Origin of the sequence: Corynebacterium pilbarense (assembly GCF_026930265.1) — a bacterium.
Classification (GTDB): Bacteria; Actinomycetota; Actinomycetes; order Mycobacteriales; family Mycobacteriaceae; genus Corynebacterium; species Corynebacterium pilbarense.
In genome coordinates this window covers 1-55,762 of the sequence record NZ_JANRML010000014.1, presented here as the reverse complement: position 1 = coordinate 55,762, position 55,762 = coordinate 1, and the positions used below count along the sequence as shown (strand labels likewise).

Genomic DNA, 55,762 nt, shown 5'->3' with positions numbered 1-55,762 from the left:
CCGGCTGGCCTGTGGCGTGCGCAAGCACGGCAACCGTGGTGGTGAGCTGCGCGCGCATCCCTGGCCAGCTGGTCGGGACAGCACGCATAACCTGCTCCGCGAACCGTAGGCCCGCCTGCGGGTCATCGAGCAGCGCCGCGAGCAGCGCGTCTCGCAAGCGCGGCGTGGTGAAGCATTTCAGCGCCGATCGAACAGCGCGCGTGCTCGGCTGGGTTATTCCTGCCGCCGCCTGCTCGTATTCACGCTGCAGCACGTCGGAGAACATGGGCGGGATATACGCCAGCGCGTCTTCGATGATGTCGGCGTGCTCGGCAGCGTCGATGCCGTGATCGGTGCTGTTCAGGCGTGCCTCGATGTCGTCTTTGCTCGGCTCCGGCAGCTCGCCGGTGTGCTCTAGCATCTGCCGCAGCGCCGCCGATGCGGCGACCTCGCCGACAACGCCGTGGCGCGGCTCGTCGATGAGCGGATGCTGGTACACAGACCACCACGCAGCCCCGGTGACGATCTCGGGCACTTGCACCACCCCGAGCAGCGGCGGTAGGTGCACTGCCCCACTAGTGAGATACGTGGCCGTCTCGTCAAAGACCGGCTGCGCAATGTCATCGCTGATCATGTACGCGATAACAGCGTCGAGTTCGAGGTGGTGGACCCACGCTGCGAACCGCTCGCGACTCTCGGTGAGCTTCTCCACGGCCTCGTCCAGATCGAACCGCGCGACCGGGCCGAGGCGGACGGTGTCGACGCCCTCGTCGTCGACGAAGAACGCGAGGATCAGCGAGTTGTTCGGGTAGAAGCCGAGGATGCCGGGGAGGTTCGCGAGGATCTCGCCGTGAGATGCAAGCGTGTGGGAATGAGTGGACATGGCAGTGCTCCTTTGCACGAATACGGGGTGAACGTGGTCAATCCCGTATTCAGTCCGGCTCTGCCGGTCGCAGGCGTATCCCCGCAGTGCAGTGCCTTTGTGCGCTCGGCGTCGCTAGCGCAGCCTGATGCTCGCTCGCTGGGTGCGAGCGCTAGCGACGCAGCATTGTTAGATCCCCGCGTCGCCGCTGGTTAAGCGTTACCTTTGGCGCGGTTGTGAGACTTGCACAGCAGTTCGCAGTTGCTTTCCTCGAACTGCCGACTCCCGTGGCGTTCCTTCGTTGCTGCCGTCCTAGCAATCACTAAGCAATGCACCGAAAACCTGCGCCGCGTCGTTGGAGCGTCGCAGTTCCGTTTGGTGCAGGATTTTGACCCTAGTGCACCAGCTAGTGCACCAAATGGCGATCCGATCACAAAATGAAGAAGGCCCCTACCAGCGTTTCCACTGGTAGGGGCCTTATCTTAGTAGCGGGGGCTGGATTCGAACCAACGACCTCTGGGTTATGAGCCCAGCGAGCTACCGAGCTGCTCCACCCCGCGTCGGGCGTTTATGTGATTATCGCCTGTCGCCGTAACCGGCAACGTGGAATTACTATACATACACCAACTAATAGCGCCAAACCTCCTGTTCAACGGTGGTTTGGCGCTATCGTTTTTGCTTTCAGGTGGCGCGCTGACGCGAGCCGTGCTTACCGGGCCTTACTGCGCCCGCTGGTACTCCTCCACCGCACGGTCCAGACGGTCGAGTGCGCGGCCGTACTCCTCGAAGGAGCCGTCGCGTGCGCTCTCCAGGTTGCGCAGGGCGTCGTTGATGTTGTTCATCGCCTCGTCCTTGTTCACCTGCGGAGCGTCGCTGTTCCCCTCCGGCTGGGCCTCGCCTTCCGGCTTCGCCTCCTGGTTCTCCCCTTCCGTCTTGGCGTCGCCGCCGGCATTCTCGTCCACAACGTCGATGTCCTGGGCAGCCTCCGAGTGGATGCCAACCTGGTCAAGCGCCTGGGAGATCGTCGGCGCGTAGCCCACCTGGCCGCGGTAGAACACCAGCACGCGCAAAAGCTTCGGGAAGGCGGATTCCTGGTCCTTGCGCTGCGAGTAGATCGGCTCGATGTAGAGGATCTCGCCGCCGCCCACCGGCAGGGTGAGCAGGTTGCCGTTCTTCAGGTCGTTGGTGCCCTCCCACAGCGTGCGGTCGCGGGCCACCTGGTCGGAAGACATCAGGGCGTCCTGCGCCTGCTTCGGGCCCTGGGTCTGCTTGTTCGTCGGCAGCACGCGCACGGTGATGTCGCCGTAGGTCTCCGGGTCGGAGGACACCGCCATGTGCGCGGACAGGAACTCGCGGTTCAGGCCGCGGAACGGGGTGATCAGCTGGAACGACGGCTTGTCCGTCTCCGGGTCCGCCGCCACCACGAAATACGGCGGCTGGTTCAGCTGGCCGCGGCCCTCAGGAGCGGTCGGGTCGTTCGGCACGGACCAGAAGGCGTCGTTGTTGAAGAACACGCCCGGGTCGTCCACGTGGTAGCGCGCCAACAGGTCGCGCTGCACCTTGAACAGATCCTCCGGGTAGCGCAGGTGCTCACGCAAAGAATCCGAGATGTCGGACGCCGGGCGCACCGTGTCCGGGAAGATGCCCTGCCATGCCTTGAGCACCGGGTCCGTTTCGTCGAAGGCGTAAAGCTCCACGGAGCCGTCGTAGGCGTCCACGGTGGCCTTGACGGAGTTGCGGATGTAGCCGACGTTGTCGGTGATCAAACGCTGGGTGGTGCCGTCCGGGTTCAGAGCGTCCTGGGTGGTGTCCTGCAGGGAGTTGCGCGTGGAGTACGGCATCTGGGACAGGGTGGTGTAGCCGTCCACGATCCACTTCACGCGGCCGTCCACCACGGCCGGGTAGGTCTTGGAGTCCGTGGTCAGCCACGGGGCGACCTTCTCCACGCGGGTGCGCGGGTCGCGGTCGTAGAGCACCTTCGAGTCACCGCCGACACGGTCGGACAGCAGGAAGTTCAGCTCCTGGTATTTCACCGTGTAGGCGAGGCGGTTGAAGATGTTGCCGATGTCCACGCCGCCCTTGCCGTCGTAGGTGTAGGTGGAGTTGTCCGTGTCGTACTCCACCGGGCCCTGGCCGGTCTCGCCCACAATGGCGTAGTCCAAGCCGTCCTCGGCAGAGGCGATCACCGGGCCGTAGTAGATGCGCGGCTCGTCGACCTTAATGCCCAACTCTTCCGCGTCCTCAGAGGCCTTTGCGGCGGCGTTGGACTGCAGGTCGGACACCGTGAAGATGGGCAGGCCGCCGCGGGTGGAGCCGGCGTCCTGCGCCGCCTCGTCCACAGTGTTGGCCTGCGCGGCCACAAAGCCGTTGCCGTGGGTGTACACCGTGTGGCGGTTAATCCAGTCGCGCTGGTTTTCACTCAGCGCGTTCGGGTTCATCTCACGGGCCGCAACCACGAAGTCGCGCAGCTCGCCGTCCACCTCGTAGCGGTCCATGGCCAGCTGATCCGGGAAGCCGTAGAAGTTACGCAGCTGCTGGTTCTGGGTAAACGTCGGAGAAATGATCTCCGGGTCCAAAAGGCGCAGGTTGGAAATCGTGGCCGCGTCGGAGGCGACATCGGAGTTAGAGGTGTCGCCGGCGCCCCAGTTGTCCAGGTAGGTCACGTTGTCGTCCGTAAGCCCGTACGCCTCACGGGTGGCCTCGATGTTGCGGCCGATGTACTCGTACTCCTTGGCCTGGCGGTTCGGCTTGACGGAGAACTGCTCCATCAGGGCCGGCCAGACGTTGCCGACCACCAGGGAGGACAGCAGCATGAGCACGGTGGCCATAACCGGGACGCGGAAGTCGCGGTAGACAATGGAGGCGAAGAACGCGGCCGCGACCACCACGGCGATGACGGTGAGGATGATCTTCGCCGGCAGCATCGCGTTGACGGCGGTGTAGGACGCACCGGTGAAGATGTCGTTTTCGCTGTAGAGCAGGTAGTAGCGCTCCAGCCAGTAGCTCACCGCCTTCAGCAGCATCCACAGGCCAGCAGTGACGGCAAGCTGGATGCGCGCGTTTTTGCTGATGTGCCCGGAGATGCCGGAGACTTTGTTGCCAATGCGGATGCCGCCCAGCAGGTAGTGGCCTACCGCTGCGACCAAAAACGCCACCAGAAGCAGCATGGAAAGCGTGTCCACCACCGCGGAAATGCCGGGCAGGGTAAACGCGTAGAAGCCCAAGTCCTTGCCAAACTGCGCATCGGTGGAGCCGAACTCGCCGCCGTTGAACCAGAGCATGAACACGCGCCACATGCGCTGGCCGGCCAGGCCGGACAGGATGGCCACGACAACCGGCACCCACACCAGCATGCCGCGAACGGACTGCTGCACCTGCTGGCGGTACTGCGCGGCCTGGTCGAACGGCGCGGCCTGCTCCTGGGTCCTGCCGCGCCACGCCAACCGGGCGGCAATCCAGGTGATCGCGCCGCCGAGCAGCGCAAAGATGATAAACAGCACCACGCGGACCAGGATCACGCGGTTAAACACGCCCCTAAAGTCCACCTCCCCGAACCACAGGAAGTCGGTGTACAGCCCGACTGCCATTGGCAGGAGGAAAAGAATGAGGCCCAAGACACCGATGGTGGTCATCAACCCCGTATTCGGTTTCTTGGCGCGTGGTTGTGGCCGATTGAGGCGGGTAGCCAAGCCTGCTCCTTAGGAATTAGTGTGTGCAACGCAGATAAGCTTCAAGCTTAAATAATCCAACGTCAAACTTGCCCGGAGGGTTCCCGTGCGCGAACAGCAAGCATTAAATAAGGCCATGATGGAGGCCGTCGAGTTCGTCCACGCGGAGGGGTGGGACGCTCCCCCGACACTGTTCGGCCTGGTGCCCACGCAGTTGCTTGTCGACGAGCTGGGCCACCTCGACGACTCTTCCCCGCTAACACTGGTGGTCCAAGACCTCCCAGAGCACATCCTGCCCGGCTCCGAGGAACTGGGCGAGTACGTCTCCCGCATCGCCTGGCCGCGCGAAGTCCAAGGCGTGATCCTGGCACAGGAGATCGTGTTCAAGGACGCCTCCGCTGGCGAGGACGCCGAGCCGCGCCCGGCACGCCTGTTCTCCGGCGTGCTGCGCGAAAAAGACATCGAACAGACGCTGCTTCAGCTGCGCCTGACCGATGAGGAGCTTGAGGAGCGCGGCGCGTTCGCCCAAGACGACATCGAGCTGCGCGGCGGGCCCGGCGTAGCCCCGGGTGTCGTGGCGGCGCTGCGCTACGGCCTCGAGCAGGACCCGGACGAGCTGGTTTAGTATGTCAGTTGTGTCTACTTCCCGCCCCTGGTCCCGCTCCGTCTCTCTCATCGCCGCCGCCACCGCCGCAGCGCTCACGCTAACGGCGTGCTCCAACGATTCCGACTCCGAGGATCCCGATACCCGCGCGCCGGAGATCACCTCCACGGAGACTCCGCCGAGCGAGCCGGAGCAGACCGGCCCCGAAACCGACACCGAGACCGACTCGGGCACCGAGACTGACACTGCGACGGTGACGTCGACGCGAAGCGAGACTGCTTCCAGCTCGCCCAAGTCGTCCACGACCGCCGCGTCCACGAAATCCTCGTCGAAGAAGACTGCTGCGGGCACGGCGGATGCGACGTCGACAAGCGGAAAGAAGCAGGAAACTGACTCGCTGGAGGAAGTGCGCGAGCGCTTTTCCACATTGGCCCCGGAAGAGTTCTTCGACCAGTTCGACGACTGCGCGGCGGGCGGTTTGAGCGGCTCTTTCGACTGCTCCGGCGAGGGCATCGGCCAGTTCCAATTCTTCGACTCCGACTCCAAGGCCGCCTCGACAACGCAGCTTCTCACCGAGCTGCGCTCCTCGCGCGTGGTAGAAGACAACGGCGACCGCGTGGTGGGCTGGTCCACGCTCGGCACCTCCGCGATCATCACCGTGGTGGACAACGAAGCCGGTCAGGTGATGCAGCAGCTGATCTCCACCGACCAGGAGGATCCGCGCCAGCGCATCTACGACCTGGGGTTGGCCAAGCAGTAACTACTCGCAGGCGGGCACATCGCGGCCTGCGGCGAAATCCTCCATCGCCTCAACGGCCTCGGCGAGGTTGTCCACCTTCGCCACCGTCATGTGCTCCGTTTCCACGCGTTTGACGGCGTCGCAGTTGCCGGCGGGCGCTAGGAAGAGCTCAGCGCCGTCGTCCTCTGCGGCACGGATCTTGTGGGTGATGCCGCCGATGGGGCCGACCTCGCCGTCCTCGTTGATCGTGCCGGTGCCCGCGACGAACTTGCCGCCGTTGAGCGCGCCCGGGGTGAGCTTGTCAATGACCGCGAGCGAGAACATCATGCCGGCGCTCGGCCCGCCGATGTCGTTGAGGTTGTAGTTCACGCTGATGCCGCCGGCCGGCTCGGAAGTCATGAGGATGCCCAGCATGGGCTGGCCCTTCTCGTGCGGGTTCTCCCCCAGCTCCACCGTCTCGGTGCGCTCGCTGCCGTCGCGCTCCACGGCGATTTCGATCGTCTCGCCGGGGGTCTTGGCGCGCACAGCATCCTGGACTTCCTGCGGCGTTTCCACCTTTTCGCCTGCGACGGCGGTGATCAGATCCTCCGGCTGCAGCACCCCCTCGGAGGCGCTGCCTTCCATCACGTCGTGCACCACCACCGTGGTGGGACGGTTTAAGTAGTGCATGGCCGCCACCGTCGCGGACGCCTCGGAGGCGACAAACGCCTGCTGGTTGACCTCGCGCACCTGGTCCTCGTCCAAATCCGGCGGCATGATCTGCTCCACCGGCACGATCGTGTCGTCCGTGGCAACCCAACGCCCCAGCGCCTGGCCGAGCGTCATGTTTGTGCGCACGGACACGGTGGTCATGTTCAGCTTACCGCCCGTGTCCAGCGTCTCTGCGCCCTCGATGTCCACGACCGGCTCGCCGCCGACCTCGCCGAGCGTGTCAAAGGTGGGCCCCGGTCCCTCCGCCGCGTACGGCACGGTCAGGCGGATGTCGGTGCCCGGGATGTGGTCCGCGGTCAGCGCACCTGCCAACAACACGACGGGAATGGACCCCCAGACCAGGGTCGACCACCGCCGGTTCCGTGCTTCTCGCGCTTTGGACATGGGCGCAGATTCTAGCGCAGGAGGCGCTGGACACTGTTGCTGGCTCTCAGCGAACCCATGAGCGTTGTGCCTGACTGTATTCTGGCTGGCATGACTAACGGATTCGGCTTTTCCTTTCCTAACGACTCGAACGATGACGGCGAAGGCGACGGCAACAATCGGGGCGGCGACGGAAACGGCCGCGGCGACGCGAACAACCCCTTTGCCGCATTCGGCTTCGGCGGAGGCCAGCCCGGCGGGGGCGGCTTAGGCGACGTGTTTAACCAGCTGGGCCAGATGCTCTCCGGCATGGGCTCGTCCATGAACGCCCAGGCGTCGGGCGACGCGGTGAACTTTGAACTCGCCGCGCGCATGGCGCGCCAGCGCATCGCCGGTGCAAGCCCGGTCTCCGAGGCGGACACCCGCGCGGCAGAGGAATCCCTGCGTTTAGTGGAGCTGTGGCTGGACGAGGCCACGGACCTGCCCGCAAGCGGCGCGAAGGCGCAGGCGTGGAACGCCGAGCAGTGGCTGAACCAGACCATGCCGATGTGGAAGCGACTGGTCAACCCCGTTGCGGAGCACATGAACCGCGCCCAGCTGGACTCCATGCCGGAGCAGGCCCGGGAGATGATGGGCCCGATGGCCGGGATGATGAACCAGATGAACTCCATGCAGTTCGGCATGAAGCTCGGCCACGCGCTGGGCGATCTGGCGCAGCAGGCGCTGACCGGCTCCGACTTCGGTCTGCCCGTCGCCCCCGCCGACACCGCCGCGATACTGCCGCGCAACGTCACCGAGATTTCCAAGGGACTGGACCTGGCGGGCCAGGAAGTGATGGTCTACATCGCCGCCCGCGAAGCCGCGCGCCAGCGCCTGTTCCGCCACGTGCCGTGGCTGGTGGAGCGCATCGTCTCCTCCGTGGAGGAGTACGCCGCAGGTCTTGAGATCGATACCTCCCACATCGAGGACATCGCCCGCAACCTCAATCTGGAAGGCGGCGACCCGCAGCAGATCCAGGAGGCGCTGCAGAACCTGCAGGGCGAGGACCTCTCCCCGCGCGTGGGCACCCGCAACGCCGGCGCCACCTCCCGCCTGGAAACGCTGATCGCCTTGGTGGAAGGTTGGGTCGACGTCGTGGTGGCCGAGGCTCTCGGCGAACGCATCCCGTCCACCCCGCAGCTGGCGGAGGCGTGGGCGCGCCGCCGCGCCACCGGCGGCTCCGCCGAGCAGGCCTTCGCCAACATCGTGGGCATCGAGCTGGGCGCGCCGCGCACCCGCGACGCCGCCGAGCTGTGGCGACGCATCGGCACCGCCGTGGGCACCGAGCGCCGCGACCAGGTGTGGAACCACCCGGACTTCCTGCCGTCCGCGGAGCACCTGGACAACCCGGCCGCGTTCATCGACACGCTGCTGGACGACGCGCCGGACACCGACTTCGACGACGAGTTTGCCAAGCTCGAGCAGGAGCTGCGCGACAACCCGGAGCTCAAGCGAGAAGACGGCGACGGCAAGGACGACGGCCGCGAGGACGGCACGGAACTTTAAGGGCGGTCCTCACCAAAGCGCTGGTAGGCCTCCAGGTAGCCGCGTGCGCGCTCCGCGTACGGCACCTTGTCCGCCCACTCGTAGAACTCTTTGCTGTGGTTCGGGATGAACGTGTGCGTCAGCTCGTGCACGATCACCGCGTCCAACACGTAATCCGGCACCTGCTTTAACCGGTCGCTGATCCGGATGTCACCGGTGGCAACCGTGCAGGAGCCCCACCTCGAGCGCTGGTTGGACACCCACCTGATCGAGCCGAGACGCGCCTGGCCGTCCAGGACGTGCTTATTCAGGGATTCGGCGCGCGTGCGCAAGGAGACGTCGTCACGCGGGCGCGCTTTTGTCTTGCGCTCGAGCTTGGCCAGCATCTCGGCCACCGCCTCGCGCTCTTGCGCGTCGGTGAAGTGCGCGGGGATGCGGATTTCCGCCACCCCTCCCACCAGCCGCGCCTGCACCGAGCGCGTCCTGCGCGCCGAGCGGATCACGCGGTACGGCGTCGAATTGTCCTGTGTTTGCCTGCCAGCCATGGCAATGCATTGTAGGATCCCGCATCGGGGGTGGATGCAGGGATGATCAACGACAACACGCGGGTGAAACTCGCCCACGGCGCGCACCCGTTTCTGCGCGCAGACAACGTCATGCAATTCGGCGCCGACGCCACACGCACGGGCCTGGTCACCACCGAGCACGCCAAGGACGTCGCGGCGCTGTTGGGCGTGCTCATGCGGCCGCGGCGACTGGGCTGGGTGGTGGAGCAAATTGCCTCGCTCATCGGCGCCGAGGCAGCCCGGAGCCTTACGGACGACTTGCTCAGCTACCGGGTGCTCGTACCGGCCACCAAGCCCGAGGTGCTGCTCGTCGGCCATGGACGGCTGGCGGCAGCGGTAACTGCCAGACTGCGCGAATGCGGGATAGATGTGCGCACGCAAGCGCGCAACGAGGCGTTGTCGAAGTTCCTCCTGCACAGCGAGAAGTGGGTGCCGGTGGCGGCGGTGAACACCACTGCCCAACTCGGCGAGCTCGCCGCGCTGACCCGGCAGCGCCAGGGCGCGGTGCTGCCAGTGACGCAGGTGGATGCGCGCGTGGTGATAGGCCCCGTGTGCGCCCGCCCTGGCCCGTGCCCGTTGTGCGTGCGCCTCTACCTTCTGGACCGGGACCCGAACTGGCCCGTGGTGGAGCAGCGCGCGCCGCTGAGCGTGCAGGGCGATCCCGTCCCAGCCGCGGCCGGCGCTGCTTTTGCCGCGGTGGCGCTGCGGCGTTTGGCGGGCGCGCCGGACCCGCCCGGGGTCTCCGCGCCGAAACCTGGTGCCGGGGTGCTCACGGTGGTCGACCCGTTCGCGCCGACACCTGTGTCCACTGCGACGCTGCCGCCCCACCCGGACTGCGCCATGTGCTTCTAAGCTTCGCGACGCCTCCGGGCACCCCCTTACCGGAACTGCCCCAGCACCTCGAGCACGCCGGCGCCGTAGTTGTCCACCTTCACCGGGCCCACGCCGGAGACGCCGAGCAGCTCGCGCTCGTCGGCGGGCATGGCCTCCGCGATGGACATCAGCGTCGCGTCGGTGAACACCACGAACGCCGGCTGGCCCGCTGCACGCGAGACGTCCAGGCGCCAGCGCTTCAGCGCGGCGTAGACGGCCTCGTCGAAGCTCGGCTCGCACTCCTCGTGGCGGCCCAGGGACTTCTCCGCGGGCGTGCCCAGCTGGTTGCCGCACACCCGGCAGCGCTTCGCGCGCTTGAGCCGCTGCGGGGATTGCTCCACCTCCAGCTCCGGCACCAGCCCGTCCAAGAAGCGCGAGCGAGTGCGGTTTTTGTGCCCGCCCTCCTGGCGCGCCAGCGACCACGACATGTGCAGGTGCTCGCGCGCGCGGGTCACGCCGACGTAGAACAGGCGGCGCTCCTCTTCGATCTGCTCGTCGCCCGCCTTGAGCGCGTGCGAGATCGGCAGCGTCTTTTCCACCAGCCCCACCAAGAACACCGCGTCCCACTCCAGGCCCTTCGCGGCGTGCAGGCTGGCCAGGGTCACCCCGTCCACCGCCGGGGGCTGCTTCGCCTCGGCGCGACGGCGCAGCGACCCCAGCACCTCCGCCATGGTGGAGGCCTCGCGGGTGCGCACGATCTCCTCGATCAGATCCACCAGCGCGCTCAAGGACTGCCAGCGCTCGCGTGCCTTCGCGCCCTCCGGTTCCTCCGGGGTCAGCCCCAGCGGGGCGAGCGCGGCACGCGCAATGCGCACCGGATCATCCGGCAGGTCCGTGCGCTTCGAGGCGCGCAAAAGCTGCGCGAACGCCTCCCGGATCTCCGAGCGCTGGAAAAAGCCCTCGCCGCCGCGGACCTGGTAGACAATCCCCTCTTCCGCAAGAGCGGCTTCAAACGCGGCGGACTGCGCGTTGATGCGGTACAAAATGGCGATCTCGCGGGCAGGGACGCCGTCGTTAAGCAGCTTGTGCACCTTCTGCGCCACCGCCCGCGCCTCCGCGGGCTCGTCGTCGTAGCCGTTGAACTGCGGCTCCGGGCCGTGGCCGCGCATGCCCTCAAGCTGCAGGCGGGTGCCGGCGATGCGGCCGGTGGCCTTGCCGATGACGGTGTTGGCCAGCTCCGTGATCTCCACGGTCGAGCGGTAGTCGCGCTGCAGCTTCACGACGGTCGCGTGCTCGTACGTGCGCGAAAAGTTCAAAAGGTAGTCCGGGGTCGCGCCAGTAAAGGAGTAGATGGTCTGGTTGGCGTCGCCGACCACCGTCAGGTCGTCGCGGGTGCCCAGCCAGGCCTCCAGCACCCGCTGCTGCAACGGGGTGACGTCCTGGTACTCGTCCACCACGAACGACTGGTACTGCGCGCGGAACTCCTCCGCCACCGCGGGCGCGTTCTCGAGCGCGCCGGCGACGTGGATGAGCAGGTCGTCGTAATCGATCAGCATGCCTTCGGGGCTGGTCTTCGCTTCCTCGTAGAAGCGGTAGACCTGGGCGACCTTCTGCGCGTCCGCCGGTGGCGTGCGCGGGGAATCGGCGATGCGCTGCACGTAGTCCTCCGGGCCGATGACCGAGGACTTCGCCCACTCGATCTCGCTGAGCAGGTCGCGCACCATTTCCTTGCCGGTGTCCAGGCCTGCGGCGCGGGTGGCGCGGGCGACAATGGGGAACTTGTTGTCCAGCACCCGCCACGGCAGATCGCCTGCGATCTGGGGCCAGAAGTACTGCAGCTGGCGCATCGCCGCGGAGTGGAACGTGCGCGCCTGCACCCCGCCGATGCCCATGGCGGTGAGGCGGTCGCGCATCTCGCCGGCGGCGCGTTTGGTAAACGTCACCGCCAGCACGCGGTTCGGTGCGATTTGGCCGCGGTCGATCAAGTTGGCGATGCGGTAGGTGATCGTGCGGGTTTTGCCCGTGCCCGCGCCGGCGAGGATGCACACCGGCCCGCGCGGCGCTTCCGCCGCCACACGCTGGTCTTCATCCAGCACGCTGAGGTCTATCGCCATGGGTGTGCTCCTTCCGGGGTGGGTGTGTGCGGTGTGTTCGGTGTGTCCGCCCAGTAGTCGATGAGTGCGCGGGCGATGGTGCCCTCCGCGGCGAGCGTGAGGGAATCCAGCTCGCCGCGGCTGGCCCACACAGTGCGGGTCAGCTCTCCGTCGGTGGGTGCTTGCGCATCGATATCCGCCGTGCGCGCCGCCATGCCGAGCATGAGCGCGCCGGAGAGCGGCCACGGCTGGGAGTGCACATAGCGCAAGTCGCTTACCCGGCGGCCGGTTTCCTCCCACACCTCGCGGGCAAACGCGGCCTCAAGCGTCTCGCCGACGTCCACGTAGCCCGCCACCAGGGTGAGGTAGCCGGGGCGGCGGGCGTTTTCCACCAGCAAGATCCGCTCACCCGCCGGGTCCTCCACTAAGCCGATCACGCACGGATCCAGCCGCGGGAAGATCGGCCGGCCGGTGGCGCCGCGCGCGACGATGCCGCCTTCGCCCCAGCGCACCTCGGAGCCGTCCGCCGGGTCGAAGCGGGTACGTTCGCGGGCGTTGACCAAACCGACGGCGCGGGCGGCCAGCGGGTGGCTGGCGTGGGTGCGCGCGTCCCCGGTCGCCCCGTGCGGCCCGGCAAGATCGGCCGCATCAACACCGTGCACCCGGGCCGCAGTGACCTCCCGTGTCACGTGCACGTGGGAGGAGGTTTCGGTGGTGGCCGGAGGTGCGTGAAAAAGCTTCGGCTCCCCGTCGTCGCCGAGCGGGAAGCGCCCGGCAGCATCGATGAGCAGGAACATCCAGCTAATCCCGGTTGGTAATTGCGCCGTTCATGCGCACGTACAGCAACCGGTCGCCCGGCTCGACCGTTTCCGCCTCGGGGGAATCGATACGGTAGAGCTCGCCGGATCGCACCACGCCCAGCACGATGTCCGCAAGGTGGCGGGGGTTCGCGCCGACCTCGTCGTCCGCGATCTGGCGCTCCGCCACGGCGAAGCCTTCGTCGGGGCTGAGCAGGTCCTCCATCATCTCCACCACCGGCGGGGTGACGGTTGCGATACCGAGCAGCCGACCCGCGGTTTCGGAGGAGACGATCACCGAATCCGCACCCGACTGCATGAGCAGGTGCTGGTTCTCGCTTTCGCGGACGCTGACCACGATCATCGCGCTCGGCGCCATCTCGCGCACCGATAGGGTGATCAGCACGGCCGTGTCATCCGACGACGGCGCGACAATGACAGACCTGGCGCGGCTGACCGCAGCCACGCGCAGCACGTCCGACTTGGTGCCGTTGCCGTGAACGGTGATCAACCCGCGCTTCTCCGCGACGGTGAGCGCGGCCGGATCCGGGTCGATGACCACGATCGACGACGGCGACGCACCGCCGGCGATCAGAGCGTCGATTGCGGAACGGCCCTTGGTGCCGTAGCCGATGACAATAGTGTGGTTACGCACGCTATTCCTCCACTGTTGGATCTGGAGCGTCTTGCGGGAATCCTCCGTGAGCACCGACAAGGTGGTGCCGACGAGGACCATAAGGAAGGCCACACGCGCTGGTGTGACCAGGAAGATGTTGACCAGGCGCGCCGACTGCGTCATCGGCGTGATGTCGCCGTAGCCGGTAGTAGACAGCGTCACTGCGGAGTAATACAGCGCGTCGATGAACGTCAACGGCTCGGAGTAGCCGTTGCGGTCTAGGTAGGCCACGAACGCGACAGCGATGATGAGCAGCAGCGCGTAGAAGAAGCGGCGGGCGATGAGCGACCACGGGGTGGCGCGCGCTGCCGTGGGGATGTTCACCACATCGAGCAGGCTGTGCACCGGGATCTCGGTGAGGTTGGTCGCGTCTGCGCGCAGCGACAACAGGCTCCGAAGCTTCATCCCTGCCGCTCCTCGCTTTCTCTTGCTATTTCTTCACCAGACGTGCCGGCTCTCGCGCCTCCGAGCATTGTCTCGAGCTGGTCGAGATCCGGCAAGGCGCGGGGCGCGAACGTCTCGCCGGTGCGCACGTAGAAAAATACCGCCCGCACCGGCTTGCCGTCACGTGCGATCCGGCGCCACGCCTCACGGTAGACCGCGAGCTGCAGCTGAGCCGATTCCATCGCGTCGCGGCCGGGCTTCTCGCCGGTCTTCCAGTCCACTACGACCCAGCCGTCGTCGTCGGCGAACACAGCGTCCATGCGCCCGCGCACGACCGAATCGCCCAGTGCCAGCTCGAAGGGGTGCTCGACGTACTCCGGCGTGCGCCCGGCCCACTCGCTGGCCTCGAAGTTGCGTTTGAGACGCTCCAGGACGGCGCGGTCCACTTCGGCCTCATCGTTGCCCGGCAGCTCGTCTTCCGTGAGCAGCGGGCGCGCACCGTAGAACTGCTCCAGCCACTCGTGGAACGCGGTACCGCGCTTGGCGTAGGTGTTCGGTTTAAACGGCACGGGGCGGCGGGCGCGGCGGGCGAACTGCTCCGGGTCCGCCTTCAGCGCCACCACGTCGGAGGCGGTGAGTTCCCCCGGCATGACCACCGGCACGTCTGCAGCTTGGGCGGCGTCGTGCTCCTCGATCAAGGCTGTGGCGTCGCGCTCCCAGAGCGAGTACAGCTCGCCTTCGGTGTAGTCCGGCAGCGAGTCCATGGCGGCACGGACCGCTTGAGCGGCCGCGAGGTCGTGTGCAGCAGGCAGGTAGTGGGGCCAGCGTCCGGACTCCGGTGCGGCCGCCTCCTTCTCGTTCGCTTCCTCTGCGATGTCAGGCTCGGTGCCGTCGTCCCAGACCACCACGCACTCCTCGGGCACCCGCTCGCGCATGGCGGCGAAGTGCTCATACGGTTCCGCCTCCCGAGCGACACCTTCGCGGCGGCGTGAGCCGGTGACCAGGAGTTTCTTCCCGGAGCGGGTCACCGCCACGTAGAACAACCGGGCAGCCTCCTCGGCCAGATCCCCGGCGACCTCCTTGAGCCAGGCCTTGCCGGCTTTCTCAAAGTCCGAGCGGTTCTCCACGTCCGCGAATACCGGGTAGACGTCCGGGTCGCCGAACGTTTCCGTCGGAAGGAAACGCGGGAAAGTGAGGAAGGTTTCCGTCTTGGACTTGTACGTCGCCGCGTCCGCGTGCAGCACCGCCACGGTGTCCCACTCCAACCCCTTGGCCTTGTGCGCGGTGAGGATCTGCACCCGGTCCTCTTTCACCGCCACCGAGCCCGGGGCCAAGCCGTCCTCGAAGCTGCGGGCGAGTTCGAAAAAGTGCAGCAACCCGTCCAGGCTCGCGCCCGGGTAGGCAGCGACCTCATCGAGCAACCGGTCCAGGTGCACTGCCCCGGTGGCGGAGCCGCGGGCGAGCACTTCGGTGCGGATGCCGAAGACGTGGATGATGTCGGCGAACAGGTCGCTTAAGCGCTTGCCCAGGCTATGTGTGCGCAGCCAACGCAGCTTCGCCGCGGTGTCCCGCATGCGCGCAAGGCCTTCCTCGCTGTAGCGTTCCGGCTCGCCAAGGTCTGCCAGGGCGTCCGTGAGTCCTTCGGGTTTGTCCGTGCTGGCGGAGATTTCCGCGGCGCGGGACACGAGCTCATCCAGCTGGGCGTGCAGGTGCTCCGCCGCATCCGCCGGGGCGGCCTCCGGCGGGGTGTCCAGCGCCGAGCCGTGCAGGTTGTTCGCGCGCGACGCCAGCGCCTGCAGATCTGCCAGGCCCAGGCCGACGGCCGGCCCACCGAGGAGGCGCAACGCAGCCGCGGTGTCGTCCGGGCGCACCAGCATCGTGGCGATGGCGACGGTGTCGGCGACCTCCGGGACGTCGAGAAGCCCGGCCAGGCCCACGATCTCGTAGGGCACGCCGCGCTCCTCCAGTGCCGCCGCCAAAAGCGGCGAGTGCCGGTTCTTGCGCACCAACGCGGCTGCGGAAAGCGCTCGTCCTTCCTGCACCGCCGCCTGGTATTCCTGCGCGAGCGCGTCAGCCACGTAGGCGATCTCCGTGTCCTGGTCCGGGAAGAAGCCCAGGGTGACGTCTCCGGCCTCCGCGGCTGGTCGCGCCTGAAGCGCAGCCACCGCTCGGTTCTCGGCGGTGCCCAGCACCGCGTCGGACACGCCGTTGGCCAGCTTCAGCACCTCAGGTGGGTTGCGCCAGGAGGTGGTCAGCTGCTTTTTCGGCGCCGGTCCTGCAGGCGAGGGGAAGTCCTCCACGAACGCGGCCAGGTTGGCCGCGGTGGCGCCGCGCCAGCCGTAGATCGCCTGCATCGGATCGCCCACTGCGGTCACCGTCAGCGACGGGTCCGCGCCCTCGCCGAACAGGCTGCGCAGCAGCACGCGCTGCGCGTGCGAGGTGTCCTGGTACTCGTCGAGCATGACCACGCGGTAGCGGGAGCGCTGCGATGCCCCCACCGTCTTGTGGTCCCGCGCCAGCTGTGCTGCCACGGACATCTGCTCGTTGAACGTGACCACGCCACGGCGGCGCAGCTCCGCCGCCAGCTCCTCCACCAGTGGCAGCATGTTCACGCGCATTTCCTGCTTGGAGCGCCAATTCGTGAGCACCTTGGTGAACTCCACGCGGGCACGCGGGGCCATGGGATAGGACTCAGTTTCTGCGAGGAAGTCGTGGGCGTGCCCGCGCACCCACTCGGGCGAAGCCAGCTCGTTTCCCATCGCCGTGGTCAGCGCCAACAGGTCCTCCACCACCGTGGACAGCGACGGGTTGGATCCCATCTCCGTGATCAGCCCGCCGGAGTAGTTGACCACCACGTCGGTGGCAATGGCGTGCAGCTCCGCGTCGGTGATCAGCCGGGCGTCCGGCTCCACCGGCACTAGTAGGCCGTATTCGCGAATCAGCTCGCCGGCGTACGAGTCGTAGGTGGACACCGACGGTGCGATCACCTGCAGGTTGTCTGCTAGCTCGCCGGACGGGTCCAGGCGGTGCACCAGATCGGTGTTGGCCGCGAGCGAGCCCAAACGGTCCCGGATGCGCTTGCCCATCTCCTGGGCGGCCTTGCGGGTAAACGTCAGGCCCAGAACTTCGTCCGGCCGGGCGTAACCGTTGGCCACCAGCCACACCACGCGCGCGGCCATGGTTTCGGTTTTGCCGGCGCCGGCACCGGCGACCACCAGTAGCGGGCCGGGCTCCGCGCCGATCACGGCGGCTTGCTGGTCTGTCGGCGGGTACTGCTGGCCCAGGTAGCGCGACAGCAGCACGGGAGACATCGGGGTGGGGTTAGACATGGTGGATCGTCGCTCCTTCCGGCTGGACTGGGCACAGCGCTCGCACAGCGCAGCGGTCACACTGCGGGCCGACCACGGCGAGCAACGTCGGTCCAGCGGTCTCCTCGGGCAGCCCGTCGAGTGCGGCGGCGAGCGCGTCCAGCTCGTCGGCGGTTTTCTTCGCCTGCTCGCGGGTGCTCAGCGTGGTCTTGTTGGCGTTTGGGTACACCAGTACCGCCCCGCCCACGGAAAGGGCATTTGCGCCGTCGCGAGCGGTGACGACCTTGCCGCCGTCGAACTCGCCGTGTGCAAGCGCCAGCTGGTAGGTGGCCAGCTGGGGGTTGTCCGCGGTGGCGTCGACGGTCGGCGGGTACGCGCTCGTTTTCAGGTCCACAATGTGCACCGCACCGCTGCTATCGCGCTCGAGGCGGTCCAGCCTGCCGCGGATGCGTACGTTGTCGCTGACCTGGACGTTCACATCCGCCTCCACGGCGACCTGCTCAAACGCCCCGCGGCTGGCCTGCAGCCAGCCCTGGGTGCGCTCGAGCATGGCCCGGAAGTCCGCGATGTCTCGCTCGACCTTCCACTCCGGGGCGTTATCCGCAGCCCGGCGCGCCGCCACGGTCGCATCCAGCGCCTCGGTGTCGTCCATGCCGTTGCCCAGCGCTTCGAAGTAGGCGTGCGCCATAGCGCCGTAGATCATGTCCAGCGATTCGTCCAGGCCGGACATCCGCTCCAGCACCGCCTGCATGGGGCATGCGAGCAGCTTTTCCACCCGCGACGGCGACAGCGCCGGCGAGACGTCGAGCGGTTCGCTGGTGGAAGGCTCCGTGGTCGTCCACCACTGCGCAGGGTCCGCCCCCAGCACGCCTGCGTCCGCTAAACGCGCGAGTTGGCGCGCCGCCTGGCTGCGCTCTGTTTCGGTGGACGCAGGGTCCACCAGCACGCGGCGGAACTCGGCGATCAGGTCGTCGTGCGCGAGCACGCGCACGACCGCGCCGGCGTCCTCGGCGTCAGCGGCAGTGCCAGTGGTTTGCCCGGAGATCCGGGAGGCGTCCGCGGACGAGCCCGCGATGCTCACTGGGCGCGGATGCACGCCATAGTCCCGGCAGAATTCCTCCACGAACCTGGATCGCTGCTCCACTTCTTCACCGTCATCGCTTTCCACGGCGGTGACCAGGAGCTGGTCTGTGGCGCGGCTGGTTGCCACGGTAAACAGGCGGCGCTCCTCCACCAACCGCTCGTTGATGTGGGAGACGGGCACGCCGGGGTCGACGTCGTTGTCGATGAGGTCCACCAGGTCTTCCTGGCGGAACAGCGACCCGGTCTCCCCTAGGCTCGGCCAGGTCAGCTCCTGCACGCCAGCTACGACCACGCGGCGGAACTCGCGGCCCACCGCACCGTGGGCGGTAAGCAATGCGGCGGCGTCCGGGGTGGCGTTTCGGCGGTCGCGCACGCCGGTGGGCAGCTCCTGCTCGGTAATCGAGGCGACGAAGGATTCGATGCCCGCGCTGGGCCTGCGCTCCGTGTGGTCTCCTGCCGCGTCGAACAGCGCCATCACGGCGTCGAGATCCCTGTCCGCCTGCGAACCAGTCGCGCCTCCTCGCAGCGCAGACGCCAGCAGACGGTTAGCCAAGCCCGTGGCGTGCCAGAGTGCCCACAGCACTTCCTCCACCGTGCCGCCGTGAGCAAGCACATTGCGCCCGGCATCGAGTACGTCGCGCACACGGTGCAAGATGTCCAGCTCGCGGTCCGTGAGCACGGTGCCGAAATCCGGCAGCCCGGTCGGAGTGAGAAGCAGCTCGCGCAGGCTTTCCTCCGCGCGAGCCTCCGGCGACCAGCGGCGCAGGCCGCGCAGTAACCTGCGCAGCGTCACCGGGTCAGCGCCGCCGACGGGGCTCAGCAGCAGGTCGCGCCACTCGGTGGGTTGGAGTTCCTCATACAGCGCACGCACGCCGAGCAGCAGCGCCGAAACAATGCGCTGCTCCCCCAGCACCAGGTCGGTGGGGTTGAGCGCGACCGGCACCCCGGCGCGCAGCAGCGCGCGCCGCATCGGCTCAAGCAGCGGCGTGGAGCGCACCACCACCGCCATGTCGCGGTACGCCACGCCCTCTTCCAGGTGAGCGCGACGCAGCGTGTCCGCCACCAGGGAAAGCTCCGCCGCACTGGACTCTGCAATCGCCGCTGACCGCACTGGCGTCCTACGGGTGGACCCGAGGTCGATCACCTCGTGATCCAGCCCGCCTAAGTCCTGGAAGAATGCCGGGGAGGCGCCGCGGAAGTGGAACACGGATTGCTCTAGATCCCCGCCGACGACGCCGAGGTCCGCCTGCTCCAACAGCTTTTGCACCAGTGCCGCGGATGCCGGCGCCAGGTGCTGCGCGTCGTCCACTATCACGGTATGCCAGGTTCGCGGCAGCTCCACCCCAAGCGCGGCCGCGATCAACTCCGACGCCGACAGGCGGTGCGCGCCGGACAGCGCCATCACCTGCTGGTATTCACGCAAGAAATCGCCCGAGGCGGACCAGATGCCGATGTCGTGGCGCTGGCCCAGCTCCACCAGATCCTCCGGGCCCTGGCCGCGCTCAATGGCACGCAACAAAAAGTCCCTCAACTGCCGCGCAAAACCCACCATGGGCAGCGCCGGGCGCAACTCTTCAGGCCAGGTGCCGCCGGCGTCTTCGGCGTGGCCCTGCAGCAGCTGGCGGATCACCGCGTCCTGCTCCGCGCCGGAGATCAACCGCAGCTCTTCGTCCATCTGCTGGCGCACCAGCGCGAACGCGAGCGAGTGCACGGAGCGCACCACCGGCTCGTCGGAGACAAACCCGGAGGCGGCAAGCGTGTCCGCTAGCTCCGCGCGCAGCCGCGCGCCGGTCTCCTTGGAATCCGTGAGCACCAGCACCCCGCCCGGGCCGTGTTCCGCCTCGCTGCCTGCGTGCCTGCGCATCGCAGCTGCGGCGGTGTCCAGCAGGAAGCTCGACACTCCCGAGCCCGGCTCTCCGGTCACCTTGTACAGGCCTTGCTGGGGCAGCTCAACCGGCCATTCGCGTTGCGTGTCTGGGCGCGTGCGCGGCACGAGGTAGGCCTTCGGCTCGAGTACCGCCGGGGGCACGGGAGAGGGTCTGGTGGAAGTCATGCCGTTGATTGTGTCACTCACTCCGACACGAGCGCCTGATCAATCCCCTCAGCCATCGAACGTATGTCCGAACCCGCAGCTCTCGCGCAGGCCACGCGGTACTCCAGCGCATGGCCTGCGAGCTCCCGCAGACCCGGCACGTGCGCCCACCGGTCAAGCACGGCCACATCGCAGGCCTGGGCCAACAGCCCGTCCACAATCACCAACGCCGCGGTAAAACCGCGGGGGCGCTTGCTTGAAGACGGCACAAGGTCCGTCAACGTCGGCACCATATCCCCAGAAAAGAGCAGGCAGGACGCAAAGTCCATGTGCGCCACAACGTCGCCCGGCTGCGGGGTGTAGTCGCGCCACACCGCTCGCTCCGCTGTCGCGAAGGCGTCGCCACGGTCCGCCGTCGGCGCGTCGACGCCGGCCATCGCCTCGTCGTAACGCAGGGCGGCGGACACGGCTTCATCGATACGCGCGAGCACCCGCCCTTCAACGAACTCGCTGGCTTTGAAACCGCCGACGACCAGGCGGCCGTCGGTGGCGCGCACCGGGCGGGACACCGCGATGCCTGCGCCGAACTCGCCAGCATGGTCGCGGGCCTTGCCGGACCAGGCGGCCGTGTCGCTCGCCTCGGAGACCACGACCCGGCCGAAGCGGACACCGTTGTCCCACTCCGGGCCTACAGGTATGCCTGCCCGGCCGTCGAGCTGGAACGCCGACAAAACATGTCCGGGGATGTGCTGTGCTGTGTGCTGCGCCACCGCCTGCCCCCTACAGCGCCGCTGGACGCGGGTAGGGCCACGGGTTCGGCCGGCACGTGTCCGGGTTGTCCGGGTAGTTGTCTTCCGGGCTCATCTGATGCAACTGCGCATTGTTCATGCTCAGGGTCTGCTGCATCATGACCGGTGCCAGCGCGTTCGGCTCCGGACACGGGACGTGCTCCGCAAAGCCCACGGCGTGGCCCACCTCGTGGTTGATCAGGTACTGGCGGTAGCTGCCCAGATCGCCCTGGAACGGCACAGCGCCGCGCACCCAGCGCGACTCGTTGAGCAGCACCGTGTCCTCGCCGGTGATGCGGGTGCGGCAGCTGGTTTCGGTGCCGATCTGCACACCGCACAGCTCCGCGGTGGTCTCTAGCGAGGTCAGACGGATCTTCAGCGACGGGTTGTCGTTGACACTGACGTGTTCGAAGCGGAAACGCGGGTCGTTGGTCCAACCGCGTGGATCGCTCAGCGTCGCGTCGACCATGTGCGCAAACGCATCATCCCCGCCGTAGCCGGAGGTGTCGATACCGTCCTCGACCTCCACGGCGAAGCGAACCACGAGTTCGGTGCCCTCGCCGACGCTCATGCCCGGTGCGCCCACCTCGTGGTACGTGCCAGCACCGGTAGTGGTGTACGGCCCACCCGGCGGCAGATCGTGGGGATCAAACTCCCCTTCCGCGATCTTCGCCGGTTCCAACGGCTTCGCGCCGCCCTCCGGATCTTCCCCGCCCTCCGCGGGCGAGGCGGCTGCGGAATCTTCCGTCTCAGCGGAAGAACCGGTAGCCCCCACCGCGAGGTCCTCCGGGTTTTGGAACATGTTGATCAGCACAAAAACGGTGATCACGGCCAGCACGGGGATAGCGTAGGCACGCCAGCCGTACTCCTGCGCAAACGCGACAAGCTTGCTATCGCCTGCTTCGGCGTGCGCCGCGCGGGACGCGGGCCACCGTGAGGCGTCGAAAAGCTTCCCGCGCTTTTGCGGGCGTTTCTCAGAACGGCGGGGCGCACGAGCAGGATCAGCGTCCTCGGATTCGAGTTCCCAGCTATCAAACCAGTCGCCGAAATCATCGTCGTCTATGTCACGGACGTCGAATTCGCCATCGCTGGGGCGGCGGTGCGCTCCGCGGCCACCCTCGATCGAGTCGCCGCGGCGGGCGTCCCGCTCATGTGCGCCGTGCCGTTGTGCCATAAATGCGTAATTTAGCGCATGAACCCGACGGATCGGGCTGCGGCAGTACCCTGCTCCACGTACACGATGCGGTCGGTGCGGATGAGGTAAACCCGGCCCTTGTCGTCCTCCACCTTCAAGGTGGCCTGGCCGCTGTCAACGGCCTGCTCAACGGTGGCGATGATGTCGTCCTGCCCCTCCGGCAGCTTGATCGTCAGTTCGCGGGGGCTGTCTGCAAGACCGATCTTGATATCCATAGCGCCATTGTAACGGCCTGTAGTTAAGATGAACGCGTGCCCTATTCAGCTGAGAGTGAACACAACCGCGCCTCAACTGGCGCCCCGGCCGGCGAGAAATCTCAGCCGCCGACGTTTGCTCAGCTGGGTGTCGCCGTCGAAATCACCGATGCGCTGGCGCAGCGCGGCATCACTCGCCCCTTCTCCATCCAGGAGTTGACGCTGCCCCGCGCACTTGCAGGCCGGGACATCATCGGCCAGGCCCGCACCGGCATGGGCAAGACGTTCGGCTTCGGCGTGCCGCTTGTAGACCGTGTTTTTGACGACGCGGACATTGACGAGCTCGACGGCACCCCACGCGCGCTGGTGCTGGTGCCCACCCGCGAGCTTGCCGCGCAAGTGGGCGACGACCTCACCTTCGCCGCCTCCCAGACGCCGGTGCGCCTGACCACGATCTACGGCGGCCGGCCCTACGAGGACCAGATTGCGGCGCTGGAAGCGGGCGTGGACGTTGTCGTCGGCACGCCCGGGCGCCTGATTGACCTGTACGAGCGCGGAGATCTCACCCTTTCCACTGTGGCGATTCTGGTGCTCGACGAGGCTGACGAGATGCTGGACATGGGCTTTCTGCCCGACATTGAAAAGCTCTGGGCGGCGGTGTGCGATGACGCGCAGACGATGCTGTTTTCGGCCACCATGCCGGGCCCGATTCTGACGCTGGCGCGGGCGAAGATGAACAAGCCGGTGCACATCCGCGCCGAGTCCGCCGACGCGCCGCGAACCCACGACACCACCCGCCAGGTCCCCTTGAAGTCCCACCGCATGGACAAGCCCGAGGTGGTTGCGCGCATCCTCCAGGCCCGCGGCCGCGGCCGCACCATCATTTTCGCCCGCACGAAACGCTCCGCCGCGGAGTTGGCGGAGGATCTCGCCCAGCGCGGCTTTACTGTGGCGGCGGTCCACGGTGATCTTGGCCAGCGTGCGCGTGAGGCGGCGCTCGATGCGTTTCGCCGCAGTTCGGCCGACATTCTCGTCGCCACCGACGTCGCTGCCCGCGGCATTGACGTTGAAGACGTCACCCACGTGATCAACTTCCAAACGCCGGATGACCCAATGACATACGTGCACCGCATCGGCCGCACCGGCCGCGCTGGCAAGAAGGGCACGGCCGTGACGTTGGTGGGCTACGACGAGGTACGCAAGTGGCAGGCGATTAACGACGAGCTTTCGCTAGATGCCCGCGAGCTGCCCGAGTGGTTTTCCACCTCGCCCGAGTTGCACGAGGCGCTGAATATCCCGGACTCGGCTACTGCACGAGTGGGGCGCCCGCGTAAAGTGCTCGGAGCACGCCCAGCACGAGCCTCAGGAAGGAACCGGCGATGAATTCTCCTCTGCGTCGCACCCGCGGCGATTTGATCGCTACCGGAGTGATCGCAGGTGTCTCAGCGCTGCTTTTGGGCACTGCCTTTCTCACCGCCCCCGCGCGCGACGCACACTTGGTTGCTGCTGAAGAAGAGCAGGAGGACTACGGCCAGCTCGCCGTGGTGCCGAGGTCGTTCAGCGAGGGGTTTTCCCTGCCGGATACATCTGGCCGCGACCAGCCGTTGGTGGCCGGCGGCATGGTGATCACCTACAACGACAACACCCTCTCCGCCACCACGCCGGAGGGTGAAACCGTGTGGACGTACGAGCGGCCCAACGAGCTGTGCCTGGTGGACCAGGCCTGGGGCAAGGTTGTGGCAACCTACCGCGACAACGCGGGCTGCGGCGACGTGGTGGCCATCGACGCGAAGACCGGCAAGTACGCCGGCACACGCTCGGCCATCGCGCCGGACAAGGTGGTGCGTTTGGCTTCAAATGACCGTGTGGGCTACGCCAGCTCCGAGCGCGCCGAGGTGTGGCGCTCTGATCTGGTGCGCACCGTGGAGTACGGGCACGTGGAGGCGAAGCAAGAGCCGGACATGCAGCCCAACGAGTGCACCATCACGTCTGCACTGACCCGCACGGAGCTCGTTGCCGTCACTGAAATCTGCGACGACGGCGCGTTTTTGCGCCTGCAGGAGGCTACGCCGGAGGATTCTCGCAAGCCCGAGGTGCTCGCCGACGTGGAAATCAGCCCGGACGCGTACCTGGTGTCTATCTCCCAGGACGCGGCCGCGGTCTATGATCCGACCACTTCCGAGGTGCGCGGCTACAACACGGAGGGCACCAACATCAGCTCCTCGTCGGTGCCGCAGATGGACAGCCCGGAGCTCGGCCCGGACGGCATTGTGAAGAACCTGCCTGTGGCTGACTTGCCGCACCACATGACGTACTGGGAGAACAACTCCCTGCTGCTTATGGAGCCCGCAGCGCTCGCCGTCACGGGCGTTTTCCAGGGCGCGCTGGGCACGGGTTTCTCCGCGGGCGAGAAGCTGCTCTACGCCTCCGATAACGGCATTGCCGTAGTGGATTGGGACAAAAACGCTGTGGACAAGATCATCCCGGTCGACCGCGGCGGCTACTCCGGCCCGGTGCACATCTCCTCTGCCGGCGCCACCGTCGTGGAAAAGCGCGGCGACGAAGTCGTTGTGATGAAGGCCAACACCTAACGCATCGGCCATACCACCTTTGAGCGCGGCGCTTTACTGTGAGCGTCGCGCTTTGCGTTGCGCGTAGCGCGCCTCGTTGTACTCGCGCGTAGCCGGGTGGAAGATACCGATAAGTGCGAGCACGGCCGAGGCCAGCGTCACGGCTCCCAAAAGCGGTACGCCGCCGCGGAACATGTACACCGCCACGCCCGCCAGGATCGCTTCCACCAGCACGATCGCACCGGTGGCGCGCGGGTTGCCCTTCAGTGTGCTTACCGCAGCGTAAGCGATGTAGCCGAAGATGATCACGAGAAATGTCGCGGTGCCGACGTTGACGTAGTTCGCTGCCGGGGACTGCGACTCCAACGTCGAGGTGTGCTCAGTGAACTGGGAGACGATCAGCGAGGCCGCGTAAATAAACATCGCGGCGCACTGCACAAGCACCACCACCGCGCTGAAACGCATCACTGCGGGCACGGTTCCTAGCGCAACTTCAGACCTACTTTGGGCGGGTTTTTTGTTGGTTTCCACAACAAAGCAGTCTAGGCCCCGCTGCCCCACGCTCCCATTCGTGTGGCGTGATTTGACGGTGACCTACCTCGCATCGGAATCATGTTTACGCTGGTCACATTGCCTATCGACGACCTCCGGACACACCCAGCCCCCAACCCAACCCGACGAAAACAGGGTTAGATTCTATGATTCCTGTCACAATTTGGCTTGCACCCCTAGCGCAGTGTAGGTGAACGTGCCATTATTTCCGGGTAGCAAAAACAACGGGCTGGTTAAACAGCCCTTAACCCTAAGCCACCACAGGGTTAACGCCCGGTAAACCGGAAGACGGGTCCCGCATCCAACGGGAAGCTCCGCCCGATGCCAGGAATCAAACTTCGTTTGCAACGCATCCGCCACAATGCGGGTGTTTGTGGTGCGCACGTAATTGCACATGGATTGAACACAGGTTTCAACACACACGACCCAAAAGGAGAGTCATCATCATGGATTGGCGCCACGAAGCAATTTGCCGCGACGAGGACCCGGAACTGTTCTTCCCCGTCGGTAACTCCGGCCCTGCCCTGAGCCAGATCGCTCAGGCCAAGCTGGTTTGCCACCGCTGCCCCGTCACCTCTCAGTGCCTGAAGTGGGCACTCGAGACCGGCCAGGACGCCGGCGTTTGGGGCGGCCTGTCCGAGGAGGAGCGCCGCGCGCTCAAGCGCCGCAACAAGGCTCGCGCCCGCAACCGCGCTCGCCTGTCGGCATAAGGCCATAAAACTCCGCCGGATTACCTTGCCAGCAGTGCAGGGCGATACAGTGGAACATCTGTAACCGGTACCCATAATTCAAAGGAGGCCCCCATGAGCAAGCGTGGTCGCAAGCGTAAGGACCGTCGCAAGAAGAGCGCTAACCGCGGTAAGCGCCCCAACTCTTAAGGCGCGGTAAACGAAGTAGCAAGCGGGCCCTTCCCCTTTCGGGAAGGGCCCGCTTGTTGGTTTTTACCTACCTGCTGGCCTTGGCCTTCAAGCCTTAGCGCATTGCGAGGAATGCTGCGCCGATGCCGAGGGCTGCCAGGGCTGCGACGACGCCGCCGATGATGGCTGCGATGTTGACCTGGTTGTTGACCTGCTTCGGGGCCTCGGCCTTGGCGGGCTTGACCTCTTCGGCCTGGACGTCTTCGACCTTGACCTGGGCCTTGGCTTCTGCCTTCGGCTCTGCCTTGGGCTGCTCGTCCTTGGGCTGCTCGGCGGGGACAACACCTGGCTGGGCATCGATTTCCTCGGCCGGCACCAGTGCGACCATGGGGTGCTCTTCGGCGACCTCGACAGCTTCGGGCTGCTCGACCTCGACGATCTCTTCGGGCTGCTCGATCGCTTCGACCTCAACCTCGGCGATGTCTGCGCGGGCGCCGATGGATTCGGCGTAGACACCGATACGCGGGCTGTCCATCTCCAGGCTGTCCCAGTCAGCCGGGATAAGCACCCTTCCCTGCGGGGTGTTGGCGAAGTAGGGCTGCTCGGAGTAGTTGAAGTAGTTGAACTGGTGGTTGTAGTTCATCACCGAGTGGTAGCCGTCTTGCATCGGCGAGCCCTCAGCGAAGTCCTCGACGTACTTGGCTGCACCCCAGTGGCGCAGGCCTAAGGTGTGGCCGAACTCGTGCAGGATGGTGTTGCGCACCTGCATGTCGTTGGCGCGGCCGCCAGGGTTGGCGATGTAGAAGGCGTTATCACCCACCAGCGACAGGCCCGTGGCGTTGGAGCCGGCACGCATCCGGTCACCCAACACGCCGGAGCGGAAGATGTTGGCGCGCTCGCCGAGGGCGTTGATGTTGTCGATGAGCTGGAATGCCTCATGCCGGCTCGGATCGAAGTAGACGTCGCGGTAGTCGAGGCTCTCGCCGCCGTGAGCGTCGGTGTAGTTGGCGATGTTGGTGTAGTGCCCACCGGCGTCGATGTGCAGGGCAATGCCGTGGTCGGCGAACAGGTCCACGAGATCATCCAGACTCTGCTTCGACGGGGCATACGAGGTGCGGTTGGCTTCGGCGCACTCGCGGGCGGCAGAGGTGTTGCAGCCCAGGGTGTCGTATTCGGAGGCCATCCAGTTCAGCTGGAGGAACAGATCCGGGCGGTTAGGGTCAGCTCCCCAGTCCGGCAGGGGGATTTCCGTGCCGTCGGCTAACACGACGCCTTCTTCTTCCCAGATGTCGGGCAGGCCGTCGTTGTCGGAGTCCACGAGGGTTGCGGTGTTGGTGCGCACTGGTGCCAGCTGAATCTCGTCGGCGGCGTGTGCGACGTTCACGCCGGACACCGCGATGGCGGCGGCAACTGCTGCGGCGATGGTGTTTCGGAATGCTGCTCGCATCTCGGTGACTCCTTGATGGTGTTTGTTCTTTGTTACATCCATGAGTTTATGCACCGAATATGCGCTGGTAAAACGCTCGCCACCAGGCTGAAGAAACGGTTAAATCGTTGAACATTCTTCCCGGATTGCTCAACGTTTCCACCCGTTGTGGCCTGCGGATTGTTCAGCAATCCGGGTGGTGGTTTCGCGGTTTCGCCGGCATTGTTGAACGATCAATCCGGCAATGGTCGTAGATGGTTCAACAATCCACCATGACTGCATGTTATGCACTTTAAGGTGTTTTCTTACATAATACTGGCCGACCACGGCTCTACCAGCGATTTCTGGTTGGGTATACAACTCACCGGCTCTCAGGCAGCACGGTTTTTCCCGTGGGATACCGGTGTGTACCCCGGATTGTTCAAAGATCGGCGGATTGTTCAGCAATCCCGTTTTACCCCCTACCCCCGTTTTTTACCCCCGCTGCGGTGGCAAGGCACCGTCGCAAAGCAAAAAGCCCCCTCAAACAACGAAAAAGCCCGCAACCTACGGGCTGCGGGCGAGGAACACGGACCTTATCTATAGCGAACTTCGGTATAGCTCACCGTAGTGATGGAAGCGATGATGCGCTGGCGCAGCGGCTCCGGGGCCTTCGCGGGGCCGCAGCACTCGCGCACCATCGCGCGCACGTCGCGCTCAGACTGCGCGACGGCCAAACACTCCGGGCAAGCCGCCAGGTCGTTTTTGATCTCCTCGCGTCGCTCGGGCGCGGTGTCTTCGTCGAACAGCTCGCACAGCAGGCGGTAAGTGGCCTCGCAGCCGTGAGCGTCGGCGTGGGTGTGTCCGGTGGACATTACTTCTCCTTCGCGTCTTGCTTACCGGCGGCATCTGCCATGTCAGCATGGTCGAGACCGATACCGCGTTCCTTCGCCACGTCTTTCAACATCCCGCGAAGCTGTTTTCTTCCCCGGTGCAGCCGGCTCATCACGGTGCCGATAGGAATCTCCATCACTTCCGCGATCTCCTTGTAGGCCATCCCCTCCACGTCCGCGTAATAGACCACCATGCGGTAGTCCTCGCTCAACGCGTTGAGCGCCTCCGAAATCCGGGAGTTTGGCATGGATTTCAGCGCCTCCACCTCCGCGGACTCCAGGCCGGTGGAGTCGTGCGAGCTGGAGGTGTAGAGCTGGTTGTCCGTCACCTCGTCCGCGGAAGTTTCCAGCGGGCGGCGCTGCTTCTTGCGGTAGGAGTTGATGTACGTGTTCGTCATAATCCGGTACAGCCAAGCCTTGAGGTTGGTGCCGGGTGTGAAACTGCCGAAGTTTTTGTAGGCCTTTAAATAGGTCTCCTGCACCAGGTCCTCGGCATCCTGCGGGTTGCGCGTCATGCGCAGCGCGCCACCGTACAGCTGGTCCAAAAGCGGCATCGCTTCCTCGTTGAAGCGCGCCTTCAGGTCATCGCTCACGCCTGCGTCTGGCTCGGTTTCGGGCATGTGAGCCATTGTAGGGCCAGTATTTGCAATCGCTACCCTGTGCCCATGGCAGAGAAGACGCACGCACTGACTGCACTGCAGGGCACCGACCACAAGGTGCTGACCTACTCCCCCAGCCAGGACCACTTCGGCGCACACGCGGCCGAGGAGCTCGAACTGGACCCGGCGTCGGTACTAAAGACGCTGGTGATCACCCACGAGCGCGAACTGGCCATCTGCTGCGTGCCCGTGGGCGGCCACCTGTCTTTGAAGGCCGCGGCGAAAGCCCTCGGTTGGAAGCGCGCGGAGATGGCGGATCCGGCCAAGGCGCAGCGCGCGACCGGCTACGTCGTCGGCGGCATCTCGCCGCTGGGCACGAAGCAAAAGCTCAAAACGCTTATCGACGCCTCCGTGGCCGACCTCCCCGCCATCAACGTCTCCGCCGGCCAGCGCGGCCTGTCCGCCCAATTGAGCCCGCGCGACCTGGCGGAGCTGACCGGGGCGACGTTCGCGCCGATCAGCGCGCCGTAGCCCTAGTCGGCTGCACCCATCAGCTCCGCGTAGTCGTTCCTGATATTGCCCACTTCCTGGGCCGCCTCGTTCCACACCAGGGTGTCCGCCACACGCGAGGGGTGCACCAGCTCCAGGGCTTCCTCCGGCGTACCGTCTATCCAGGTGCGGATCTCGTCTGCGCGCAGAAACAGCGGCAGGCGGTGGTGCAGCCACGCCATATTCTCGGCTGCCTCGGTGGTGACCATGGTCGTCGATAAGCGGTCCAGCCCCGTCTCCCACAGCGCGGCAGCATAGAGCATGCCTTCTTTCGGCCGCACAAAGTACGGCTGCTTGCCGTTTTCGGTGGGCTTCCATTCGTAATAGCCGTCCAGCACCATCAACCCGCGACGCGCCTTGAACGCGCTGCGGAAGGAAGGCTTCTCAGCCACCGTCTCGCCGCGGGCGTTAAACAGCGCAGCGCCGGTCTCGTCCTTCTTCCAGGTGGGCAAAAGGCCCCACCGGGCGGCGTCGATACGCGCGGTAGCATCCGCAACCCTAATCAGCGGCACCTGCTGGGTGGGCGCGATGTTGTAGCGCGGCGGCGGGGTGCCGTCCGGGGCCTGAACTTCCGCGATGCCGGGAAGGCCAGCGACTTCCTCCACAAGGTCGTCACCTGACGTGAAAAGAACGAATCGTCCGCACATGCGCTCCATTATCATGACTTTCATGACCGAGATGTGGCCTGCGCCGTTTCACCCCAGCCCGATCACCCACACCCAGCGGGTGCCCGGGTCTAAATCCATGACCAACCGCGCCTACATTCTGTCGGCGCTTGCGTCTGGCCCCTCCACCATCGTCGGCGCACTGCGCTCCCGCGACACGGACCTGATGGAAGAGGCGTTGCGCGCCATGGGCACCGCCATCGAGCACGACGGCGAGACCATTCGCGTCTCCCCTGGCAAGCTGCGCTCCGCCGAGGTCGATTGCGGCCTGGCGGGCACAGTGATGCGGTTCGTGCCGCCTGTCGCGGCGTTCGCGGATGGGCCCGTGCTTTTCGACGGCGACGCTCACGCCCGCAAACGCCCCATGACCACCATCCTGGACGCACTGCGCACCCTGGGAGTCTCCGTGGCGGGCGACACGCTGCCGTTTACCGTGCACGGCACCGGCCGCGTCGAGGGCGGTCCGGTGGAGATCGACGCATCCGGTTCCTCCCAGTTCGTCTCCGGCCTGCTGCTTGCCGCGCCCCGGTTCGAGCGCGGCGTGCAGATCCGCCACACCGGCGGCACCCTGCCGTCGATGCCCCACATCGAGATGACCGTGGCCATGCTGCAGCACGCCGGCGTGCAGGTGGAGGCCACCGCCACCTCCTGGTCCGTTGAGTCACAGCCGATCCGCGGCTCCCACTGGGAGATCGAGCCGGACCTGTCCAACGCCGCGCCGTTTCTAGCCGCCGCGGCAGTCACCGGCGGCGAGGTGCGCATCCCCCACTGGCCGGTTGCCACCACCCAGCCGGGCGCGACCATGCAATCCATCCTGGAGCGCATGGGCTGCGAGGTGGAGCTGGAAGCCGCCGGCGCCGGCCACACCCTGCGCGTGCGGGGCCCGGAGGCCGGAAGTTTGCGCGGCATCCGCATCGACATGAGCGACATCGGCGAGCTCGCCCCCACCGTCGCTGCCATCGCCACCTGCGCCACCACGCCGAGTGAGCTGACCGGCATCGCCCACCTGCGCGGCCACGAAACCGACCGCCTGGCTGCGCTCTCGCGCGAAATCAACGGGCTCGGCGGCAACTGCGAGGAACTCGGCGACGGGCTGCGCATCACGCCGACCCGGATGCGCGGCGGAGCCTGGCACACCTACGACGACCACCGCATGGCCACCGCCGGGGCAATCATCGGCCTGATGGTGGAAGGCGTCGAAGTGGAAAACATCGACACCACCTCCAAGACACTGCCCGGCTTCGCCGATATGTGGGCGGAGGTGGTGGCGCAGTAATGGGCCGCAGCTTCGCCGATTACGACGAGTCCGATGTGCGCGTGCGCCCCGGCAAAGGCTCGCGCCCGCGCTCGAAGAAACGTCCCACCCACGACGACGCCGAGTTCGGCCTCGTCGTGGCCAAAGACCGGGGCCGCTGGGGTGTGGTGCTTGATACCACCGGCACCCGCCTGCAGTGCACCCGCGCCCGCGAACTAAAGCGCACTTCCATCGAGGTGGGCGACCGCGTCGGCGTAGTCGGCGACACCTCGGGGGCGAAAGACACCCTCGCCCGCATCGTCAAACGCAAAGATCGCTCCTCGGTGCTGCGCCGCACGGCAGACGACACCGACCCCTACGAACGCATCATCGTGGCCAACGCGCAGCTACTGCTCATCGTGGTTGCTGCCGCCGACCCGCCGCCGCGCACTGGCTTTGTCGAGCGCGCCCTCATCGCCGCCTTTGTCGGCGGCGTGACGCCGGTGGTGTGCGTGACCAAGACCGATCTGGCGGACCCCACCGACTTCGAGCGCGAGCTCGAGGCCATGGGCGTGGAGGTGTTGCGCACCGGTGTCGAGGACGGCGTGGAGCAGCTGCGTGAGCTTATCCGCGGCCAGGTCTCCGCCCTCATCGGCCACTCCGGCGTGGGCAAGTCCACCCTGGTCAACCGCATCGTGCCCGACGCGGACCGTGAAACCGGCGAGGTCTCCGGCGTGGGCAAGGGCCGGCACACCTCCACCCAGTCCGTGGCGCTGGAAGTGCCCGGCGGCGGGTGGATCATCGATACCCCGGGCATCCGGTCTTTCGGCCTGGCACACGTCTCCCCCGAAGAAATCGTGGACGTATTCCCGGACCTGGAGGAAGCCGCGCAGCGCTGCCCCCGCGGCTGCACGCACTTGGGTCCCCCGGCGGATCCGGAGTGCGCCTGGGACGAGCTGGACCCGGCGTCCCCCGTCGGCCGCCGGGCCGCCGCAGTGCGGGGCCTGCTTTCGGCCCTGCACTCCAACAACGACTGGGAGCTAAAACAGCTCGACGAGGACCGGTAGCTCGCTCGGGTCGTAGAACGCCATGTAGTTGTCCTGGGCATCGCCTACGGCAAGCTCGGCGTCCTCGTCGCCCAGATCGGCGGCGTCGATGACCTCAATCGCCTTCGCGGTCGCCTCCTCGGCCTCCGCGATGTCCACATGGATCGCGGCGATGTCCTCGATCTGGACCGGCGCGGACAGCTTCACCACGGACTCGCCCATCTCCGGATCCGGGGTGGCCTGGGAATCCGGCACGTCCGCGGAGACCACCACGCGGCGGTGCGGGTGGCGCTCCTCGTCGCCGATGGCCAGCAGGCGGATCGACGCCATCGCCGCGTCATCGAACGCCACAGCCTCAATCTCTTCCTGGTCGCCCGAGGTGAAAAACTCGTGCAACGCCTCGGTGGCGGCGAACGCCCAGCCGCTGCGGGCGTGCATCAAGCGGTTGTCCTCCAGCGCCGCGAGCATGCCGAAGGTGGCGGGAATGTAGACGCGCACTAGAACTCGCCCTCGATGTCGAACAGGGACTGGATCTCCACCGCGGTGCGGTCGATGGCGGTGTGCAGGATGCCAATCATGTTGTACTCAACTGCGGCGCGGACGTTCATGATGTCGTCGTCGACCATCACGCAGTCGTTCAAGTCCACCCCGATCGCGTCGGCCGCGGCCTGGAACGCTGCACGCTCCGGCTTTTCCGCCCCGATCTCTCCGGAGAGCACCACAGCATCAACCCGGCCGCCGAACTCCCATTCGCGGATCTTGTCGGCCATCTCACCGTCACCCTCCTCGTTGGAGAGGATGCCCACGGCGATGTCCTTCGCTTTCACCGCCTCAATGAGGGTTTTCCAGCGCTGCTCGTCCTCTGCACCGGTGTCCAACACTCCTGCGTAGTCGATGATCAAGCCCTGCACGGGATCCTTCTTTCGTTGGTTGCGTCGCGGATGCCTACTGTAGTGAGCACACCCTTTACACGGGCGGCTGCGAACGTGGACAATACTACCTACCCCGCCCAATGCCTGTCCCCCTCCACCACACATTCCCGCGTGATAATGAGGGAGGATGCCCGCCATGTATTACACCGCCCCAGGGCACAGGCACGTGCAAGTGCTCGTGCCCCGGCGAAACCACACACCCGCCGCACTTAGCCGGCCCCTGGGAACGAAACGGCCCGCTGTTGCGCCGCCCGGTGCCCCAACAATGGTGGAGCCCGTCGTGGCGGAAGCGCTCAGCGCCGCTATGAGCAAACACCGGGCCACATCCATGATGGCGTGGCGCTTCGCCCCCGCCGTGCGCGCCCACATCCGCGCCCGGCAGCACGCTGCGGCCCTGACAAACGCGCCAACAAGTACCGCCCCCGCGGCGGGCAGGCTCCAAGTGGTTACCTGCCACGCCCGCGAGGGCGGGGAATTCTTCGGCACCGTCGAAACCACGGACGGCACCAGGCGGGCTTACGCCGCGAAAATCCGCGACGGCAAGCTGATTGCCTTCAAGGTGCTGTAGGCGACAGCACGTCGATAAGCGAGTGCCTAGACGACGGTGGAGCCGCCCGCATCAGCCGCCTGTTCAGCATCCTGGGTCTCGAACTGCTTGCGCATGGTGAACAGCTGGCGCACCGTCTCCTCCTGGACGGCCTCGTTCATCGCGTTGAACATGTCGCCGCCTTCCTTCTGGTACTCCACCAGTGGGTCGCGCTGCGCCATCGCGCGCAGGCCAATGCCCTCCTTGAGGTAGTCCATCTCGTAGAGGTGCTCGCGCCACTTCGTGTCGATGATCGGCAGGATCACCATGCGCTCCAGGTTGCGCATCTGCTCCTCGTCGCCAATCGACGCGACGTTTTCCTCCAGCTTGTCGTACTGGGCGTTCGCGTCGTCGACAAGCGCCTGGCGCAGCTGCTCCGAGGTGAGCTCGCCGGCGCGGCCGTACTCGTCGCCGTCGATGAGCTCCTGCGCGCTGACCGTCGGGCCGTAGAGGGAATCCAGCGCGTGCCACAGGCCGTCGAGATCCCAGTCCTCCACGTAGCCCTCGGCAGTCGCGCCGTCGACGTAGGCGCTGATGGTGGAATCGATCATGCGACGAACCTGACCGGCGATATCCTTCGAGCCCAGGATCTCCTGGCGCTCGCGGTAGACCACCTTGCGCTGCTCGTTGAGCACCTCGTCGTACTTGAGCACGTTCTTGCGCATCTCAAAGTTCTGGTTCTCCACCTGGGACTGCGCGCCCTTAATCGCGTTGGAGACCATCTTCGCCTCAATCGGCACATCGTCCGGCACGTTCAGGCGGTTCATCATGTTCTCCATGGACTGACCCACGAAACGCACCATGAGCTCATCGCGCATGGACAGGTAGAAGCGGGTCTCGCCCGGATCACCCTGGCGGCCGGAGCGGCCGCGCAGCTGGTTGTCAATGCGGCGCGACTCGTGGCGCTCAGTGCCGATGACGTACAGGCCGCCGGCCTCGCGCACCTCGTCGCCAAGCTGCTGCGAACGCTCCTTGGCCGCCGGCAGCTGTGCGTCCCACGCCTCCTGGTAGCGCTCCGAATCCTCCAGCGGGTCCAACCCCTGCGCCTGCAGCTTCGCGTCCAGGAGAATCTCCGGGTTACCGCCAAGCACGATGTCGGTACCGCGGCCGGCCATGTTGGTGGACACGGTCACCTTGCCGGGCAGACCGGCCTCGGCGATGATGCGGCCCTCTTCCTCGTGGTACTTCGCGTTGAGCACGTTGTGCTTTACGCCCTTGCGGGTGAGCAGCTGCGACAGGTACTCGGAACGCTCCACCGAGGTGGTGCCCACCAGCACCGGCTGGCCCTTCGCCGCGTGCTCCGCGATGTCCTCCGCCACGGCGGCGAACTTCGCCTCCTGGGTCTTGTAGATCAGGTCGTCGCGGTCCGCGCGCTGGTTCGGACGGTTCGGCGGGATCTGCACGACGTCCATCTTGTAAATCTGGTGCAGCTCCGCCGCCTCGGTCTCGGCGGTACCGGTCATGCCGGACAGCTTGTCGTAAAGACGGAAGTAGTTCTGCAGGGTCACCGTGGCCAGGGTCTGGTTCTCGTTTTTGATCTCCACCTGCTCCTTGGCCTCAATGGCCTGGTGCATGCCCTCGTTGTAGCGGCGGCCCGCCAGCACGCGGCCGGTGAACCCGTCCACGATCATTACCTCACCCTGGCGGATGATGTAGTCCTTGTCGCGCTCGAACAGCTCCTTCGCCTTGATGGCGTTGTTGAGGTAGCTGACCAGCTGCGAGTGCTCCGGGGCGTAGAGGTTGTCAATGCCCAGCTGGTCCTCGACGAACTCCACGCCCTCCTCGGAGATGCCCACGGTGCGCTTGCGCTGGTCCACCTCGTAGTGGATGCCCTCGCGCATGCGCGGAGCGAGCTGCGCGAACACGTTGTAGAACTGGCTGGAGCCGTCCACCGGGCCGGAGATGATCAGCGGGGTACGCGCCTCGTCGATGAGGATGGAGTCCACCTCATCCACGATGGCGTAGTTGTGGCCGCGCTGGACAATGTCGTTGACAGAGCGCGTCATGTTGTCGCGCAGGTAGTCGAAGCCGAGCTCGTTGTTGGTGCCGTAGGTGATGTCGGCGTCGTAGGCCTTCTTGCGCTCGGCCGGGCGCATGTCGGACAGGATCACGCCCACCTCAAGGCCCAGGAAGTGGTGGACACGGCCCATCATCTCGGCGTCGCGCTTGGCAAGGTAGTCGTTCACCGTGACAATGTGCACGCCCTTGCCGGAGAGAGCGTTCAGGTACGCCGGCAGCACTGAGGTCAGGGTCTTGCCTTCACCGGTTTTCATCTCGGCGACGTTGCCGAAGTGCAGGGCGGCGCCGCCCATGATCTGCACCTTGAAGTGCTTCTGGCCGAGCACGCGCCAGGAGGCTTCGCGGGCGGTGGCGAACGCATCGAGCAGGATGTCGTCCAGGCTCGCACCGTCGGCGATCTTGTCCTTGAACTCGACGGTCTTAGCCTTGAGCTCCTCGTCGGTCAGCGCGGAGTACTCGTCGTCGAGCGCCATGACCTGATCGGCGATCTTGGCAAGGCGCTTTACGGTGCGCCCCTCACCGGCACGGAGCAGCTTTGACAGTCCAAACACGTGTGCAAAGTCCTTTACTGATGGGTTGACAGGGCCAAGGTGATACAACCGGCCATTGTACGCACGCCTCCCGGGGTATAGACAACCCCATAGGCGCTCCACAGCTGAGCCATTGCCTATCGACGACAACCGCCCCGGCCCAGATCCTGAAACAGAACCGGGCCGGGGCTGGGCTTGCTAGCTTGAGCTGCGGGAATGCGCGCTACTCGGCGTCTGCCTCCGGGGCAAGCTCAATCAGACCGTAATCGAACGCATGGCGGCGGTAGACCACAGCCGGACGGTTCGTCTCTTCATTGACGAAGAGGTAGAAGTCGTGCCCCACCAGCTCCATCTCACTGAGCGCATCGTCCACGCTGCGCGGAGTGTTGGAGTGCACCTTGGAGCGCACGATCTGGCCCGGGACAACGTCCTCGACCTGGTCGGCGTACGGGTCCACGTCGTACTTGCCGGCCTCCTGCGCCGCGCGCTCCTGCTTGGCCTTCGCGTCCGCCTCCATCTCCGCGGCCAGCACACCGGTGCTCTTCGGGGCGCGGTGGCCGGACATTGCGATGTTGCGGCGCGCCTTAACCTTGCGCAGCGAGCGCTCCAGCTTGTCCACCGCGGTCTCGAGCGCGGCGTAGAAGTTCTCTTCCTTCGCCTCAGCGCGGGCCAGGTGGCCCGAGCCGGTGGCGGTGATCTGGATGCGCTCCGCCTCTGCCTCGCGGCGCGGGTTCTTCTCGTGCTTCAGCTCCACATGGAACGACTTGAGCGTCGGATCAAGCTTTTCAATCTTGGCCAGCTTGCCGTTTACTCGTTCCTGGAAATGCTCTGGGACCTCGACGTTTCGCCCGGTGATGGTGACCTGGGCTTCCGGGCTCAGCGTCTCTTGGTTCGGGTTGCGGTCTGCAGACGTCATCTGCGTCCTCCCTTGCGGTAGTAGGAACTGTGTCCATCACCACTATACAACTGGTTATGACCAATTCGGCCGGTTTTATACAACGCTCGCTGAGAGCGAACCTGCGGGGTGGTGGCGGGCCGCTGTCCAGACACTTCGCGGCGGAATCTGTCAAGCTGCTCCTTAAGGCCCAGGTCGACACAAACGGCTGCCGTAATCTGTCAGGAATCCGCCGGCCCCGCATTGATTCACCGGCTAATGAACAGATTCCGCTTGGGAACTTTCCGCCCTGGGCAAAGTGAACAGATTCGCCCGCGGATCGGGATGTGTTCACCCGGACGGGTGGAGCGAGTGAACAAATGCCCACGCCCTGACACATTGCGGCTGAATCTGTCAGGCTGGCCCTAAACTCCCAGGTCGGCCCAATTGGCTGCCGTAATCTGTCAGGAATCCCTGGGAATCCGCTCGCCTGGAACCGCCTGGACCCCGCCGGCGCCTGCTAGGCCGCGCACAGCGCCACACACGCGGCGACGTCCGCGCCGCGCGAGAGCAAAATCGCGGCGCTGGCCTGCAGCGTCGCGCCGGTGGTGACCACGTCGTCCACGAGCACGACCTGCCCGGCTGGCACGCCGAAAATCTGCACGCGCCCCGCCAGGTTGGCCCGCCGGCCTGCTTCGTCGAGGCCGGACTGGTCCGCTGTCCGCGGGTCCAACCGCAGCACGGGCGCGACTTGTCTTCCGGTGGCTCGGCAGACCTGCTCCACCGGGTCGCCGCCGCGAGCGCGTGCGGAACGTGTGCGCGTGGGTGCCGGCACTAAAACCGCGCCGGTAGGGATCTCGCCGCGCGCCTCCAGGTACTCCAACGTGGCCGCAAGCACCGCGCCGACGTGGCGGCGTACCGCCAGGTGGTTTCGCTCCTTCATGGCCAGGATCACCCCTCGGTGCGGGTCTGCGTACGGCCCGAGCGCGAACACCGGCGCGTGCGGGGTGGTGTTGGGAAACACCCGCTGCGGCGGCGTGGCCAGGCCCTTACGGCACGTAGGGCACAGCAGTGGCCCCGGCGTGCGGCAGCCCGCGCATCTGCGCGGCAGCAGCAGCTCGCCGATCTGCCCGAACATCTCCCCCATGTGGGAAAGACTAGCGCGAACTGATCGGCAGCGCGCGCACGCCTTCCAGGCCCGGAACCTCGCGCCAGATCGGGTTGTCCGCGCCGGAGGCCGGCACCTGCAGCAGCGCGTTGGCGTCGGTGACGTACATGGTGCTCGGAGATGCCGCCACCGCCACCACGGGCGCAGAGATGTTACCTGCGGACATCGCGGTCATGGAGGAGCCGTCCTGTTCCACGCGCATCACCGGCGTGGTGGAGGTCGTGCCCACGAGCAGGGACCCGTCCGGGCGCCAGTCGGCGGAGATCACGCTGCCGGCCAGTTCTTGGGCGTACTCGTAGACGTTGACAATGGAGCGCTCGCCCGAGGCCTGGCGGCGCACAATCCCGGTGTAGAGGCTGCCGTCGATGACCATCACTACCCGGGTGCCGGTGCGAGACAGGCGTAGCACGGAAATGTTGCCGTCCACTCCCTTGGGCAGCTCAACTTTGACCTCGCCGGTGGTCAGGTTGCCGGTGGCCGCGGATCTCACCGTGCGCAGGATCCGCTTGCCGTCGACCACCGTCCACACCGCCGCCGCGTCGGGTTCGAACGCGGGGCGGGTAAACGTGCCCGCGCGCATGACTTCCGCTTCAGCACCGTCGAAGGTTCCCACGCGGAAGATATCGTCTTCATCGTCGCCGGGTTTGCCAAAGATGGCGGCCCACTCACCGCCGCCGGCGATGTCTACCGAGGACACATCGTTGGCTGCGCCGAGGCTGCCCTCCACTGGTTGCGTGGAGCGCTCGTCCACCCGCACAACTTTGCCGCTGGACAGGGCGTAGAGCTTGGTCTCCCCCACCGTCTCCACCAGGGGGCTCGCGGCGATGAAGTCGTCGGTGTCCAGGGTGGCGGTGCCGTCGATAAGCGATTGCCCGTCAGCCTCCAGCATGTACGGGCCGGTCACCCCCGCAGACGCGAGCGTCCACACAACCTGGGCCGCGAAGCGGGCGCGCTCTTCCTCACCCACGCCCGAAAAACCGCTGAAGGTGTAGACGCCGTCCCGCTCGCCCGTGTACGTAACGCTCGATGGCAGCGAACCGGTCAATGCGGGGCGCAGACGCTCGGAGGGACCCTCCATGAGCAGTCCGATGAGGTCGCTGGCCAGGGTTTCGCGGCGCGAATGCACCCAGCGACGGTCCGTGACAAGCTCCTGGTTGTCCTGGTCGAAGAAGTACAGGTTGTACGGCTGGTACTGGTTGCGCAACTCCGTGCGCTCAAAGACCACGCCTTCCGGTAGCGAGGAGATGCGCCACTGCCCGTCGACCATCTCCATGTCGATGGTGGCCTCGTAGTCTCCCCGCTCCGGCGAGTAGGAACCGCCGGAGCGCACCGTGCCGACGACCTGGCCGTGCACCGCGAAGCTGCGCTGCCCCACCGAGGAACCCGGCAACGTGGTCATGCCGATGCTGTCCACGACGAGCTGCTGCCCGGTCGGGTCCCATGCCGTGGAGGCGCCCTCGGTGAGGTAGGCGCGCGCCGCCTCGTAGTCGCCGTCGGGTGTCGCGGATGCGTGGTAGAAATCGCGCAGCAAAAGGTCCGGCTCTTGTCCGTCCTTCGGGCCGACGTCCTGCGTTTCAGTCTCATCGGGAGTGAAGGAGCGGATGACGTGCGGCGCCGAGTTCGTGGGCAGCGAGGCGCAGCTAGTGGTCAGCGCGGTCAGCGCAACCATGAGGCAGGCAAGGGTTTTACGCATCGGTGTCCTCCTGGGGCACTCGCTTATCGACGGCTCCGCCTTCCCCGCCAAATCCTTCAGCGCTGTCGGCAGAGTTTTCTGCGCCGTCAAGGGGTTCTGCAGACTCTGGTGCGGTAGCGCGCGGCGCCTCGAGCGGTAGCGGGGACTCGGTGAACCCGGCCTCCAGGTGGCGCGGCAGCACCAGGCGGAACTGCGAGCCCACGCCGAATTCGCCGATCGCGTCGAGCGTGCCGCCGTGCAGCTGCGCATCCTCCCGGGCGATGGCCAGGCCCAAACCCGTGCCGCCGGAGTGGCGCTTGCGGGACTTGTCGGCGCGCCAGAACCGGTTGAACACCAAGTCTTCTTCGCCCGTCTTCAGGCCCACGCCGCCGTCGGTGACGGTGATGGCCACTGCCTCGTCGTTGGAACGCATGCGCACGGTGACCGGGTTGCCTTCGGAGTGGTCGATGGCGTTCGCGATGAGGTTGCGCACGACGCGCTCGATGCGGCGGGCATCGCCCTCCAAAGTCTGCGGCTCGTCCGGGATGTCGAAGATGACGTCCACGTCCAGCTCTTCGGCCAGGTGCTGGGTTTGCTGCCAGGCGGACTCCACAGGCTGGCGGGCATCCACGTTCGCGGAGGACAACTCGGCCACACCGGCGTCGTGGCGGGAGATCTCCAACAGGTCGTTGAGCAGCGCTTCGAAGCGGTCCAGCTCGCTGATCATCAGCTGCGAGGCACGCTTGGTCGCCGGCTCCAGCGAATCCTCATTCGCGGCGATCAGATCGGCCGCCATACGCACCGTGGTTAGCGGGGTGCGCAGCTCGTGTGAGACGTCGGAGGTGAACTGGCGCTGCAGCGAGCCGTACTCCTCCAGGTTGGCAATCTGCTTGCTTAAGGTGTCCGCCATGTCGTTGAAGGACATGGCGAGCACGGCCATCTCGTCCTCGCCGTCGACAGGCATTCGCTCCCGCAAGTGCCCGGATGCGAAACGTTGCGCGGTGCGCGAGGCGGAGCGCACCGGCGCCACAATTTGCTGGGACGCAAGCCAGGAAATGCCCATCAACAGCACCACGACGATCACCGCGGCAGACGCCAAAATGCCGCGCATGAGCGCCACGGTGGAGACTTCGCTTTCCATGTTCATCACCAGATAGAGGCGAAGGTTGGGGATGTCCGCGTTGGTCGGTGTGCCAACAATCAGCGCGTCGTAGGCCGAACCATCCGGGCGCTCCACGGTGGCGAACTGGTACGCCACGTTGCCGTCCCTGACATAGTCGCCCAGCCGCTTCGGAATCTGGTAGGCCTCCGGCGAGGAGGTCACGGAGCCGTTCGGGGCTTCGACCACCAGCACCGGCTCGTAGAAGCTGGCGGAGTCGCCGCTTTCCTGCACGCGCTGTGTCAACCCGGCGCGCGCCGAATTCAGCCGCGCCTGCAGGGATGCGGAAGACCCAGAGTTGGCCAGCTGGTAATCCACGGTCGAGCGGGCACGCTCAATTTCCACACTGGCGGTTTCAATCTTGGCCGCGGTGATGCGGTCCGTGACAACGGACGCCAGCGCGAAGCCAAGCACAGACATCACGACCGTGGACACCAGCAGCACCGTGCCCACGAAACGGACCTGCAGTTTCGTGGACCAGGCGTGCCGCACTCGGTCGCTGGCACGACGTATGGCGTCCAGGTGCTACACCTCCGACTTACCGGTTTTGTAGCCCACACCGCGCACGGTGAGGATAATCTCCGGGTTCTCCGGGTCGTGCTCGATCTTGGAGCGCAGACGCTGCACGTGCACGTTAACCAGGCGGGTGTCGGAGGCGTTGCGGTAGCCCCACACGGACTCCAGCAGCTCCTCGCGCGAGTGCACCTGGTTGGGCTTGCGGGCCATCTCCACCAGGAGGTCGAACTCCAGAGGTGTGAGCTGGATTTCCTCGTCGCCGCGGGTGACGGTGTGCTGTGGCACGTCCACGGTCAGGTCGCCGACTTCGAACACGTCTGCCGGGGTCTCGTCGGTGCGGCGCAGGCGCGCGCGGATGCGGGCGACAAGCTCTTTCGGCTTGAACGGTTTGGTGATGTAGTCGTCCGCGCCGGACTCCAAGCCCAGCACCACGTCCACCGTGTCCGTTTTGGCGGTGAGCATGACCACTGGCACCGCGGACTCCTTGCGGATCTCGCGGCAGATGTCAATGCCGTTCATGCCCGGCAGCATCAGGTCCAAAAGGATCAGGTCCGGGTCGAACGAGCGGAAAGCAGGCACCGCCTCAACACCGTCCGTCACGGAGCTGGTTTGGAAACCTTCGGCCTCCAACACGATTGTGAGCATCTCGTTGATCGCCGGGTCGTCGTCCACCACAAGGATCTTCGGTGCCATGCGTCCTCCTCTATCCTTTTCGCGCTGAGCCGCTGAGCTTGAACTGCTCTTCTACTCCGTCAGCTCGCTCACTACCTGCATGATAACCGCCGGATCTGCGGTGCGAAGCCACCGGCTCACCCAGTTGTGCTCCGCCAGCTCCGAATATGCCTGGAAGGTCGCCACCTGCAGAGCCACGTCGCGCTCGTAGCGGTCGCGGGTGCGCGTTGCGTCCTGCTCTTCGCGCGCCTCTGCGCGCTCGCGGGCAACATCCGGGGTGGTGTCCACCAGAACCTGCAGATCCGGCTTGGGCAGACCCAACTTCTCAAACTCCAAGTCGTGCACCCACTTCACCGCAGCCGCGTCACCCGTGCGGGCGCTGGTGTACGCCGCGTTGGACGCCACGTAGCGGTCCAGGATGATGATGCGGTCTCGTCGGCCAGCGAAGCCGTCGAGAAGCTGCTTCGCCCCATGCCTGTCCAACGCGAACATGGTGGCCATACCGAACGCGGAATCTGTCAGATCGCCCATGCGCCCGTGCAGGGCGTCCTGCGCCAGCTGGGCGTGCACGGACGTCTCATAGCGAGGAAACGCCAAGGTCTCAGCGCCGAAGCGCTCTTTCAGCGCGGTGACAAGCGTGTTTTTGCCGGCACCATCTATGCCTTCAACAGCGACAATCATGCAGTTACGCCAGCGCCTCGAGGAACTGCTCCAGATCCTGCTCGGTGTCCGCCTCCTCGAGCACGGCGGCCGCGGACTCAACCAGCTGCTCGTCCATCTCGTCCGGACGCATACGGATAAACGGGTAAGCCTCAGCGATCTCACCGGCAGAAAATGGCGCACCCGCCCAAATCGCGGCGATCGTGGCCGCGGCCTGGCCGTTAAGGAGCTCATCTTCGCTCGGATCCTGCTTCGCGGCGAGGAGGACCGCGTCACGGACCGCCTCGAAAACCTCGTCGAAGTCAAGATCGACCAGCTCGTCCAGGAAGTCGGTGTTGGCATCGACCGTGAAAATCTGCTCGTCCCAAGTGCTCACTGCGGCGCTCCTTCCAAAGATGGTGCGCGAGCGGGCGCCCGCGCGTTGCGTTACACCCATCTGTATACGGCAAAACGCGCCCCCGGGGCAGCCAAACGCGCAACGACTCGCCGCGCAGGGGTTCCGCATTTACCATCCACGTGCTATAAACAGTGCTACAACGCAAAACGTTACCAATTTGTAACTCAGACGCGGGGCCGAAGCGCCCCGCGGGAGGAGCCACCGTGGAAGGGACCGCACGCCGGGTAGCCGTTTTCATCGGCGCTGGTGCACTCCTTGCTGCCCTCGTCGGGTTCACCGTGTGGGCCACCTCCTCGCCCGGGCAGAACAACCGCGCCGGTTTCACCGCGGAAGCCGCTGGCACCACCGGCACCAGCGCCACGCCCACCACATCGAGCCCGACCACGGAAACGGTGACGGAGAACCAGACACACACCCGGACCGTGCGCAGCTCTGCAAGCGCCGCCAACAACGGACGCAACGCCAACCTCGGCGCGGGCGCTTCCGGCCGAGCCAATTCCGACGAAGGACGCGCCGGCGCTGCCGTGCCCACCGGCTACAACGCGGCACAGGACCCGTACCTGCCGCCGCACGCCGTGGTTGCTCCGGCACCGGAGTCGGGGCAGCCGTCCCGCGTGTACCGCCCGTCCAACATCGTGCCCTCCCCTGCCCGTCCGCAGGCAGCGCCGCAGAACGCCAACCCGGCGGCAGAGCCAACCCCGGCGGGCGCACAGACCAGCACGCGCACTTCCTCCCAGCAGACGCCGGCCAGCACCCCGCCGCGCGAGCCGGGCGAGCCGGGCGAGAGCAGCGCCGCACAGACGAGCACCCCTGCTACGCCGGCACCTGGCGGGTCTGAAGTGCAGCCGTCGGAGGCCACCGAGCCGACGCGCACCCCGGCACAGGAGCCGTCGAAGCAGCCGGAACAGCCGCAGACCACTGAAGCGTCCGACGAGTCCGAGCAGACGCCGCAGCCTGGTCACGGCTCCGGCCCGTCGCACGGCCCCGACGATATGGGCGGCTCGGGCAACGCGGGCGGCGCGGCCGGCGTCCAGGTAGGAGAGCCGACAGAACAAGAGCCTTCTCACACGCAAGATTCGCAGCAGAGCGCGGCACCAAAGACGCGGCTTGAAGGCGCAGGCGCGGCAGCACAGCCGTCCGCGGGCGCCGAAATCACCGACAACGCCGACTCCGCTTCCGCATCGCAGGTGCCCCCGGAGGTCACCGCTGCGGAGGAGCCCGCGGCGCCGACCCGTGTGGCGGGCAAGGAAGACGTTGCGGGCTACCCGAAGGAAGATGAAGGCATGACGGCCCGCGGCGTGTTGGACAAGATCACCGGCCGTTAAACCATGCAGCGCTCACGGCCGCGTAGCCGCTAGGCCGTAGCCACAAACACCTGGGCCGCGCCCTCGGCGATCAGCTCCACTTCTCCTTCGCTCGCCGGCGCCCAAGCTCCGTTGCCCTGGGACAGCACAAACCCGTCGGCGCCGCGCACCTCGCCGGAGGTGCACAGCACAATCGCTGGGCCGTCTTCGTCGATGGCCAACGTTTCGCCGTCGGCAAGCGAATGCACGCGCACCGCGAAACTGTCCACCGGAAGCTGGAACTCCACGCCGCCGTGCGACGGGGCCGCCTCCGCCCGCGGGTTTTCCAAGGTGCTGAAGTCCAGCACCTTCACCAGCTCCGGCACGTCCACGTGCTTGGTGGTCAGCCCTCCGCGCAGCACGTTGTCGGAGTTGGCCATGACCTCCACGCCCAGCCCCGACAGGTAGGCGTGAAGCTGGCCGGCACGCAAAAACGCCGCCTCACCGGGCGCGAGCGTGAGCACGTTCAGCAGCAACGCCGCCAACACGCCCACGTCGCCCGGGTAGGCCTGGTTGAGCTCGAGGTAGACCTCCGCGGCTTCCACCATCCAGGCAGGGGCAGTGCGTTTCTCAGCGAGCTGCTCAGCCGCGCGCTGCACCGATTCGATCAACTCCACCCGCGGCTGGTGCGGCAGCGAGATCAGGGTGGTAAACAACGCGCGCAGGTCGCCCTCGCCGTCCGTGGGCAACAAGGTGGCGTAGCGGTCCAGCTCCGCGCTGCCGAGCTCGGCAAAAAACGCGGCGGTGTCCGGAACCGGACGGAACCCGGCCAACGCGCGGAACTCGGTCAGCGCGACAATGAGCTCGGGCTTGTGGTTCGGGTCCTTGTAGTTGCGGTTCGGGCTGTTCAGCGCGATGCCCTCGGCGTTTTCGCGCGCAAAGCCTTCCTGTGCCTGCTCCAGCGAGGGGTGGGCCTGGATGCTCAAGGGCGCGGCCGCGGCGAGCAGCTTGACCAGAAACGGCAACTGGTCGCCGTGCGCTTCTGTGACCCTTTTGCCCAGCGCGGCGGCCGGGTCGGCGGCAATGGTTTCGTCCAGGCCTTGCCCGTTCACCGTCGCCGGGGCGGCCGGGTGGGCACCAAACCAGAGTTCCGCCTGCGGCTGCGGGCTCGGCGAAGGCTCGCCGCGCAGCTGGGCGATCAACGTGTGAGAGCCCCAGGGGTAGGGGCGCAGAGCTCCTTCGAGGTGCTCCATGGTTCTCCTTCTACTCCTCCGTGGCGGCGGCATCGGCCTCGGCAGCAAGCGCCGTTACCGCGTAGGCCCGGGCAACCAGGCGTGCCGCGCGGGCCGCCAGATCATCCGCTTCAGTCTCCACAGATTCCATCTGGCTGCCTGCCGGGGCCACCGGATCGGTGGCCTCGCACGTCCAAACAACGGTTGTTAAACCTACCAGCTTCGCGGGTCCGTCGAGGTAGGGGTCGTGGAAGATATCGTCCGCGGCGGAGGCGGAATTACCCTCCTGAGCACGCTCGACGGCAAAGGGAAGCTCGTGGTGGTCCACAAAGGACGCGGGGATGCCGTGTGTGGACCACAGCGCCGCGACGAGCTCCGCCACCGCACTGCCTGCCACACCGAATCCGGTGTGCAGCACCCGCGCGCCGTCAACCCGGGACCGCAGTTTGCGCGCGGCGTTGACCGCCACGTCGCGCCGCGGCGAGACAGATTCCAGCTCCGCGTCCACTTCAGACGCCAGCAGCTCGAAGCGCTCCGCCGCCACCTCGGCCGGCTGGCGCAGCGCCAGCAGCACCGCACCCACGACGGCGCAGGTACGCAGCGGGGAGGCGCCAGCAGTGTCGGGCAGGGCGGGAATGACGGTGGTGGCCTGTGGTGCGTCTTCAAGCAAGGGCCCCTGATTCGGACCGGCGAGGATGGTCTCTGCGCCGCGGTCCGCCGCGGTGATCAAACCGCGCAGGTCCTTCTCGCGTCCGGCGTTGTCGCCCACAACCACCACGACATCGAGTGCCCCGACGTACGCCGGCAGCACGTCCACAACCACCACCGGCACCTCAAGCGGGGCGGCAAAGGTTGCCACCGCTCGCGCCGCGGCCGCCGCGACCTGGTCGGTGGCCAGCACGACCACGCTGCGGGGTTGCAGTCCGCGCAGGCCTTCGAGCAGGTGCGCCGCCTGGCCCACGGCACGGAGCTGGGCGCCCTCGTGGGCGATGTCGAAAAACAGGGCGTCTTCCCTGGAAAATCCGCTCATACCCCGCGAGCGTACGCGGGGAACCTCAAGCGCGGATGATGCCGAGGATTTCCTCGGTCAGCGCGTCCACCTCGTCGCGGGTCGGCGCCTCGGCGTTCAGGCGCAGCAGCGGCTCGGTGTTGGAGGCGCGCACGTTGAACCACGCCTTGGAGTCTTTGAGCTGCACGGTGACGCCGTCGAGGGTGTCCACGGATTCCGCGCGGTCCGCAAACGCGTCCACCACGCGCTGCGTGGCAGCGGCCTGGTCGGCCACCTCGGAGTTGATCTCGCCGGAGGCGGTGTAGCGCTCGTAGGCGCCCATCATCTCGCTCAGCGGCGCGTCCTGTTCCGCCAGCGCGGCCAGCACGTGCAGCGCTGCCACCAGGCCGGAGTCGGCGTTGAAAAACTCCGAGAAGTAGTAGTGCGCGGAGTGCTCGCCGCCGAACAGCGCGGAATGCTCCGCCATCTGCGCCTTGATGTAGGAGTGCCCCACACGCGTGCGCACGGCCTTGCCGCCGTGCTCCGCAATCAGCTCGGGCACCGCGCGCGAGGTGATCAGGTTGTGGATGATCGTCGCGCCCGGGTGCTGCTTAAGCGTGCGGGTGGCGATCAGCGCGGTGATCGCGGACGGGGAGACGGCCTCGCCGCGCTCGTCCACCACAAAGCAGCGGTCCGCGTCCCCGTCGAAGGCGAGGCCGATGTCTGCTCCCTGTTCCACGGTGAACTTCTGCAGGTCAACCAGGTTCTTCGGGTCCAGCGGGTTCGCTTCGTGGTTGGGGAAGGTGCCGTCGAGCTCGAAGTACAGCGGGCGGATGTCCATATCCCCCAGCACCGCCGGCACCGTCATGCCGGCCATGCCGTTGGCCGCGTCCACCGCCACAACAAGCTTGCGGCGCGCAGGAACCGGCACAAGCTCGCGCAGGTAGGAGGCGTACTCATCCAGGGCATCATGCTTATCGACGCCCCCAGGCTCCCCCTCATACTCCGGCACACCCTCGAGGATCATGCGGGCGATCTCGCCCAGGCCGGTGTCCGTGGACACCGGGGTCGCACCGGCGCGGCAGAGCTTGATGCCGTTGTACTGCGCCGGGTTGTGTGAAGCGGTGAACATCGCGCCGGCGCAGCGCTTCGTGCCGGCGACGAAGTAGAGCTCGTCGGTAGACGTCAGCCCCAGCAGGGTCACGTTGAGGCCCTGGCTGGCGGCGCCTTCCGCGAAGGCGTCTGCAAGCGCGGGCGAGGACGGTCGCATGTCGTGGCCGACCGCGATGCGGGTCTCCCCCTCCCCGCGCAGGATGTGCGCGAACGCCGCGCCCGCGGTGCGGACGAAGTCCTCGTCGATGGTCTCGCCAACGACGCCGCGGACGTCGTACGCCTTGATAACGCTCTTCAGCGTCTCCTTCGTGTGCTCAATAGCCATGCGCGGTATCTTATCGCGCGCCCCGACACGGTCCTGCGCAGACCGCTTTGGCCGCCGCAGCTACTGCTCAGACTCCGGGTCCGGCACGATGCGCAGGTGGGAGCGCCGCGCCGCCTTGGCCGCAGCGATCTGCTCTTCCACCCGCTTCGTGCGGTGCACCGGGTGGTTGGAGGTGTCCGGGTTGTTGAAGTCTTTGTCCGCCGAATACTCGATCGGGTCCTGGCCGGTTTCCACCAGCCCGGTGGTCACACGCCCCGCTTCGCGCACTGCCTCCGCGAGCGCGGTGATGTCGGTGTTTTCGTCGTCCAAATCGTCGTCGAGCTCGACGTGCTCGACGCGGACCAGCTCCCAGCCCACCGGTGCGGTGATGTGCGCGGAATGACGTTCGCAAAGATCCCAGGCATGCGGGTCCGGGGCGGGCGCGAGCGGTCCGACCACTGCCGTCGAATCCGCGTACGCGTAGATCAGCGTGGCCACGGCGGGCCGGCCGCACCCTGGGCGGCAACAACGGCGGTAGATATTCACGGCGCCAAGTCTAAACCCCACATTGAGATTTCGATAGTGCAACGCGGCGCGCCCACGCCACCTTTGCTGCGCCGCGAAATAGCATTGCCAGCTATGAGCTCCACTCGCCCCTCCCACGTGCAACCGGCCCGCAACCGCCACGGCCGGGGCGTGCGCGGGCCCATCCTGCCGGTCGGTGTGCCGCGCTACCGCACCCGCGCCAACGCATTCGACCAACTGGTCATCGACGCATACGCGCCGCTTCACAACCAGTACTTCAGCGAGCTGGCCGGCGTCGACCTCGCCGTCGACACCATTCCGCGGATGCGGTTGAGCCCTGACATGACGGTGCTGCCGGACGAGATCATCGCCGACGGCCCAGTGCCGCTCGGCCGTGTCTTGCAGGCGGGCGTAGACAGGCAGGGCAACCCCACACGCGCGCGCTTCGTGGTGTTTCGCATGCCCATCGAGCACCGCACCTCGACAGCACAAGAGCGGTCAGAACTCCTCACTTGGGTTCTGACCGCTCTTGTGGCCAATTACCTCAACTTGGATCCGAGGACTATCTCCCCAGACTTCCCCTGGTAGGGCCCTAGCTGATCTGCTTTTTCAGGCGGCGGCGCTCACGGTCGGAGAGCCCGCCCCAAATCCCGAAACGCTCGTCGTGCTCGAGTGCGTATTCCAAGCACTCGTCGCGCACGGCGCACGCCTTGCAGATTCGCTTCGCCTCACGGGTCGAGCCGCCCTTCTCGGGGAAGAACGCCTCCGGGTCGGTCTGGGCACACAGTGCCTGATCCTGCCACTCCTGCTCGACGGCGCCGAACAACTCGTCGAGGGTCATCCCTCCTGCGGCCGCGCCGCGGAGGGTGGCGTCTGCCTGGTTTTCCACGCCATTACCTTCCTTAGTTGCTTGTCGGTCGTATAAGAGTGGTGACCGCAGTTCCCGGCTGGCGGGTTCTGCGGATAACACTGTTGTGATTACACACCGCGACACTAAATAGCCGCAACCAGAATTCCGCAGTTTTCGGCCTGCGCTCCGCAATTCCCACGTCGCCCGTCACACGAGTCACACCAGTCACATACAAGGAAAGATGGGGGTGGACATAGGGGGTACTACATCTAGTAGTGCCGGGGATTTGAGCAACTATTTGCCGGTTTTGGCGTGTCGCTTACGCGTCCGGAGAGAAACGCACTCCCGAATCCGGAATTTCCACGCCCGGCCACACGCGCATGCCCGCCTGCAGCTCGCACCGCGCCCCGATCCGAGCGCCGTCGCCAATCACGCAGTCCGTGACACGCGCGTTCGCGCCGATCGTCGCACCTGCCGCGATAATGGAGTTACGCACCATCGCACCGGGCTCGATGGTCACGCCGTCGAAGATCACCGAATCGTCCACGCGCGAGCCAGCGCCGATCTCGCAGCCGCGGCCCACAGCGGTGCCGCCCATGAGGATGACGCCGTGCGCGACGCCAGCGGAGTCGTCCACAAGCGACTCGCCCGTGCGCCCCTCCAGCAACGGCGAGTACGCGATGCCGCGCACCACATCCGAGGACCCCTGGACGAAATCGTCCGGGCGGCCCATGTCGCGCCAGTAGGACGAATCCACGTGCCCAACCACCTTCGCGCCGGAAGACAACAGGCCCGGGAAGGTCTCGCGCTCCACCGACACCACGCGGTCGGCCGGGATCTGCTCGATCACGGAGCGCTTGAACACGTAGCAGCCGGCGTTGATCTGGTCGGTCGGCGGATCCTCCGTCTTCTCCAAAAACGCCAGCACGTTGCCGTCCTCGTCCGTCGGCACCGAGCCGAACGCGCGCGGATCCGGCACACGCACCAGGTGCAGCGTGACATCCGCGTCCTTGTCAACGTGGGTGGAGGCGATGGCGGACAGGTCCGCGCCGGAGAGGACATCGCCGTTGAACACCATGGCGTTGTCGTAGCGCAGCTTGTCCAAAACGTTGCGGATGCCGCCGCCAGTGCCGAGGGCTTCCTCCTCCACCACGTACTCGATTTCCAGGCCGAAATCAGAGCCGTCGCCGAAGTACTCCTCGAACACCTCAGCCTTATACGACGTGCCCAGCACAACGTGGTGCATACCGGCGGCCTTGATCCGGGCCAACAGGTGCGCCAGGAATGGATACCCCGCGGTGGGCAGCATTGGCTTCGGTGTCGACACTGTCAGCGGGCGCAGGCGCGTGCCGCGCCCACCCACCAGGATCACCGCATCCATCTCTGCCACTGCCCCGTCGGCCGCCTGTGCGGCGCCGATGTGCTCCGAAGTCGCCATTGCTCGTCCTTTTCTTCCTGCCTACTGGAGTTCTCTCTAAGTTTTGTTGCACCGGCTCGGCTTGCGCAGCCCAAGCTGGAACGCCCCGCGGACTTTCAACCCGAGCCACAGCGCCCAACGCAGCGGGGCCTGCCACGGGTGCGGGTGCCTATCGCGCTGGAAGCGGTAGGCCGAGCCGTGGTGCGCGGGCACCGTGACCTTGCGGAACTTGCCCGCCACATGGCCCTGATCGTGCAAGATCACCGACGACGGGCAGTACAAGTTATCCCACCCGGCGCGCGAAAGCCTGTCGCCGAAGTCGATGTCTTCCAGGTACATGAAGTAGCGCTCGTCGAAGCCGCCGATGGCATCGAAAGCATCCCACCGCACCAGCAGGCACGCGCCGGAGAGCCACCCTGCGGTGCGCTGGACGTGCATGTTCGCGTCTGCTTTGTAGGCGCGGGAAAAGGGGTTGCTCGGCCAGACGTCGTAAAGCAATGCATGCCCGATTCCCGTTGCAAGTCCTGGCACCTCGCGCGCGCTGGGGTACGCGGAGCCGTCCGCTTCCTCAATGCGCGGGCCCGCCGCCCCCGCCTGCGGCGCGGCGTCGATGCAGCGGATCAGCTCGTCGATGCTGCCCGGGCCAAACTCAACGTCGGGGTTGACGATGAGGAAGTAGTCGCTTCGGATTGCATTTGCTTCTCGACGCTTCCTCAGCGACGCGGCCGCGACATTAATCGCCGCCCCGTATCCGATATTTCCCCCGGTGGGCAGAAACTCCACATGCTCGTGCTCGGCGGCCGCGCGCTGCGGCGAGCCGTCGGTGGAGCCGTTATCCGCGCAGACCAAGTACACCTTGCCGCGCGTCGCTGCGTCGAGCGAGGCAATCAGGTGCGACAAATGCTCGCCCGGCGAGTACGTCACCGTAATCACCGCAAGCGGCGGACCGCCCGCCGCTGCCTCAGGTATATGGAGAAAGTCTGCATTCACAATGGCTGGAATCATACCCACCGGTGGGGCCGAAATTGGTGTACGGCACAGGCACTGCAGCAGGGATTCGAGAGGGGATGTCGTATACTTCCCCGCGTGACTGACCCCAACCGGCGTGCCCGCGACATTCAGGCGGCACCATCGCGAGCGCGAGACGTGTCCCAATCCGGACACCCCGTGGTCAAAGGGGTCCTTGCAGTGGTCTCTGCCCTGGCGATCACCCTGTCCGGCGTCGGCTACTTCGCCGTCGGCCGCTTGGGCGGGCAGCTTTCCGCCTCGGAGCTCGACGTCAGCTCCCAGAGCAAATCCAAGGGCAAAGGCAATAAGGACGACGCGGCGCTCGACGGCGCGGTGGACATCCTGCTCGTCGGCTCCGACTCGCGCACGGACGCCCAGGGCAACCCCTTAAGCGAGGACGAGCTCGCCCGCCTCAACGCCGGCGTAGCCGACGGTGAGATCAACACCGACACCATCATGGTGGTCCGCATCCCGGAGGACGGCTCCAAGGCGACCGCCGTGTCGATCCCCCGCGACACCTACATCCACGACACCACCTACGGCAACCTCAAGATCAACGGTGTCTACGGCGCCTACGCCGCCGACAAGCGCGAAGAGCTGGTCGAAGAGGACGGGATGTCCGAGGGCCCGGAGCTGGAGCAGCGGGTTGCCCGCGCCGGCCAAGAGGGGCTCATCGACGCAGTGGCCAACCTCACCGGCGTAGAGGTCGACCACTTCGCGCAGGTGGGGCTGCTCGGTTTCGTCCTACTCACGGATGCCGTGGGCGGCGTGACCGTGTGCCTGAACAATGCGGTGGACGAGCCTTTGTCCGGCGCCCACTTCCCCGCCGGCGTCCAAACGCTCAATGGAACCCAGGCGTTGTCCTTTGTGCGTCAGCGCCACGACCTGCCCCGCGGCGACCTCGACCGCATTGTCCGCCAGCAGACCTTCATGGCGTCGCTGGTGCGCAACATGCTCTCCGCGGGCACCTTGACCAACCCGGCGCGCCTGCGCGAACTCGCCAACGCCGCGGAGCGCTCCGTCACGCTGGACAAGGACTGGGATGTGGTCCGCTTCGCGCAGCAGCTCTCCGGCCTGGCCGGCGACAATGTCACGTTCACCACGATCCCGGTCACGTCCGTCAACGGCGTCGGCGACTACGGCGAGTCCATCATCACCGTCGACGTGTCCCAGGTGCACCAGTTCATGGAGGACTCGGTCAAGCCCGCGCAGGAGGACGACCAGGAAAACAGCCCGGAAAACGACACCGACGCTTCAGACTCCCCCGCCGCAGATTCCACGATGCTCGGCAACCAGGACGTCATCGTGCTCAACGCCGGAGCTGTGCCGGGCCAGGCCGGCCGCGTCGGCGAGGAGCTATCCAGCCAGGGCGTCCAGGTCTCCGAGGTGGCCAACGCCATGGAGGGCCTGTACTACCAGAGCCAGGTGGTGGCGCCCGACGCCAACGATCCCGCCGCGCAGGAGCTCGCCCGCATCCTCGGCGGTGTGCCGGTGGTGGCCAACGCCTCGCTCGAGCCGGGCACGATGGTGGCCGTCGTGGCCGAGGATTACGCCGGACCGGGCGTGATGACCGCGGAGGAAGCGCAGCAGGAGGCGCCGGTGGGCACCCCTGGCGAGGACTTTGGCGCCACCGAGATCGCCCCCGAGATCACCGCCGACGGCGACAGCCCGCGCTGCGTGAACTAACACCGCCCCCGACACCTAGGCCGGCATCGGCACCCTGATCGTGTTCACGGTGGTGTTCTGGCTGTTCTGGCTGGTTCGACTTGCCGTTGGGGCCGGGCGCGTCGATCATGCTGGCGTCGTAAAGCAATTGCCCCTTACGATGGGCGGGCATGAGCATGTTCGCACCGCTGATGCAGACCGACCCGTCGTCGCCGCGCCTGACCGTCTACGACGACTCGCGCGGCGTGCGCATGGATTTTTCAGCGCAGACGCTGGACAACTGGGCCAGCAAGGTCGCCAACATGCTCGACGAGGAGTTCGACGCCGGCGACGAGGTCGCCATTGATCTGCCGGTGTCGTGGCAAGCGGCGGTCATCGCGATCGGCGCGTACAACTCCTCGCGCACCCCGCTTATCGACGCCTCCGGTGCTCCCTCCCCCGACCTCATCTTCACCACCCTGGACGGCGCCGCGCGGTGGAGCGAGGTGCCCGATTGCGTGGTGGTCTCCGACGACCCGTTCGGCCGCGGCGTGGTGGAAGCTGGCGGCGAGCTTCCCGTAGGCACTGTGGACTTCGGCCCCACCGTGCGCTTCTACGGCGACGACTACTTCGGCACCTCGCCTGCGCTGAGCGAGTTCACCGTGCCCGGCATCGATGCGCAGCGCTACCTGGTGCAGGACTGGCACACCACCGATGAGTTCGCCGCGAACGTGCTCGGCCCCATCGCAGCCGGCGGCTCCGTCGTCGTGGTCACCGGGCTGGTCTCCGCCGAGCGGCTGCAGGAGATCGCCGAGGCGGAGAAGGTCACCCGCTTCATCGACGGGCAGTAACGCCCGGGTCGTCGCGGGTCGTCGCGGGTCGTCGCGGGGGCCTCGCGGGTCGAACCGACTCAGTCGGTTATTCTGTGGCGGATATACCCGTGCTCACGCCAATGAAGGGACCGCCCATGCTCACCAGCTCCATCTCCCGCCGCGCCATCGCCCCCGCACTGGCCGTCGCCCTCGTCGCAGGCGGCGCACCGGTGGCCGCCGGTGCGGACCAGGCCACAGGCACCGCCGCCGACCAGGCTGGTCAGGGCACGCAGTCCAGCGGCCCGGGCAGCTCCGAGTACACCCAGGACGAGATCGACAACGCCAAGCGCTTCGCGGGCCTGCTCGCCGGCATCATCACCATCGTGGCCAGCATCGGCGCCGCGGGCCTGTACTTCGCTGGCCCGCACCTGGGGCTGAACCTGCCGGGCCTGCAGAAATAGCCTCTCGGTCACACAACCCCTGGGAGCCAAACCCTGGGAGCCCGGGGAGTTGTCAGTGGGTGAATGCGCCACCTCGACTTGGAGGTTGTTGTGGCGGGTCGTTGGACTCCGAAGGATGTGAAGGCTGCGTCTGTGGCGCGGCTTGTTGCAGGCGATGATGTCGGCGAGATTGCGCGTGATGCCGGTGTGGC

Annotated in this window: 51 protein-coding genes and 1 tRNA gene (1 of these 52 cut by a window edge); 17 read left to right on the top strand and 35 right to left on the bottom strand. The window is 66.4% G+C overall.

Going from position 1 to position 55,762, the window contains the following annotated elements; all coding sequences use genetic code 11:
- From NUW87_RS09770 to NUW87_RS09760, 3 genes are all read right to left on the bottom strand, one after another.
- Positions 1 to 862 carry the 5' portion of a DUF4192 domain-containing protein gene (locus NUW87_RS09770; protein WP_034997552.1) on the bottom strand. The gene continues 161 nt to the left of window position 1, outside the view, so 862 of the gene's 1,023 nt are visible here — the first part of the coding sequence; the start codon lies at positions 860 to 862; the stop codon falls past the left edge of the window.
- A gap of 465 nt (positions 863 to 1,327) precedes the next feature.
- Positions 1,328 to 1,401, bottom strand: a tRNA-Met gene (locus NUW87_RS09765).
- 159 nt (positions 1,402 to 1,560) lie between these two features.
- Positions 1,561 to 4,473 carry a UPF0182 family protein gene (locus NUW87_RS09760; RefSeq protein WP_377734723.1) on the bottom strand — a complete coding sequence of 971 codons (2,913 nt, stop codon included), beginning with the start codon at positions 4,471 to 4,473 and terminating at the stop codon, positions 1,561 to 1,563.
- A gap of 172 nt (positions 4,474 to 4,645) precedes the next feature.
- Here NUW87_RS09760 and NUW87_RS09755 point away from each other — a divergent pair, with 172 nt between their 5' ends.
- Positions 4,646 to 5,134 carry a PPA1309 family protein gene (locus NUW87_RS09755; RefSeq protein WP_269028305.1) on the top strand — a complete coding sequence of 163 codons (489 nt, stop codon included), beginning with the start codon at positions 4,646 to 4,648 and terminating at the stop codon, positions 5,132 to 5,134.
- A 10-nt stretch (positions 5,135 to 5,144) separates the two neighbouring features.
- Positions 5,145 to 5,873 carry a hypothetical protein gene (locus NUW87_RS09750; protein ID WP_269028301.1) on the top strand — a complete coding sequence of 243 codons (729 nt, stop codon included), beginning with the start codon at positions 5,145 to 5,147 and terminating at the stop codon, positions 5,871 to 5,873.
- Here the strand turns inward: NUW87_RS09750 and NUW87_RS09745 are convergent, their stop codons facing one another.
- A complete protein-coding gene (locus tag NUW87_RS09745) occupies positions 5,874 to 6,947 on the bottom strand; it encodes a YlbL family protein (RefSeq protein ID WP_269028300.1) in 1,074 nt (357 codons plus the stop codon).
- 90 nt (positions 6,948 to 7,037) lie between these two features.
- Here NUW87_RS09745 and NUW87_RS09740 point away from each other — a divergent pair, with 90 nt between their 5' ends.
- Complete coding sequence (locus NUW87_RS09740) at positions 7,038 to 8,471, top strand: zinc-dependent metalloprotease (protein ID WP_269028299.1); 1,434 nt, start codon at positions 7,038 to 7,040, stop codon at positions 8,469 to 8,471.
- Here the strand turns inward: NUW87_RS09740 and NUW87_RS09735 are convergent.
- On the bottom strand, positions 8,468 to 8,995 hold the full coding sequence (locus NUW87_RS09735) for a M48 family metallopeptidase (RefSeq protein ID WP_269028298.1): 528 nt from the start codon (positions 8,993 to 8,995) through the stop codon (positions 8,468 to 8,470). The two genes, NUW87_RS09740 and NUW87_RS09735, sit on opposite strands and share 4 nt — an antisense overlap.
- A gap of 42 nt (positions 8,996 to 9,037) precedes the next feature.
- Here NUW87_RS09735 and NUW87_RS09730 point away from each other — a divergent pair, with 42 nt between their 5' ends.
- Positions 9,038 to 9,868 (top strand): hypothetical protein, encoded by an 831-nt coding sequence (locus tag NUW87_RS09730; RefSeq protein WP_269028297.1) that lies wholly within the window; start codon positions 9,038 to 9,040, stop codon positions 9,866 to 9,868.
- Positions 9,869 to 9,894: 26 nt separating this feature from the next.
- Here the strand turns inward: NUW87_RS09730 and NUW87_RS09725 are convergent, their stop codons facing one another.
- The 8 genes from NUW87_RS09725 to NUW87_RS09690 are packed head-to-tail and all read right to left on the bottom strand — an operon-like array spanning position 9,895 to position 22,400.
- Entirely contained in the window at positions 9,895 to 11,943 is a 2,049-nt protein-coding gene (locus NUW87_RS09725; RefSeq protein WP_269028296.1) for an ATP-dependent DNA helicase UvrD2, read from the bottom strand.
- A complete protein-coding gene (locus NUW87_RS09720) occupies positions 11,934 to 12,719 on the bottom strand; it encodes an NAD(+) diphosphatase (protein WP_269028295.1) in 786 nt (261 codons plus the stop codon). Before NUW87_RS09720 ends, NUW87_RS09725 begins: the two co-directional genes overlap by 10 nt.
- 4 nt (positions 12,720 to 12,723) lie before the next feature.
- Complete coding sequence (locus tag NUW87_RS09715) at positions 12,724 to 13,800, bottom strand: potassium channel family protein (RefSeq protein WP_239218495.1); 1,077 nt, start codon at positions 13,798 to 13,800, stop codon at positions 12,724 to 12,726.
- Positions 13,797 to 17,108 carry an ATP-dependent helicase gene (locus NUW87_RS09710; protein ID WP_269028294.1) on the bottom strand — a complete coding sequence of 1,104 codons (3,312 nt, stop codon included), beginning with the start codon at positions 17,106 to 17,108 and terminating at the stop codon, positions 13,797 to 13,799. The genes NUW87_RS09715 and NUW87_RS09710 overlap by 4 nt, the downstream gene beginning before the upstream one ends.
- A complete protein-coding gene (locus NUW87_RS09705; RefSeq protein ID WP_269028293.1) occupies positions 17,101 to 20,223 on the bottom strand; it encodes an ATP-dependent DNA helicase in 3,123 nt (1,040 codons plus the stop codon). The genes NUW87_RS09710 and NUW87_RS09705 overlap by 8 nt, the downstream gene beginning before the upstream one ends.
- A gap of 17 nt (positions 20,224 to 20,240) precedes the next feature.
- Entirely contained in the window at positions 20,241 to 20,972 is a 732-nt protein-coding gene (locus NUW87_RS09700) for a hypothetical protein (RefSeq protein ID WP_269028292.1), read from the bottom strand.
- Between the two features lie 10 nt (positions 20,973 to 20,982).
- Positions 20,983 to 22,164: a DUF3152 domain-containing protein gene (locus NUW87_RS09695; RefSeq protein ID WP_336296921.1), complete on the bottom strand. Its 1,182-nt coding sequence runs from the start codon at positions 22,162 to 22,164 to the stop codon at positions 20,983 to 20,985.
- Positions 22,165 to 22,175: 11 nt separating this feature from the next.
- Positions 22,176 to 22,400 (bottom strand): DUF3107 domain-containing protein, encoded by a 225-nt coding sequence (locus tag NUW87_RS09690; protein WP_034997535.1) that lies wholly within the window; start codon positions 22,398 to 22,400, stop codon positions 22,176 to 22,178.
- Positions 22,401 to 22,436: 36 nt separating this feature from the next.
- Between NUW87_RS09690 and NUW87_RS09685 the strand changes: the two genes are divergently transcribed.
- Complete coding sequence (locus NUW87_RS09685; protein ID WP_377734714.1) at positions 22,437 to 23,762, top strand: DEAD/DEAH box helicase; 1,326 nt, start codon at positions 22,437 to 22,439, stop codon at positions 23,760 to 23,762.
- A complete protein-coding gene (locus NUW87_RS09680; protein WP_269028291.1) occupies positions 23,759 to 24,970 on the top strand; it encodes an Rv3212 family protein in 1,212 nt (403 codons plus the stop codon). The genes NUW87_RS09685 and NUW87_RS09680 overlap by 4 nt, the downstream gene beginning before the upstream one ends.
- 33 nt (positions 24,971 to 25,003) lie before the next feature.
- Here the strand turns inward: NUW87_RS09680 and NUW87_RS09675 are convergent, their stop codons facing one another.
- On the bottom strand, positions 25,004 to 25,426 hold the full coding sequence (locus tag NUW87_RS09675; protein WP_269028290.1) for a hypothetical protein: 423 nt from the start codon (positions 25,424 to 25,426) through the stop codon (positions 25,004 to 25,006).
- A 521-nt stretch (positions 25,427 to 25,947) separates the two neighbouring features.
- Here NUW87_RS09675 and NUW87_RS09670 point away from each other — a divergent pair.
- Complete coding sequence (locus NUW87_RS09670) at positions 25,948 to 26,211, top strand: WhiB family transcriptional regulator (protein WP_034997533.1); 264 nt, start codon at positions 25,948 to 25,950, stop codon at positions 26,209 to 26,211.
- Between the two features lie 93 nt (positions 26,212 to 26,304).
- On the top strand, positions 26,305 to 26,379 hold the full coding sequence (locus NUW87_RS11945) for a 50S ribosomal protein bL37 (RefSeq protein WP_095066802.1): 75 nt from the start codon (positions 26,305 to 26,307) through the stop codon (positions 26,377 to 26,379).
- Positions 26,380 to 26,473: 94 nt separating this feature from the next.
- Here the strand turns inward: NUW87_RS11945 and NUW87_RS09665 are convergent, their stop codons facing one another.
- From NUW87_RS09665 to NUW87_RS09655, 3 genes are all read right to left on the bottom strand, one after another.
- On the bottom strand, positions 26,474 to 27,805 hold the full coding sequence (locus tag NUW87_RS09665) for a hypothetical protein (protein WP_269028289.1): 1,332 nt from the start codon (positions 27,803 to 27,805) through the stop codon (positions 26,474 to 26,476).
- Positions 27,806 to 28,359: 554 nt separating this feature from the next.
- The gene (locus tag NUW87_RS09660; RefSeq protein WP_239218505.1) at positions 28,360 to 28,638 is read right to left on the bottom strand and encodes a mycothiol system anti-sigma-R factor; all 279 of its coding nucleotides are present in this window, start codon (positions 28,636 to 28,638) and stop codon (positions 28,360 to 28,362) included.
- The gene (locus NUW87_RS09655; protein WP_228496495.1) at positions 28,638 to 29,276 is read right to left on the bottom strand and encodes a sigma-70 family RNA polymerase sigma factor; all 639 of its coding nucleotides are present in this window, start codon (positions 29,274 to 29,276) and stop codon (positions 28,638 to 28,640) included. The genes NUW87_RS09660 and NUW87_RS09655 overlap by 1 nt, the downstream gene beginning before the upstream one ends.
- Positions 29,277 to 29,321: 45 nt before the next feature.
- Here NUW87_RS09655 and NUW87_RS09650 point away from each other — a divergent pair, with 45 nt between their 5' ends.
- Positions 29,322 to 29,786: an aminoacyl-tRNA deacylase gene (locus NUW87_RS09650; RefSeq protein ID WP_269028285.1), complete on the top strand. Its 465-nt coding sequence runs from the start codon at positions 29,322 to 29,324 to the stop codon at positions 29,784 to 29,786.
- 2 nt (positions 29,787 to 29,788) lie between these two features.
- Here NUW87_RS09650 and NUW87_RS09645 read toward each other — a convergent pair whose 3' ends face one another.
- Positions 29,789 to 30,451 carry an SOS response-associated peptidase gene (locus tag NUW87_RS09645; RefSeq protein ID WP_269028283.1) on the bottom strand — a complete coding sequence of 221 codons (663 nt, stop codon included), beginning with the start codon at positions 30,449 to 30,451 and terminating at the stop codon, positions 29,789 to 29,791.
- A 22-nt stretch (positions 30,452 to 30,473) separates the two neighbouring features.
- Here NUW87_RS09645 and aroA point away from each other — a divergent pair, with 22 nt between their 5' ends.
- Positions 30,474 to 31,745: a 3-phosphoshikimate 1-carboxyvinyltransferase gene (gene aroA, locus NUW87_RS09640; protein ID WP_269028281.1), complete on the top strand. Its 1,272-nt coding sequence runs from the start codon at positions 30,474 to 30,476 to the stop codon at positions 31,743 to 31,745.
- A complete protein-coding gene (rsgA, locus tag NUW87_RS09635; protein ID WP_269028279.1) occupies positions 31,745 to 32,770 on the top strand; it encodes a ribosome small subunit-dependent GTPase A in 1,026 nt (341 codons plus the stop codon). The genes aroA and rsgA overlap by 1 nt, the downstream gene beginning before the upstream one ends.
- Here the strand turns inward: rsgA and NUW87_RS09630 are convergent.
- Positions 32,744 to 33,247, bottom strand: coding sequence for a DUF6912 family protein (locus NUW87_RS09630; RefSeq protein WP_239218516.1), 504 nt, complete (start codon positions 33,245 to 33,247; stop codon positions 32,744 to 32,746). The two genes, rsgA and NUW87_RS09630, sit on opposite strands and share 27 nt — an antisense overlap.
- Complete coding sequence (locus NUW87_RS09625) at positions 33,247 to 33,660, bottom strand: HAD family hydrolase (RefSeq protein ID WP_269028276.1); 414 nt, start codon at positions 33,658 to 33,660, stop codon at positions 33,247 to 33,249. Before NUW87_RS09625 ends, NUW87_RS09630 begins: the two co-directional genes overlap by 1 nt.
- A 286-nt stretch (positions 33,661 to 33,946) precedes the next feature.
- Here NUW87_RS09625 and NUW87_RS09620 point away from each other — a divergent pair, with 286 nt between their 5' ends.
- Positions 33,947 to 34,249, top strand: a complete 303-nt coding sequence (locus tag NUW87_RS09620; protein ID WP_269028275.1) for a hypothetical protein — start codon at positions 33,947 to 33,949, stop codon at positions 34,247 to 34,249.
- A 26-nt stretch (positions 34,250 to 34,275) separates the two neighbouring features.
- Here NUW87_RS09620 and secA read toward each other — a convergent pair whose 3' ends face one another.
- From secA to NUW87_RS09580, 8 genes are all read right to left on the bottom strand, one after another.
- Entirely contained in the window at positions 34,276 to 36,837 is a 2,562-nt protein-coding gene (secA, locus tag NUW87_RS09615) for a preprotein translocase subunit SecA (RefSeq protein ID WP_269028273.1), read from the bottom strand.
- A 202-nt stretch (positions 36,838 to 37,039) separates the two neighbouring features.
- A complete protein-coding gene (hpf, locus tag NUW87_RS09610) occupies positions 37,040 to 37,732 on the bottom strand; it encodes a ribosome hibernation-promoting factor, HPF/YfiA family (protein ID WP_239218524.1) in 693 nt (230 codons plus the stop codon).
- A 478-nt stretch (positions 37,733 to 38,210) separates the two neighbouring features.
- On the bottom strand, positions 38,211 to 38,837 hold the full coding sequence (locus NUW87_RS09605) for a ComF family protein (RefSeq protein WP_269028271.1): 627 nt from the start codon (positions 38,835 to 38,837) through the stop codon (positions 38,211 to 38,213).
- Positions 38,838 to 38,847: 10 nt separating this feature from the next.
- Positions 38,848 to 40,551: an MtrAB system accessory lipoprotein LpqB gene (gene lpqB / locus NUW87_RS09600; RefSeq protein ID WP_239218528.1), complete on the bottom strand. Its 1,704-nt coding sequence runs from the start codon at positions 40,549 to 40,551 to the stop codon at positions 38,848 to 38,850.
- Positions 40,544 to 42,181: an MtrAB system histidine kinase MtrB gene (mtrB, locus tag NUW87_RS09595; RefSeq protein ID WP_239218530.1), complete on the bottom strand. Its 1,638-nt coding sequence runs from the start codon at positions 42,179 to 42,181 to the stop codon at positions 40,544 to 40,546. Before mtrB ends, lpqB begins: the two co-directional genes overlap by 8 nt.
- A 33-nt stretch (positions 42,182 to 42,214) precedes the next feature.
- The gene (gene mtrA, locus NUW87_RS09590; RefSeq protein WP_063938587.1) at positions 42,215 to 42,898 is read right to left on the bottom strand and encodes an MtrAB system response regulator MtrA; all 684 of its coding nucleotides are present in this window, start codon (positions 42,896 to 42,898) and stop codon (positions 42,215 to 42,217) included.
- Between the two features lie 51 nt (positions 42,899 to 42,949).
- The gene (locus NUW87_RS09585; RefSeq protein WP_269028269.1) at positions 42,950 to 43,558 is read right to left on the bottom strand and encodes a dTMP kinase; all 609 of its coding nucleotides are present in this window, start codon (positions 43,556 to 43,558) and stop codon (positions 42,950 to 42,952) included.
- 4 nt (positions 43,559 to 43,562) lie between these two features.
- A complete protein-coding gene (locus NUW87_RS09580) occupies positions 43,563 to 43,913 on the bottom strand; it encodes a hypothetical protein (RefSeq protein WP_269028268.1) in 351 nt (116 codons plus the stop codon).
- Between the two features lie 224 nt (positions 43,914 to 44,137).
- Here NUW87_RS09580 and NUW87_RS09575 point away from each other — a divergent pair, with 224 nt between their 5' ends.
- Complete coding sequence (locus NUW87_RS09575) at positions 44,138 to 45,259, top strand: hypothetical protein (RefSeq protein WP_269028267.1); 1,122 nt, start codon at positions 44,138 to 44,140, stop codon at positions 45,257 to 45,259.
- Positions 45,260 to 45,288: 29 nt separating this feature from the next.
- Here the strand turns inward: NUW87_RS09575 and manA are convergent, their stop codons facing one another.
- The 4 genes from manA to NUW87_RS09555 are packed head-to-tail and all read right to left on the bottom strand — an operon-like array spanning position 45,289 to position 49,400.
- The gene (gene manA, locus NUW87_RS09570) at positions 45,289 to 46,470 is read right to left on the bottom strand and encodes a mannose-6-phosphate isomerase, class I (protein ID WP_239218534.1); all 1,182 of its coding nucleotides are present in this window, start codon (positions 46,468 to 46,470) and stop codon (positions 45,289 to 45,291) included.
- A gap of 10 nt (positions 46,471 to 46,480) precedes the next feature.
- On the bottom strand, positions 46,481 to 47,479 hold the full coding sequence (locus NUW87_RS09565) for a hypothetical protein (protein WP_269028265.1): 999 nt from the start codon (positions 47,477 to 47,479) through the stop codon (positions 46,481 to 46,483).
- Between the two features lie 25 nt (positions 47,480 to 47,504).
- Positions 47,505 to 48,875: a phosphomannomutase/phosphoglucomutase gene (locus tag NUW87_RS09560; RefSeq protein WP_269028264.1), complete on the bottom strand. Its 1,371-nt coding sequence runs from the start codon at positions 48,873 to 48,875 to the stop codon at positions 47,505 to 47,507.
- 60 nt (positions 48,876 to 48,935) lie between these two features.
- Entirely contained in the window at positions 48,936 to 49,400 is a 465-nt protein-coding gene (locus NUW87_RS09555; protein ID WP_269028263.1) for a DUF3499 domain-containing protein, read from the bottom strand.
- A 93-nt stretch (positions 49,401 to 49,493) separates the two neighbouring features.
- Between NUW87_RS09555 and NUW87_RS09550 the strand changes: the two genes are divergently transcribed.
- Positions 49,494 to 49,967: a metallopeptidase family protein gene (locus NUW87_RS09550; protein WP_239218541.1), complete on the top strand. Its 474-nt coding sequence runs from the start codon at positions 49,494 to 49,496 to the stop codon at positions 49,965 to 49,967.
- A gap of 4 nt (positions 49,968 to 49,971) precedes the next feature.
- Here the strand turns inward: NUW87_RS09550 and NUW87_RS09545 are convergent, their stop codons facing one another.
- From NUW87_RS09545 to NUW87_RS09535, 3 genes are all read right to left on the bottom strand, one after another.
- Positions 49,972 to 50,220 (bottom strand): WhiB family transcriptional regulator, encoded by a 249-nt coding sequence (locus tag NUW87_RS09545; protein WP_172796738.1) that lies wholly within the window; start codon positions 50,218 to 50,220, stop codon positions 49,972 to 49,974.
- Positions 50,221 to 50,548: 328 nt separating this feature from the next.
- Complete coding sequence (gene manB / locus NUW87_RS09540) at positions 50,549 to 51,667, bottom strand: mannose-1-phosphate guanylyltransferase (RefSeq protein WP_269028262.1); 1,119 nt, start codon at positions 51,665 to 51,667, stop codon at positions 50,549 to 50,551.
- 36 nt (positions 51,668 to 51,703) lie between these two features.
- Entirely contained in the window at positions 51,704 to 52,636 is a 933-nt protein-coding gene (locus NUW87_RS09535; protein WP_269028261.1) for a glycosyltransferase family 2 protein, read from the bottom strand.
- A 96-nt stretch (positions 52,637 to 52,732) separates the two neighbouring features.
- On the opposite strand from NUW87_RS09535, the gene NUW87_RS09530 reads away from it, so the two are divergent.
- From NUW87_RS09530 to NUW87_RS09520, 3 genes are all read left to right on the top strand, one after another.
- Complete coding sequence (locus NUW87_RS09530) at positions 52,733 to 54,340, top strand: LCP family protein (RefSeq protein WP_269028260.1); 1,608 nt, start codon at positions 52,733 to 52,735, stop codon at positions 54,338 to 54,340.
- A gap of 149 nt (positions 54,341 to 54,489) precedes the next feature.
- Complete coding sequence (locus tag NUW87_RS09525) at positions 54,490 to 55,149, top strand: TIGR03089 family protein (protein ID WP_269028259.1); 660 nt, start codon at positions 54,490 to 54,492, stop codon at positions 55,147 to 55,149.
- Positions 55,150 to 55,265: 116 nt separating this feature from the next.
- A complete protein-coding gene (locus tag NUW87_RS09520) occupies positions 55,266 to 55,571 on the top strand; it encodes a hypothetical protein (protein ID WP_239218551.1) in 306 nt (101 codons plus the stop codon).
- Positions 55,572 to 55,762: the final 191 nt, after the last annotated feature.

Excerpts from the sequence above, each read along its gene's own strand:
- NUW87_RS09760 (WP_377734723.1), bottom strand. The coding sequence starts at position 4,473 with ATGACCACCATCGGTGTCTTGGGCCTCATTCTTTTCCTCCTGCCAATG.
- rsgA (WP_269028279.1), top strand. The coding sequence starts at position 31,745 with ATGGGCCGCAGCTTCGCCGATTACGACGAGTCCGATGTGCGCGTGCGC.
- NUW87_RS09740 (WP_269028299.1), top strand. The coding sequence starts at position 7,038 with ATGACTAACGGATTCGGCTTTTCCTTTCCTAACGACTCGAACGATGAC.
- NUW87_RS09620 (WP_269028275.1), top strand. The coding sequence starts at position 33,947 with ATGGTGGAGCCCGTCGTGGCGGAAGCGCTCAGCGCCGCTATGAGCAAA.
- hpf (WP_239218524.1), bottom strand. The coding sequence starts at position 37,732 with ATGACGTCTGCAGACCGCAACCCGAACCAAGAGACGCTGAGCCCGGAA.
- NUW87_RS09660 (WP_239218505.1), bottom strand. The coding sequence starts at position 28,638 with ATGTCCACCGGACACACCCACGCCGACGCTCACGGCTGCGAGGCCACT.
- NUW87_RS09655 (WP_228496495.1), bottom strand. The coding sequence starts at position 29,276 with ATGCCCGAAACCGAGCCAGACGCAGGCGTGAGCGATGACCTGAAGGCG.
- NUW87_RS09545 (WP_172796738.1), bottom strand. The coding sequence starts at position 50,220 with ATGACCCTCGACGAGTTGTTCGGCGCCGTCGAGCAGGAGTGGCAGGAT.
- NUW87_RS09715 (WP_239218495.1), bottom strand. The coding sequence starts at position 13,800 with ATGAAGCTTCGGAGCCTGTTGTCGCTGCGCGCAGACGCGACCAACCTC.
- NUW87_RS09670 (WP_034997533.1), top strand. The coding sequence starts at position 25,948 with ATGGATTGGCGCCACGAAGCAATTTGCCGCGACGAGGACCCGGAACTG.
- NUW87_RS09755 (WP_269028305.1), top strand. The coding sequence starts at position 4,646 with ATGATGGAGGCCGTCGAGTTCGTCCACGCGGAGGGGTGGGACGCTCCC.
- NUW87_RS09650 (WP_269028285.1), top strand. The coding sequence starts at position 29,322 with ATGGCAGAGAAGACGCACGCACTGACTGCACTGCAGGGCACCGACCAC.
- NUW87_RS09720 (WP_269028295.1), bottom strand. The coding sequence starts at position 12,719 with ATGTTCCTGCTCATCGATGCTGCCGGGCGCTTCCCGCTCGGCGACGAC.
- NUW87_RS09710 (WP_269028294.1), bottom strand. The coding sequence starts at position 17,108 with ATGTCTAACCCCACCCCGATGTCTCCCGTGCTGCTGTCGCGCTACCTG.
- NUW87_RS09565 (WP_269028265.1), bottom strand. The coding sequence starts at position 47,479 with ATGAGCGGATTTTCCAGGGAAGACGCCCTGTTTTTCGACATCGCCCAC.
- NUW87_RS09730 (WP_269028297.1), top strand. The coding sequence starts at position 9,038 with ATGATCAACGACAACACGCGGGTGAAACTCGCCCACGGCGCGCACCCG.
- NUW87_RS09585 (WP_269028269.1), bottom strand. The coding sequence starts at position 43,558 with ATGATTGTCGCTGTTGAAGGCATAGATGGTGCCGGCAAAAACACGCTT.
- NUW87_RS09705 (WP_269028293.1), bottom strand. The coding sequence starts at position 20,223 with ATGACTTCCACCAGACCCTCTCCCGTGCCCCCGGCGGTACTCGAGCCG.
- NUW87_RS09560 (WP_269028264.1), bottom strand. The coding sequence starts at position 48,875 with ATGGCTATTGAGCACACGAAGGAGACGCTGAAGAGCGTTATCAAGGCG.
- NUW87_RS09665 (WP_269028289.1), bottom strand. The coding sequence starts at position 27,805 with ATGCGAGCAGCATTCCGAAACACCATCGCCGCAGCAGTTGCCGCCGCC.
- NUW87_RS09520 (WP_239218551.1), top strand. The coding sequence starts at position 55,266 with ATGCTCACCAGCTCCATCTCCCGCCGCGCCATCGCCCCCGCACTGGCC.
- NUW87_RS09550 (WP_239218541.1), top strand. The coding sequence starts at position 49,494 with ATGAGCTCCACTCGCCCCTCCCACGTGCAACCGGCCCGCAACCGCCAC.
- NUW87_RS09735 (WP_269028298.1), bottom strand. The coding sequence starts at position 8,995 with ATGGCTGGCAGGCAAACACAGGACAATTCGACGCCGTACCGCGTGATC.
- NUW87_RS09605 (WP_269028271.1), bottom strand. The coding sequence starts at position 38,837 with ATGGGGGAGATGTTCGGGCAGATCGGCGAGCTGCTGCTGCCGCGCAGA.
- NUW87_RS09645 (WP_269028283.1), bottom strand. The coding sequence starts at position 30,451 with ATGTGCGGACGATTCGTTCTTTTCACGTCAGGTGACGACCTTGTGGAG.
- mtrA (WP_063938587.1), bottom strand. The coding sequence starts at position 42,898 with ATGGCACCGAAGATCCTTGTGGTGGACGACGACCCGGCGATCAACGAG.
- NUW87_RS09695 (WP_336296921.1), bottom strand. The coding sequence starts at position 22,164 with ATGGCACAACGGCACGGCGCACATGAGCGGGACGCCCGCCGCGGCGAC.
- manA (WP_239218534.1), bottom strand. The coding sequence starts at position 46,470 with ATGGAGCACCTCGAAGGAGCTCTGCGCCCCTACCCCTGGGGCTCTCAC.
- NUW87_RS09745 (WP_269028300.1), bottom strand. The coding sequence starts at position 6,947 with ATGTCCAAAGCGCGAGAAGCACGGAACCGGCGGTGGTCGACCCTGGTC.
- NUW87_RS09680 (WP_269028291.1), top strand. The coding sequence starts at position 23,759 with ATGAATTCTCCTCTGCGTCGCACCCGCGGCGATTTGATCGCTACCGGA.
- lpqB (WP_239218528.1), bottom strand. The coding sequence starts at position 40,551 with ATGCGTAAAACCCTTGCCTGCCTCATGGTTGCGCTGACCGCGCTGACC.
- NUW87_RS09725 (WP_269028296.1), bottom strand. The coding sequence starts at position 11,943 with ATGGCGATAGACCTCAGCGTGCTGGATGAAGACCAGCGTGTGGCGGCG.
- manB (WP_269028262.1), bottom strand. The coding sequence starts at position 51,667 with ATGGCGACTTCGGAGCACATCGGCGCCGCACAGGCGGCCGACGGGGCA.
- aroA (WP_269028281.1), top strand. The coding sequence starts at position 30,474 with ATGACCGAGATGTGGCCTGCGCCGTTTCACCCCAGCCCGATCACCCAC.
- NUW87_RS09690 (WP_034997535.1), bottom strand. The coding sequence starts at position 22,400 with ATGGATATCAAGATCGGTCTTGCAGACAGCCCCCGCGAACTGACGATC.
- NUW87_RS09525 (WP_269028259.1), top strand. The coding sequence starts at position 54,490 with ATGAGCATGTTCGCACCGCTGATGCAGACCGACCCGTCGTCGCCGCGC.